This is a genomic window from Rhizobium sophorae, from assembly GCF_013087515.1.
GTDB lineage: Bacteria > Pseudomonadota > Alphaproteobacteria > Rhizobiales > Rhizobiaceae > Rhizobium > Rhizobium sophorae.
The window spans coordinates 113,304-170,678 of the sequence record NZ_JABFCN010000070.1 but is presented as its reverse complement, the minus strand read 5'-3'; the positions used below and the strand labels follow the sequence as shown (position 1 = coordinate 170,678).

At 58.9% G+C, this 57,375-nt stretch carries 54 protein-coding genes and 3 pseudogenes (2 of these 57 running past the window's edge); 34 read left to right on the top strand and 23 right to left on the bottom strand.

The window, feature by feature from the left end; translation table 11 throughout:
- The 3 genes in view from G9X64_RS34945 to G9X64_RS34935 are tightly spaced (each overlapping or abutting the next) and all read right to left on the bottom strand, a layout consistent with a single transcriptional unit that may run on beyond the window.
- Positions 1 to 521, bottom strand: the start of a protein-coding gene (locus tag G9X64_RS34945) for an acetate/propionate family kinase (RefSeq protein WP_168309417.1). The gene continues 652 nt to the left of window position 1, outside the view; only the first 521 of its 1,173 coding nucleotides appear in the window; the start codon lies at positions 519 to 521; its stop codon lies off the left edge, out of view.
- A complete protein-coding gene (locus G9X64_RS34940) occupies positions 514 to 867 on the bottom strand; it encodes a hypothetical protein (protein WP_168309416.1) in 354 nt (117 codons plus the stop codon). Before G9X64_RS34940 ends, G9X64_RS34945 begins: the two co-directional genes overlap by 8 nt.
- Positions 848 to 2,482 carry an MBL fold metallo-hydrolase gene (locus tag G9X64_RS34935; RefSeq protein ID WP_171378344.1) on the bottom strand — a complete coding sequence of 545 codons (1,635 nt, stop codon included), beginning with the start codon at positions 2,480 to 2,482 and terminating at the stop codon, positions 848 to 850. Before G9X64_RS34935 ends, G9X64_RS34940 begins: the two co-directional genes overlap by 20 nt.
- A gap of 183 nt (positions 2,483 to 2,665) precedes the next feature.
- Between G9X64_RS34935 and G9X64_RS34930 the strand changes: the two genes are divergently transcribed.
- A complete protein-coding gene (locus G9X64_RS34930; protein WP_168309415.1) occupies positions 2,666 to 3,265 on the top strand; it encodes a BON domain-containing protein in 600 nt (199 codons plus the stop codon).
- Between the two features lie 77 nt (positions 3,266 to 3,342).
- Here the strand turns inward: G9X64_RS34930 and G9X64_RS34925 are convergent, their stop codons facing one another.
- Positions 3,343 to 3,852 (bottom strand): Hsp20/alpha crystallin family protein, encoded by a 510-nt coding sequence (locus G9X64_RS34925; protein ID WP_246271165.1) that lies wholly within the window; start codon positions 3,850 to 3,852, stop codon positions 3,343 to 3,345.
- Positions 3,853 to 4,056: 204 nt separating this feature from the next.
- Between G9X64_RS34925 and G9X64_RS34920 the strand changes: the two genes are divergently transcribed.
- On the top strand, positions 4,057 to 4,500 hold the full coding sequence (locus tag G9X64_RS34920; protein ID WP_168309413.1) for a hypothetical protein: 444 nt from the start codon (positions 4,057 to 4,059) through the stop codon (positions 4,498 to 4,500).
- Here G9X64_RS34920 and G9X64_RS34915 read toward each other — a convergent pair.
- Complete coding sequence (locus G9X64_RS34915) at positions 4,463 to 5,206, bottom strand: response regulator (RefSeq protein WP_168309412.1); 744 nt, start codon at positions 5,204 to 5,206, stop codon at positions 4,463 to 4,465. The two genes, G9X64_RS34920 and G9X64_RS34915, sit on opposite strands and share 38 nt — an antisense overlap.
- Before the next feature lie 122 nt (positions 5,207 to 5,328).
- On the opposite strand from G9X64_RS34915, the gene G9X64_RS34910 reads away from it, so the two are divergent.
- On the top strand, positions 5,329 to 6,063 hold the full coding sequence (locus G9X64_RS34910; protein WP_168309411.1) for a helix-turn-helix domain-containing protein: 735 nt from the start codon (positions 5,329 to 5,331) through the stop codon (positions 6,061 to 6,063).
- Positions 6,041 to 7,234, top strand: a pseudogene (locus tag G9X64_RS34905) (PAS domain S-box protein); the annotation flags it as partial. The gene G9X64_RS34910 and the pseudogene G9X64_RS34905, both read left to right, overlap by 23 nt.
- Before the next feature lie 34 nt (positions 7,235 to 7,268).
- On the opposite strand, the gene G9X64_RS34900 reads toward G9X64_RS34905, so the two are convergent.
- The 3 genes from G9X64_RS34900 to G9X64_RS34890 all read right to left on the bottom strand — a co-directional run bounded on the left by G9X64_RS34900 (position 7,269) and on the right by G9X64_RS34890 (position 10,487).
- Complete coding sequence (locus G9X64_RS34900) at positions 7,269 to 7,916, bottom strand: BON domain-containing protein (RefSeq protein ID WP_168309410.1); 648 nt, start codon at positions 7,914 to 7,916, stop codon at positions 7,269 to 7,271.
- A gap of 123 nt (positions 7,917 to 8,039) precedes the next feature.
- Entirely contained in the window at positions 8,040 to 9,395 is a 1,356-nt protein-coding gene (locus tag G9X64_RS34895; RefSeq protein ID WP_168309409.1) for a trypsin-like peptidase domain-containing protein, read from the bottom strand.
- Between the two features lie 108 nt (positions 9,396 to 9,503).
- The gene (locus tag G9X64_RS34890; RefSeq protein ID WP_168309408.1) at positions 9,504 to 10,487 is read right to left on the bottom strand and encodes a zinc-dependent alcohol dehydrogenase family protein; all 984 of its coding nucleotides are present in this window, start codon (positions 10,485 to 10,487) and stop codon (positions 9,504 to 9,506) included.
- A gap of 164 nt (positions 10,488 to 10,651) precedes the next feature.
- Here G9X64_RS34890 and G9X64_RS34885 point away from each other — a divergent pair, with 164 nt between their 5' ends.
- Together G9X64_RS34885 and G9X64_RS34880 are read left to right on the top strand one after the other, a co-directional pair.
- The gene (locus G9X64_RS34885; protein ID WP_168309407.1) at positions 10,652 to 10,951 is read left to right on the top strand and encodes a hypothetical protein; all 300 of its coding nucleotides are present in this window, start codon (positions 10,652 to 10,654) and stop codon (positions 10,949 to 10,951) included.
- 1 nt (position 10,952) lies between these two features.
- Positions 10,953 to 11,363 (top strand): universal stress protein, encoded by a 411-nt coding sequence (locus tag G9X64_RS34880; RefSeq protein WP_168309406.1) that lies wholly within the window; start codon positions 10,953 to 10,955, stop codon positions 11,361 to 11,363.
- An 11-nt stretch (positions 11,364 to 11,374) separates the two neighbouring features.
- On the opposite strand, the gene G9X64_RS34875 is transcribed toward G9X64_RS34880, so the two are convergent.
- Both G9X64_RS34875 and G9X64_RS34870 read right to left on the bottom strand, forming a co-directional pair.
- Complete coding sequence (locus G9X64_RS34875) at positions 11,375 to 11,746, bottom strand: hypothetical protein (protein WP_168309405.1); 372 nt, start codon at positions 11,744 to 11,746, stop codon at positions 11,375 to 11,377.
- A 45-nt stretch (positions 11,747 to 11,791) separates the two neighbouring features.
- Positions 11,792 to 12,250, bottom strand: coding sequence for a pyridoxamine 5'-phosphate oxidase family protein (locus G9X64_RS34870; RefSeq protein WP_171378342.1), 459 nt, complete (start codon positions 12,248 to 12,250; stop codon positions 11,792 to 11,794).
- Positions 12,251 to 12,379: 129 nt separating this feature from the next.
- On the opposite strand from G9X64_RS34870, the gene G9X64_RS34865 reads away from it, so the two are divergent.
- Positions 12,380 to 13,201 (top strand): universal stress protein, encoded by an 822-nt coding sequence (locus G9X64_RS34865; protein ID WP_171378341.1) that lies wholly within the window; start codon positions 12,380 to 12,382, stop codon positions 13,199 to 13,201.
- On the opposite strand, the gene G9X64_RS34860 is transcribed toward G9X64_RS34865, so the two are convergent.
- Positions 13,198 to 15,060, bottom strand: a complete 1,863-nt coding sequence (locus tag G9X64_RS34860; protein ID WP_168309402.1) for a heavy metal translocating P-type ATPase — start codon at positions 15,058 to 15,060, stop codon at positions 13,198 to 13,200. The two genes, G9X64_RS34865 and G9X64_RS34860, sit on opposite strands and share 4 nt — an antisense overlap.
- 28 nt (positions 15,061 to 15,088) lie before the next feature.
- Positions 15,089 to 15,412: a TraR/DksA family transcriptional regulator gene (locus G9X64_RS34855; protein WP_168309401.1), complete on the bottom strand. Its 324-nt coding sequence runs from the start codon at positions 15,410 to 15,412 to the stop codon at positions 15,089 to 15,091.
- A gap of 238 nt (positions 15,413 to 15,650) precedes the next feature.
- Here G9X64_RS34855 and G9X64_RS34850 point away from each other — a divergent pair.
- Positions 15,651 to 18,331, top strand: a pseudogene (locus tag G9X64_RS34850) (cation-translocating P-type ATPase).
- Positions 18,332 to 18,397: 66 nt separating this feature from the next.
- Positions 18,398 to 19,231, top strand: a complete 834-nt coding sequence (locus G9X64_RS34845; protein ID WP_168309399.1) for a universal stress protein — start codon at positions 18,398 to 18,400, stop codon at positions 19,229 to 19,231.
- On the opposite strand, the gene G9X64_RS36915 is transcribed toward G9X64_RS34845, so the two are convergent.
- Positions 19,144 to 19,797, bottom strand: coding sequence for a hypothetical protein (locus G9X64_RS36915; protein ID WP_246271163.1), 654 nt, complete (start codon positions 19,795 to 19,797; stop codon positions 19,144 to 19,146). The two genes, G9X64_RS34845 and G9X64_RS36915, sit on opposite strands and share 88 nt — an antisense overlap.
- Positions 19,798 to 20,093: 296 nt before the next feature.
- On the opposite strand from G9X64_RS36915, the gene G9X64_RS34835 reads away from it, so the two are divergent.
- Entirely contained in the window at positions 20,094 to 21,470 is a 1,377-nt protein-coding gene (locus G9X64_RS34835) for a peptidoglycan L,D-endopeptidase MepK (RefSeq protein ID WP_168309398.1), read from the top strand.
- An 820-nt stretch (positions 21,471 to 22,290) separates the two neighbouring features.
- Here G9X64_RS34835 and G9X64_RS34830 read toward each other — a convergent pair.
- Together G9X64_RS34830 and G9X64_RS34825 are read right to left on the bottom strand one after the other, a co-directional pair.
- Complete coding sequence (locus tag G9X64_RS34830; RefSeq protein ID WP_168309397.1) at positions 22,291 to 22,680, bottom strand: limonene-1,2-epoxide hydrolase family protein; 390 nt, start codon at positions 22,678 to 22,680, stop codon at positions 22,291 to 22,293.
- A 20-nt stretch (positions 22,681 to 22,700) separates the two neighbouring features.
- Positions 22,701 to 23,303, bottom strand: coding sequence for an NADPH-dependent F420 reductase (locus G9X64_RS34825; protein ID WP_168309396.1), 603 nt, complete (start codon positions 23,301 to 23,303; stop codon positions 22,701 to 22,703).
- A 140-nt stretch (positions 23,304 to 23,443) separates the two neighbouring features.
- Between G9X64_RS34825 and G9X64_RS34820 the strand changes: the two genes are divergently transcribed.
- The 9 genes and pseudogenes from G9X64_RS34820 to G9X64_RS34780 all read left to right on the top strand — a co-directional run bounded on the left by G9X64_RS34820 (position 23,444) and on the right by G9X64_RS34780 (position 36,154).
- A complete protein-coding gene (locus G9X64_RS34820) occupies positions 23,444 to 24,373 on the top strand; it encodes a LysR family transcriptional regulator (protein ID WP_168309395.1) in 930 nt (309 codons plus the stop codon).
- A gap of 215 nt (positions 24,374 to 24,588) precedes the next feature.
- Positions 24,589 to 24,723 (top strand): annotated as a pseudogene (locus tag G9X64_RS34815) (alpha/beta hydrolase); the annotation flags it as partial.
- Between the two features lie 828 nt (positions 24,724 to 25,551).
- Positions 25,552 to 26,508: an NAD-dependent epimerase/dehydratase family protein gene (locus G9X64_RS34810; protein WP_168309394.1), complete on the top strand. Its 957-nt coding sequence runs from the start codon at positions 25,552 to 25,554 to the stop codon at positions 26,506 to 26,508.
- Between the two features lie 31 nt (positions 26,509 to 26,539).
- The gene (locus G9X64_RS34805) at positions 26,540 to 27,760 is read left to right on the top strand and encodes a glycosyltransferase family 2 protein (protein ID WP_168309393.1); all 1,221 of its coding nucleotides are present in this window, start codon (positions 26,540 to 26,542) and stop codon (positions 27,758 to 27,760) included.
- Complete coding sequence (locus G9X64_RS34800; RefSeq protein WP_168309392.1) at positions 27,754 to 30,756, top strand: trifunctional glycosyltransferase/class I SAM-dependent methyltransferase/polysaccharide deacetylase; 3,003 nt, start codon at positions 27,754 to 27,756, stop codon at positions 30,754 to 30,756. Before G9X64_RS34805 ends, G9X64_RS34800 begins: the two co-directional genes overlap by 7 nt.
- A 7-nt stretch (positions 30,757 to 30,763) precedes the next feature.
- Positions 30,764 to 31,840 (top strand): glycosyltransferase family 2 protein, encoded by a 1,077-nt coding sequence (locus G9X64_RS34795; RefSeq protein ID WP_168309391.1) that lies wholly within the window; start codon positions 30,764 to 30,766, stop codon positions 31,838 to 31,840.
- Complete coding sequence (locus tag G9X64_RS34790; RefSeq protein ID WP_168309390.1) at positions 31,833 to 33,587, top strand: ABC transporter ATP-binding protein; 1,755 nt, start codon at positions 31,833 to 31,835, stop codon at positions 33,585 to 33,587. The genes G9X64_RS34795 and G9X64_RS34790 overlap by 8 nt, the downstream gene beginning before the upstream one ends.
- Positions 33,584 to 34,708: a glycosyltransferase family 2 protein gene (locus tag G9X64_RS34785; protein ID WP_168309389.1), complete on the top strand. Its 1,125-nt coding sequence runs from the start codon at positions 33,584 to 33,586 to the stop codon at positions 34,706 to 34,708. The genes G9X64_RS34790 and G9X64_RS34785 overlap by 4 nt, the downstream gene beginning before the upstream one ends.
- A 1,239-nt stretch (positions 34,709 to 35,947) precedes the next feature.
- Entirely contained in the window at positions 35,948 to 36,154 is a 207-nt protein-coding gene (locus tag G9X64_RS34780) for a hypothetical protein (protein ID WP_003542083.1), read from the top strand.
- A gap of 532 nt (positions 36,155 to 36,686) precedes the next feature.
- Here the strand turns inward: G9X64_RS34780 and G9X64_RS34775 are convergent.
- The 7 genes from G9X64_RS34775 to G9X64_RS34745 all read right to left on the bottom strand — a co-directional run bounded on the left by G9X64_RS34775 (position 36,687) and on the right by G9X64_RS34745 (position 42,363).
- On the bottom strand, positions 36,687 to 36,935 hold the full coding sequence (locus G9X64_RS34775; RefSeq protein WP_168309388.1) for a hypothetical protein: 249 nt from the start codon (positions 36,933 to 36,935) through the stop codon (positions 36,687 to 36,689).
- A gap of 103 nt (positions 36,936 to 37,038) precedes the next feature.
- Entirely contained in the window at positions 37,039 to 37,746 is a 708-nt protein-coding gene (locus tag G9X64_RS34770) for a TfuA-like protein (protein WP_168309387.1), read from the bottom strand.
- Positions 37,743 to 38,936: a YcaO-like family protein gene (locus tag G9X64_RS34765; protein ID WP_168309482.1), complete on the bottom strand. Its 1,194-nt coding sequence runs from the start codon at positions 38,934 to 38,936 to the stop codon at positions 37,743 to 37,745. The genes G9X64_RS34770 and G9X64_RS34765 overlap by 4 nt, the downstream gene beginning before the upstream one ends.
- A 48-nt stretch (positions 38,937 to 38,984) precedes the next feature.
- Positions 38,985 to 39,197 (bottom strand): hypothetical protein, encoded by a 213-nt coding sequence (locus G9X64_RS34760; protein WP_168309386.1) that lies wholly within the window; start codon positions 39,195 to 39,197, stop codon positions 38,985 to 38,987.
- Between the two features lie 20 nt (positions 39,198 to 39,217).
- Positions 39,218 to 41,065: an AfsR/SARP family transcriptional regulator gene (locus G9X64_RS34755; RefSeq protein WP_168309385.1), complete on the bottom strand. Its 1,848-nt coding sequence runs from the start codon at positions 41,063 to 41,065 to the stop codon at positions 39,218 to 39,220.
- 9 nt (positions 41,066 to 41,074) lie between these two features.
- A complete protein-coding gene (locus tag G9X64_RS34750; RefSeq protein WP_168309384.1) occupies positions 41,075 to 41,500 on the bottom strand; it encodes a helix-turn-helix domain-containing protein in 426 nt (141 codons plus the stop codon).
- A gap of 170 nt (positions 41,501 to 41,670) precedes the next feature.
- Complete coding sequence (locus G9X64_RS34745; RefSeq protein ID WP_168309383.1) at positions 41,671 to 42,363, bottom strand: class I SAM-dependent methyltransferase; 693 nt, start codon at positions 42,361 to 42,363, stop codon at positions 41,671 to 41,673.
- 523 nt (positions 42,364 to 42,886) lie between these two features.
- On the opposite strand from G9X64_RS34745, the gene G9X64_RS34740 reads away from it, so the two are divergent.
- Positions 42,887 to 43,777: a DUF6030 family protein gene (locus G9X64_RS34740; RefSeq protein WP_168309382.1), complete on the top strand. Its 891-nt coding sequence runs from the start codon at positions 42,887 to 42,889 to the stop codon at positions 43,775 to 43,777.
- Positions 43,778 to 43,807: 30 nt separating this feature from the next.
- Here the strand turns inward: G9X64_RS34740 and G9X64_RS34735 are convergent, their stop codons facing one another.
- A complete protein-coding gene (locus G9X64_RS34735) occupies positions 43,808 to 44,248 on the bottom strand; it encodes a hypothetical protein (protein WP_171378340.1) in 441 nt (146 codons plus the stop codon).
- 142 nt (positions 44,249 to 44,390) lie between these two features.
- On the opposite strand from G9X64_RS34735, the gene G9X64_RS34730 reads away from it, so the two are divergent.
- The 14 genes from G9X64_RS34730 to G9X64_RS34665 all read left to right on the top strand — a co-directional run.
- Complete coding sequence (locus G9X64_RS34730; RefSeq protein ID WP_168309380.1) at positions 44,391 to 45,464, top strand: endo-1,4-beta-xylanase; 1,074 nt, start codon at positions 44,391 to 44,393, stop codon at positions 45,462 to 45,464.
- A gap of 31 nt (positions 45,465 to 45,495) precedes the next feature.
- Positions 45,496 to 46,647: a glycosyltransferase gene (locus G9X64_RS34725; protein WP_168309379.1), complete on the top strand. Its 1,152-nt coding sequence runs from the start codon at positions 45,496 to 45,498 to the stop codon at positions 46,645 to 46,647.
- Positions 46,647 to 47,153: an acyltransferase gene (locus G9X64_RS34720; RefSeq protein ID WP_168309481.1), complete on the top strand. Its 507-nt coding sequence runs from the start codon at positions 46,647 to 46,649 to the stop codon at positions 47,151 to 47,153. Before G9X64_RS34725 ends, G9X64_RS34720 begins: the two co-directional genes overlap by 1 nt.
- On the top strand, positions 47,150 to 48,052 hold the full coding sequence (gene pssM / locus G9X64_RS34715; protein WP_168309378.1) for an exopolysaccharide glucosyl ketal-pyruvate-transferase: 903 nt from the start codon (positions 47,150 to 47,152) through the stop codon (positions 48,050 to 48,052). The genes G9X64_RS34720 and pssM overlap by 4 nt, the downstream gene beginning before the upstream one ends.
- A 147-nt stretch (positions 48,053 to 48,199) precedes the next feature.
- The gene (locus G9X64_RS34710; RefSeq protein WP_168309377.1) at positions 48,200 to 49,702 is read left to right on the top strand and encodes a lipopolysaccharide biosynthesis protein; all 1,503 of its coding nucleotides are present in this window, start codon (positions 48,200 to 48,202) and stop codon (positions 49,700 to 49,702) included.
- A gap of 30 nt (positions 49,703 to 49,732) precedes the next feature.
- Positions 49,733 to 50,764 carry a polysaccharide pyruvyl transferase family protein gene (locus G9X64_RS34705; protein WP_168309376.1) on the top strand — a complete coding sequence of 344 codons (1,032 nt, stop codon included), beginning with the start codon at positions 49,733 to 49,735 and terminating at the stop codon, positions 50,762 to 50,764.
- 12 nt (positions 50,765 to 50,776) lie between these two features.
- Complete coding sequence (locus G9X64_RS34700; RefSeq protein WP_168309375.1) at positions 50,777 to 51,598, top strand: glycosyltransferase family protein; 822 nt, start codon at positions 50,777 to 50,779, stop codon at positions 51,596 to 51,598.
- Positions 51,599 to 51,681: 83 nt separating this feature from the next.
- Positions 51,682 to 52,626, top strand: coding sequence for a glycosyltransferase family 2 protein (locus tag G9X64_RS34695; protein WP_168309374.1), 945 nt, complete (start codon positions 51,682 to 51,684; stop codon positions 52,624 to 52,626).
- Between the two features lie 171 nt (positions 52,627 to 52,797).
- Positions 52,798 to 53,766: a glycosyltransferase gene (locus tag G9X64_RS34690; protein ID WP_168309373.1), complete on the top strand. Its 969-nt coding sequence runs from the start codon at positions 52,798 to 52,800 to the stop codon at positions 53,764 to 53,766.
- A 91-nt stretch (positions 53,767 to 53,857) separates the two neighbouring features.
- Positions 53,858 to 54,832 (top strand): glycosyltransferase family 2 protein, encoded by a 975-nt coding sequence (locus tag G9X64_RS34685; RefSeq protein ID WP_168309372.1) that lies wholly within the window; start codon positions 53,858 to 53,860, stop codon positions 54,830 to 54,832.
- Positions 54,829 to 55,713 carry a glycosyltransferase family 2 protein gene (locus G9X64_RS34680; protein WP_168309371.1) on the top strand — a complete coding sequence of 295 codons (885 nt, stop codon included), beginning with the start codon at positions 54,829 to 54,831 and terminating at the stop codon, positions 55,711 to 55,713. The genes G9X64_RS34685 and G9X64_RS34680 overlap by 4 nt, the downstream gene beginning before the upstream one ends.
- Entirely contained in the window at positions 55,710 to 56,693 is a 984-nt protein-coding gene (locus G9X64_RS34675) for a glycosyltransferase family 2 protein (protein WP_168309370.1), read from the top strand. Before G9X64_RS34680 ends, G9X64_RS34675 begins: the two co-directional genes overlap by 4 nt.
- A 211-nt stretch (positions 56,694 to 56,904) precedes the next feature.
- A complete protein-coding gene (locus tag G9X64_RS34670) occupies positions 56,905 to 57,363 on the top strand; it encodes a glycosyltransferase family protein (RefSeq protein WP_168309369.1) in 459 nt (152 codons plus the stop codon).
- Positions 57,360 to 57,375, top strand: partial view of a glycosyltransferase gene (locus G9X64_RS34665; protein WP_168309368.1) — the start only. The gene runs 461 nt beyond the window's last position; 16 of the gene's 477 nt are visible here — the first part of the coding sequence; it begins with the start codon at positions 57,360 to 57,362; the stop codon falls past the right edge of the window. The genes G9X64_RS34670 and G9X64_RS34665 overlap by 4 nt, the downstream gene beginning before the upstream one ends.

The following is a 57,375-nucleotide window of genomic DNA, read 5'->3' as shown; positions in this document are numbered from 1 at the left end:
AAGCCGTATCTGCGAATCCCGGCGTCATGCAGCTCTCTTGGAATGGCGAGCCGTGCGGCAAGACTGCTCTGCGACGAATGGAATGCGGTATCGAACGACGCCGTCTGCGGCATGTCCGGATATGCGCTCCGGACTGCGCGGACGATCGCAAGCGCTGGAGGGAGGTGCACCGGCGCAAGATGCGTCAGGTCTTCCATTCTGAGGACGACCTTGGGTTCCAGTAGAACGGGGCCATCGAAGACCTGTCCCCCATGGACGATGCGATGGCCGGCCACCACGGGGTCGAATCCTCTGCGGACGATGCAATCGACGACCTGCGAAACCAGCCGCGCGTCGATCGCTGGCCCGGACGGAAGATCGACAGTCTCGTCCCCGTCGGAAAATCGGAAGGTGAATCTTGACCGGTCTCCGAGCGTGGCAACACCGCCTCCCAGCCGGAGTGCCCGACCGTCCTTCAGCCTGAAAACGCCGACCTTGAGGCTGGAGGATCCGGCGTTGAAAGTGACGGCAACCCTATCCATGGCCCGGAGTCCTGGAGCGTGCCGTCCCGGCAGACTTCGCAGCCACCTTCGTTGCAGCCTGCCTGGCTGCCTCCTTGCTTGCCTCTTCGAAGAACTCGCATGCGTACTCCAAGACGGCCTTCTCGTCTTCCGACGACAGACCGAACGGCGCGCACTGCTCCTTCATGGCCCGCAGGACCTTCTTCTTCAAAGCGGCGACGGCAAAGGCATTCTTCGAAGCGAGAACCTCCCGCAGGCAGGTTATAGCGACGACCTCCAGGACGATAAGCTTGCCTTGCACCTCACCCTGGGTCGGTATCGCGAAGCGTTCTCCGCCGCGCTTGCAGTCACGATCCATGATTAACATTGCCGTTCCTCCTCCCCTCAGCCGCCGGAACATCGTCCGGGTCCAGTGCGCGTCGAAGCCTGCGCAGCACGACCGCGCGGCCCTTCTCGTCGGCGACGGATTTCAGACGATCGGACAGGTCCAGAACGAACCGCTGATAGTCGTTGTTCCAGTCAGGCCTGCCGGGCACGACCGGCTTGATACGTGCGGGCGCCCTGTCTTCGATGAGGCGTGCACCCGCCGGTGCAAGCTCGTAGGCGTCGTCCAGCGACGGGCAAACGACCTTTGCGGAAACTTGCTTCTGGAGCCGGGCGGACATCGCTTCACGAGCGTGCTCCTCTCCATGAACGAGGAATATCGCCTTCCGGATCGGTTCCCGACCGGCAACCCACGCATCGAGTTCGCTTGCATCCGCATGCCCGCTGTAGGCGTCGAGCGTGGCCATCCTGGCGCAGACGTGAATCTCCTCGCCCTGGATGCGGACGTCGGTCGCGCCCTCCTGCAGGATGCGGCCTAGCGTCCCCGCCGCCTGAAACCCGACAAACAGCACGGTGCACTCCTGCCGCCAGAGCCAGTTCTTCAGGCGGTGGCGGATCCTCCCCGCCTCGCACATTCCGCTTGCCGCGATGATGATGTGAAAGCCCCGGACGAGATCGAGCGCCTTCGACTGCTCGGCCGTCTCGGTGAAGCGGACGTTCGGCGCGTTGAGCGCGCGAAGGAACGCCTTGCCGTGACCGAGGTCGGCCGCATGCCTCTTGAAGGCCTCGGTCGCTCGCGATGCAAGCGGCGAGTCTATCATAATAGGGCACCGCGGCACCTCTCCTTCGTCCATGAGGGCGACGAGATCGGTCAGCACCTCCTGCGTCCTCTCGACGGCGAAGGAGGGAATCAGAAGAACCCCGCCGAGGCTGTTCGAACTCGCCACCACGTCGCGCAGCCGGTCCCGTCGAACTTTCAGGGCGTATTCTTCCCGTTCCCGGTCTCCATATGTGCTTTCGCAGATGAGGTAATCGACCCCGGAAGGCGCCAGAGGGAGGTTTTCGAACAGCTTGTTGCTCGCACCGACGTCGCCCGAGAACAAAATTCTTGTCGCCCCGTCGGCGCCGGGCGCCTCGACTTCGATCGATGCGGAACCCATCAGGTGTCCAGCATTCCAGTAACGGAACCTTACGCCGCCAACAGTCTCCCGCCACTCGCCATACTCGACCGCGATGAACTGCGGCAGCATGCCGCGGGCGTCGTCGGCGGTATAGATGGGCTCCACCCTCTCTCGCGCCCTTCGGCTATTCCTTCGATTGAGCTTTCGGACCTCCGACTCCTGGATGTGACCTGAATCCTGCAGCATGATCGTGCAAAGGTCGATCGTCGCCGGCGTTGCATAGATCGGTCCTCCATATCCCGCCTTCGCAAGTTTCGGAAGCAGCCCCGAGTGGTCGATGTGCGCGTGCGTGAGCAATACGGCGTCGATCCGCGATGGTACGAAGGGGAATGGCTTGTAGTTGAGCTCCTTCTCCGACTTCGAGCCTTGGAACATTCCGCAGTCGATCAGAATGCGCGTGCCACCGGTCTCTAGAAGGAAGCTCGACCCGGTGACCGACCCCGCGGCGCCGTAGAAGTGAAGGATCGGATTGGCCATGACAACTCCTATGTGTTGTCGGGCACTTTATGGCAGCTCGGACGACCGCACGTTGACGAAGGTCAAAGATATGTTCGCGGCTCGGTCGCCAAGTTCAATTGACCAAGCGCAACGTCGGAAATTTCGGATGGCGCATCATACCTCGCGAGGCCAACGGGCTTCGGAACCCAACAGGAGGTAGAAATGACGGACTTAGCAATCCAACAGGACATACTCGACGAGCTGGCGTTCGAACCCAGCATCGACGCCGCCCATATCGGCGTCTCGGTGGAAGATGGCATTGCGACCCTCTCCGGTCACGTGTTGACCTATGCCGAAAAGCTGACGGCGGAGGACGTTGCAGCGCGGGTGAAGGGCGTCCGGGCGGTGGCCGTGGACATCGAGGTGCGGTGCGTAGGTCGCAAGCAGCATGCGGACGACCAGATCGCATCGAGGGATGTAAAGGTTGAGGACGGCTGGGTGACATTGTCGGGCGAAGTGCGCTGGCAGTTCCAGAAAGCTGCCGCCGAGCATGCCGTCAGGAAGCTCGGTGGCGTCGTCGGCGTCCTCAATCTGCTCACGATACGGCCGTGCCCGACGGTTCCCGACGTCCGCCGTCGGATTGAGGAAGCGCTGAAACGGAGTGCCGAAGTCGACGCCGGCGGAATCTCGGTGAAGGTTCAGGACGACAAGGTCGTTCTCGAAGGCAGCGTGCGCGCCTGGCACGAGCGCGGCGTCGCCGAACGGACGGCCTGGTCTGTTCCAGGCGTTGCCACCGTCGAGAACCACATCCGCATCAACTGAAAAAGAGGGAGGGGTGGCCCCCTCCCTCTCTCCCCGCCCACCGCACGCCGCCCCTCGGCGTAGCGGAGGAATGACTGTCAGGCCGCCTTGACCGTGATCTTCTTGCCGTTCTGCTGCCGCTCGGGCGTCTTCGGCAGCGAGACCTTGAGAACGCCGTTAGAAAAGTTCGCCTCGATCTTCTCGCTGTCCACGCCGCGCGGCAATTCCAGGCTTCGATGGAAGGATCCGTAACGCCGTTCGGAGAGGTAATAGTCGTTTTCCTTCTCCTCCTTGGCCTCGTTCTTCTCGCCCTTGATGGTGAGAATCCCGTCGGAGAGCGTGACCTCGAGATCCTTGGCGTCCACGCCCGGAAGCTCGGCCGACAACTCGAAAGCCTTGTCGGATTCAACGAGGTCGACGGCTAGCATGCCGCGCGAGAAAGCGGCCGACATCCTGCTGAAGGCCCGGTCGAAGATCGACGGGCTTCCGAATTCGCTGAAAACCCGATCGATCTCGGACCGGAGGCTGTCGAGGGGCCACCAGCGGTCGGCGGGCGCCGCCGGCCGTGCTTCTGTCTTTAAGGAAAGTTTCGATGCAGAGTCTGCCATTGTCATTCTCCTTCTCTCAAGAATGCCGTCGTTCACAGGCGGCGACGCGCACATAGAACAGTCGATTGCATTCGCGGTCTTTGATCACCGTCAATCACCCTGCCTTTTGTCTTTCGGGTCTCCCCAGACTTAGGATTGACCTGGGACAAGGCCCCGACCGCACGAACATGCGAACATTCCTCTCGATCGAGGAGGAAAACCGCCATGACGTCGGGATATCCAGTCCACCTGCTCCGTACGGACGATGCGTTGCACGCCTACAGCCTGATCCAGGTGGCGGTTCCCTGCTTCTCTGCCGACGATTGGGCGCAAGTCGTGGCGAGCGCCGATCGGTGGACGCTCGTCTCGCTAAAGGATCCGGCAGGCTATGTGCGTGGCTTGGCCGCCTACAGGATTGGCATCCATCCGATCGCCGGGCGATTGATGGACGTTCCGATCTTCGTGACGGCGAGCGTCATCGACGACGTGACCATTGCGGAAGTCCTGTTCACCTCGTTGAGAAGGCGATCCATTGGATGCGATTTCATGCGGCTCTGGGGGCGGTTTCCAAGCGATTTCGCGGAGATGGAAAACGAGGACAGATTTTGTCGGTGGGATCATGGCCTGATGGTCAGGGCTGACCAGAAGCCGTCTCCAGCCTTGCTGTAAAGAGATATCCGACGCCGCGGACAGATTTGATCAGGCGGGGGTTGGCCGGATCCGTCTCGATCTTGCGACGGAGCCGTACAATCAACGCGTCGATCGTGCGATCGAAGCCGTCGCGGCCTCGCTTGCTCGTCAGATCCATCAGCATGTCGCGCGTAAGGACCCGGCCGGCATGAGTGGCAAACACGTGCAGCATGTCGAACTCCCCCGTCGACATCGCCACTTCGTCTCCGGCAGGGTTGGTCACCGCCCGCCGTTCCACATCGAGCTTCCACCCCTCGAAACGGAAAACGTCACCCTCAATCCTGACCGGGTCGCCTGCAGGGCTCCTGCGCCTTAGCACGGTCTTGACCCGAGCCAGCACCTCCCTCAGATGAAAAGGCTTGCCGATGTAGTCGTCCGCACCAACCTCGAGTCCGACGACGCGATCCATGACATCGTCGCGGCCGGACAGCATGATGATGGGAACGTCCGAACCTGAACGGATTTCCCTCGCGAGCTGGAGCCCGTCGCAGTCTCCCGGCAGAACGAGATCGAGCAGTACAGCATCGAATTTCGCCCCCGCCATTCTGGCGCGCATTTGCGAGCTGCCGCCCGCCACGTCGACGTCGAACCCCTCCTCGCCGAGATATTGCGCGAGCATTCTCTGGATCCGGACATCGTCGTCCACGACAAGTATACGGGTCCGCCTGACAGTTCCGCTCGTCATCCCGGCATTCTCAAGTTGTTACGGATTGTTACACGATCGCACCAATTCTTACGCTTCTCGCATCCCCGTGTCATCAGGCTTCGGTCAAATCCACGCCATGCAACGGCGAAGGGAGCCACGACATGCAAGCGGTATCGAACATCCACTCACTCGAACGGCCACGGGCACACGGAATGATCGACTTCGCGCCGCTGTTCATGCGCCAGACCGTCGAGACTGCCCAGTCGGGAACGACGATCTTCTTCGAGGGCGACGCCGCCCGCCATGTGTTTCGCATCGTCCGCGGGAACGTCCGCATATGCCGGTTCCTTCCGGATGGTCGTCGCCTCATCATCGGTTTTGTTGGTGCGGGCGACCTGGTTGGACTGTCTTTTCACAACAGATACATGTTTGCGGGCGAGGCCATCGATGACGTGGCCTTCACCCGGATGAACAAGCGCACGCTGGAAGAGGAACTGCAACTGGTTCCTGATTTCAGGCTTCAGCTTTTGTCGCAACTTCGCGACGAAATTTCCGCAGCGCAAGACCACATGCTCCTGCTTTCCCACAAGAATGCCGAGCAGCGCGTCTGCACCTTCCTGCTGCATCGGCTGGAACGGAACCAGGGGCGGGACGGCCGGACGATCAGCCTGCCGATGGTCCGCGCCGACATCGCCGACCATCTCGGCATGACGATCGAGACGGTGTCGAGGACGCTTACAAAGCTGGTCGCCAAGGGGATACTATTGCCTGCTGACAAGCATCAGTTCAAGGTGGCCAGCCGGTCGGCATTGGCCCGCGCCGCCGACGAAGACCTGGATGACGACTTGGAAGATGCAGACTCTGGAGCACGCTATGCTGGAATATGCTACCAGTGAAACCGACCTGAACCGTATCGTGCGCATGTTCGACGGCGCCAACCTGATCGTCCACGGCTTCGACGGCGTGATCCAACGCTGGACCTCGGGCTGCGAGCAGCTCTACGGATGGTCCGCCGCAGAGGCCATGGGAAAGGTGGTCCACGAACTCCTGGATACGCAACTTCCGGCCGACGTGGAGAAGCTTCGGGCTGAAGTCAGGACGAAGGGATTCTGGACGGGACAGGTGTCGCACCGACGAAAGGACGGGGTAAGGCTGGCGATCGTGACACGGTGGACCGCTCTCGATCTTGGCGATCCGGGCACGCTCATCGTTCAGTCCAACAACGACGTGACCCTCATGCAGCAGGTCGAGGACGAACTCCGGGAGCGGTAGGCACACCTCCAGTCCATTCTTGACACGGTGCCAGACGCAATGGTCGTCATTGACGACAGAGGTATCATCGCCTCGTTCAGCGCTGCGGCGGAGCAACTCTTCGGCTACTCCGCGCACGAGGCCATCGGGCAGAACGTCTCCATGCTGATGCCCTCTCCCGACCGGGAGGCGCACGACGGATACCTGGATTCATACATCCGGACCGGGCGCCGACGGATTATCGGCTACGGACGCGTGGTCGTCGGTCTCAGGAAGAACGGGACCACCTTTCCAATGGAGCTCTCGGTCGGCGAGGCGGTTGCCGGCGGCAAGCGGACCTTCACAGGCTTCGTCAGAGATCTGACGAGCCGCCACCGCATCGAGGCCGAGCTGCGGCAGTCGCAGAAGATGGAGGCGGTCGGGCAGTTGACCGGAGGGCTCGCCCACGACTTCAACAATCTGCTCGCGGTCATCAGCGGCAACCTCGAAATGTTGGAGGCCCGTCTTGCCGACGCAGGGCAGTTGTCCCTGCTGCGGGGGGCGCAGTCCGCGGCCGATGATGGCGCGAGACTGACCTCTCAGCTTCTGGCATTCGGAAGGCGGCAGGCCCTTGCGCCGCAGGAGCTGGACGTCGGCGCCCTGCTTGGAGAGTTTTCCGACCTCGTCCAGCGGACGCTCGGCGACTCCGTCGAACTGAGGACGATCATTCCTGGGCGCCGGTTGAGCGCACTGGCCGACAAGGCGCAGCTCCAGAGCGCGCTTCTCAACCTTTCGATCAACGCCAGGGATGCGATGCCTGCCGGAGGGCGTCTGACGGAGCGGCTAACGTCAAGCCGCACCCGATATTCGATCACCCGACCGTTAGCCGGTCGTCGAGAGTGCTGATCCCCGGAGCGGACCATGCAGCGCGCTCCGCCGCCTGCCGTTCCGACCAGGTCTTCACATTGCCGGAGAGGATAACTTTTCTGCCCTTGACGTCGATCCTGATTGCATCGGCCTCAAGAGCGGCGTCGCGCTGGAACGCATCCTCTATGCGCTTCTTGACGTCCACGGCCGTAACCCGGGGCTTAAGCTCCACAAGGTTGGATACTCCCACCACGCCGGCGAGATCGCGCACTGCGTCGTAGGCTGCGTTCTTTTGATATTGCCACTCGACCTCGCCCCGCAGGGTGACCCACCCCTTGAGGACCCGCACCTGCACCGAATCCTTTGGCACGGAAACGTTCCAGTCGAGCATTTTGACAGCTCGCCGGGCGATGTCGTCGTCGTCTGTTTCCTTCGGCCCAAAAATCCGGACCTCGATATCAGCAGCTATTCCGCGTACGCCCTTGACGCGACTAACCACCCGCTCTGCGGCTTTTTTCTCCGCGTAGGTGCGCACGTGACCAGTCAGTGTGACGATCCCGCTATCGACCGCGACGCCGATATCAGCCGCGTCGATGCTGGGCTCGAATTCCATTTCGTCGAGAATGTTCTGTCTGAGTTGAATGTCGTTCATGACAACCTCCTTCAGGTTTGCGACATACCGATGGTGCCAGCGCCGCAGATTTCGTCGTTGATCTTCATCAAGCACGAGAGCGACCTTGGGATTTCAGCGGACAGAACACCGTCCGCGAACTCGCTACTGGGTCTGCACGTCGGCGGCCACGAAGAGGCGGTGGCCGTTCCTTATTACGGTGACGAGCGCGCGGGCATGCTCCTTCACGAGTATCGCGAGCAGTTGGCCGACGTCCGTTACCGGCTGCTGGTCGAGAGCGACGATAACGTCGTCCGGCTGCAGGCCGGCCTGTGCCGCGACAGAACCCTCGGCGACGACGACGACGCGCGCGCCGAGACCGTCGGGGGAGTTCGCCATCTCGACGTCGGCGAGAGGGCCGCGGGCGAAATGGATGGGACGGGGAGCAGCCGGTTCGGCGACCGGTGCGTCGGACACCACCGGAAACGCCTCTATCCTTTGGCTGGCGCGATCGATTTGGAAGGACGGCCTGGACTGCAACGGTAGCGATCCCACAATCCTGCGTACGTCGGACGCGCCGCGCACCGTCCTTCCCTCGACCATTCGGACGACGTCGCCCGGCTGAATTCCTGCATTCGCCGCCGGCGAACCGGGCCGAACTTCGCTGACGAGCGCCCCCGGCCCTTCATCGACGCCGAACGCCTTTGCGAGACCGGGCGTCAGGTCCTGAGTGAAAATTCCGACTTCGCCGCGCACCAGCTTGCCGGTCAGGATGAGCTGCCGCATCACGATGCCGACAGTCTCGGCGGGAACCGCAAAACCAATGCCGATGCTTCCTCCGGCGGGGCCGATGATCGCGCTGTTGATCCCGACGACGACGCCGTCCTCGCTTACAAGCGCGCCGCCCGAGTTGCCGGGATTGGTCGACGCGTCCGTCTGAATGAATCCTTCGTACCCCTCCGATCCCACGGCGCGGCGCCCAAGCGCGCTGACGATGCCCATCGTCGCGGTCTGGCCCAGGCCGAAGGGATTCCCGATCGCCACGACGACGTCGCCGACATGAAGCGAGGACGCGCTTCCAAAATCGGCTTGAACAAGATGATCGGGTGGAATTTGAACGACGGCGACATCCGTCTCAGGATCGGCGCCGACAAGTTTCGCTTTGAAGCGTCGGCCGTCGGAGAGCGCCACCTCGATTTTTGAGGCGCTTGCTATGACATGCTGGTTGGTGACGATGTAGCCGTGGACCTCGTCGATGATGACACCCGAGCCGGCCGATTGGAAGCCGTGCTCTGCCGGCGCGGCGTCGTCAGGTAGTCCGAAGAATTTTCTGTAGAAGGGATCAGCGAGCGTCGCATCCGCGTCGTCGAGTTCCCTGCCCTGCACCGAGATGCTGACGACGCTCGGCACGACACGCTGGAGCATCGGCGCGAGCGACAGGCTGTCTGCAACGGCTGGAGCCGACAACAGGCTCTCACCTGCGATGAAGAGCGCCCCCAGGGCTAGCAACGAACGCGACATCTCTGATCTCCTCGCGAAAGCGCCGCCGGTTGTCGGCGGACGTCTTGACGAAGAAGCTTCCGTGTAGCGCAAGCAATGCGCATTGATCCTCGTCAAGGGGAACCTAGGCTACGGAACGACCACGGCGGCTCCAGTGACGCGGCCTGCGCGCAGATCGTCGAGAGCCTCGTTCGCATGCTCGAGAGCGTAGACGCTGGTGACGCATCTGACCCCTGCCGCCTTCGCGATCGAGAAGAATTCCGCCCCGTCGCTCCGCGTCAGGTTCGCCACCGAGACGACCCTCCGCTCGCCCCAGAGCAGACGGTAGGGCATGCTTGGGATGTCGGACATGTGGATGCCGCCGCAGACCACCGTTCCGCCCTTCCGCACCACGTCGAGCGCCATCGGCACGAGCTCGCCGGCCGGCGCGAAGATGATGGCGGCGTCGAGCGGCACCGGCGGCCTTTCACCAGAGAATCCGGCCCACACGGCGCCAAGATCAAGCGCGAACTTCCGTCCGGCCTCGTCACCGGGACGCACGAAGGCATAGACGCTCTGGCCTCGATGCTTGCACACCTGCACGAGGATGTGGGCGGCCGCGCCGAACCCATAGATGCCGATCGTCCTCCCCTCGCCCGCCATCTTCAGGGATCGCCACCCGATGAGGCCCGCGCAGAGAAGAGGCGCGGTCGCCACAGGGTCCGGATCGTCAGGCAGTTCGAACGCGTACCCCGCTTCGACGACCGCATGCGTCGCGAAGCCGCCGTCGATCGTGTACCCCGTGAAGCCAGGCTCGTCGCACAGATTCTCGCGGCCCTCTCGGCAATATGCGCAGTGCCCGCAGGTGTGGCCCAGCCAGGGTACCCCGACTTTTCGACCGACAAGGCGACGAGGAACGCCCTCGCCCCTTGCGATCACGGTTCCCACAATCTCATGCCCTGGAACGAGAGGAAGCTTTGGCTGGGAGAGGTCCCCGTCGCAGACGTGAAGGTCCGTCCGGCAGACGCCGCAGGCCTCCACCTTGACGACGACCTGGCCGGGCGACGCTGGTGGGTCCGGCCGCTCCACGAGACGGAGCGGCCGCCCCACCTGTTCGAGTACCATCGCCCTCACGTCTGCCTCCATCGGAATGTACCACGGCCCTAGTCGTATCACCACCTTCCCACCTTGGATTGATCCCGGTCAAACATCCGGATTGATGCTCGTCAAAGACGGCACGCCCGGGGACAGATAGGCTCCTGAACACAGCGCCACGACCTCATCCAAAGGAGACGGACATGCGCGAACAAGAAAAGACCCGCAAGACAGCAACCAACGCAGCCACGACCATTCCTCCGGTCGAGCGAACGTCCGCAGACCTCGTTCTCGGACGTCGGGACGAGGATCGCTGGGAGGTGACGGCCGCGACGCCGCGAGGCCAGGCATGGGCGAGAGACCATTTCTGCTGCGCGCTCCGGCAATCCTTCACTGACACCATGTGTCTCGACATCATGAGCGCCGATCGACTTCTCAAGGAAGCGCATGACGATGGACTGACGACCGAGTTCGTTGGCCTGTCTGGAAAGGACATATACTGACATGTTCGCCACAGTCGTCTGCGCCATCGGCCGGGGATCCCGGCAACGCATGCTCCAGCTCGTCGAAACGGCCCGCGCGCAGCTCGCCCCCAACGGAAGCCTCCACCTCGTTCACGCGGTGGAGGGCCTACCCTCGTCCGCCTCGCCGGATGATTGGGCGATCGAGGTGATGGCCGCCGGCGAGACCAGACTTTCGGAAGCCCTTCGGTCGACCGACACTCCGGCTTCTATACACGTCCGGGCGGGCAACCCGTCGCAGGTCATCGTCGCCGTCGCAAAGGAGATCGCCGCCGATCTCGTCGTGATCGCCTCTCACCGGGACGACGTGCTCGACCGCGTCTTCGGCTCGGTCGTGGACCACGTCGTGCAGCGCGCACCATGCTCAGTGCTCGTCTTGCGAACGACCCGGTGACGCCGCGCGCTTCACACGACCGTCTTCGCTTCAGCCGCGCTGACCTGACCGGCGGCTACGTCGCGACACAGTTCTGCCGCGTGCGACAACAGTCGTGAACCGGTCTCGCAAAGCCGCGACACCTCCTTAGGATATTCCTCTAGCTCGGTCTCGACGAAGTCCGAAAGAACTTCGACCGCATCGCCGTGGTCGATGCTGCAGCCAAGTCGAGTCAGAAATTCAAAGCATCGAAGCCCTCGCCGGGCGGCGGACGCCGTCAAATCCGTGGTGACCGTGGCCGACGCGGCGAAGGTCTCGTCTTGAATCAAAGCCCCCGCGCGAAAGACGGGTGCGAGGTTGAAGTTGAATGTGGCGCTTGGATAAAGGCCGGCGAGATATGGCATGTGGTGCTCCGTTTGTGGGATGTGGGTTCGGCTCGAGCATCGGCGTCATTCCGTTCTGACTGCGCTCCGTCCCGACACGGCCGTGACGGCAATGCCGTAGAAGACGTGAGGAGAACCATCGAGCATTGGGAGCTCTTGGGGCTTCATGGAGCCGATCTCCCACCAGTCTGAATACTTTTGGAGAAGCGACCATGCATGGAGCCTTTCGCTTTGTCGCGTGTCGCTATCAGGAAACTCCTCGAACCTGCCTTCGACGACGACGCTCGTCCACCCGCCGGCGCTCGAACGCCGCTCGACGTGAAGGCAGACCTTGTCGTTTCCCCGCATCCAGTCGAGCTTCTTGCCGGGCATGGTGAAGCTATAGGCGACGCCGCTGGAAAAGGCGAAATAGATCGCCGCCACGTAAGGCTGCCCATCCTTGCAGCATGCTAGATGACCGAAGCGCTCGTTCTCAAGGATCCGGTAGCACTCAGCGGGGTTGATCTCTGTCAGCTTGATCGTCATGGCCGTGTCCTCCAGCTTTAGTGACGGCACGATCATAGGAGCTTCGTTGCGCCGCGGCCTTGACAAAGCGCAATGCGAACTCTCTCTGCGGCATTCATCATGACGGCAGTTTAACCTCAGGAGGCCAGCATGAAGCCGCAGTTCCATCTTCCGTTGTCGACCTATCCCGACGCGAGTTCCTTCGCCATAATCGACAATGCTATCAGCCTCGCTTTGCAGAATGACGCCCATCTCGTCGCCAGTATCCCGCAAGTCCGGATCCCCGAGGTCCATCCGCCCTTTCCCACCGTTATCGATGTCGACACATGGCAGGGACAAGCAGAGCGATATAGCCGGGACAGCGGGACTTCGCTGCGGGAACATCTCACCCACGCTGTTTCGGAGACTGGCTTCGAGGTGCGAATCCACGGATTCGAGGTCAGGGAACCGTTCGTCTATGAGCGCTTTTCCGAAATTGCCAGGTGCCACGACCTCTCCATCGTCGAGGCTTCGGAATTGTCCCGACAGCTTTCCGAGACGCTGCTGTTCGGAAGCGGCCGCCCCCTAGTGCTGTTTCCTGCGACCAGCGTCTGCTCTCGTGTGGACACGATCGCCCTTGCCTGGGATGGCAGCGCCACCGCGGCACGTGCCCTATCCTGCGCCCGCATCTTCATCGAGCGCGCGACCAAGGTGCAGGTCATCTCGATCACCGACGACAAGGAGATCGACGACGCCAACCGCGCGCTCCTGATCTCTTCTTTGAAGCACTCGGGGTTCGAAGTGCAAGACGTATCGCTTCAGGCAGGCGGAGAGACCGCGACCGCCGCCATCCAATCGGCCGCGCTGGAACGAAAGGCGGACCTATTGATCGCGGGCGGGTTTGGCCATTCGAGACTTCGTGAATTCATCCTCGGCGGAGTCACTCGGGAACTGCTGGTCAAGGCCGTGCTACCAGTGCTTCTCGCCCATTAGAGGGCGCGAAGGGCGTTGAGGATGACCGCCACGTCAATGGCCTCCTGAAGCAACGCGCCGCCGACCGGCGGAAGGTATCCCGCTCCCGCAAACCCCATTGCGATGAGCGAGAGACCTATGCCCGTATAGACGCTTTGAAGCGCGATCTTGCGGGAACGACGCGCAATGCCAATCGCCGTCGCTATCTTGGTGAGGTCGTCCCGGACGAGCACGATATCCGCAGCCTCCGCGGCCGCCGCAAGGTTCTCGACGCCGACCGCAATTCCGACGTCGGCTGCCGCCAGCGCTGGCGCGTCGTTCACGCCGTCGCCGACCATCAGCACTTTCCCGTGGACGCGCTCCTTTTCGACGACTGCGACTTTGTCTGCGGGAGCGAGCCTCGCTGCGACGTCGTCCAAGCCAAGCGAGCGAGCGATGGCTGTCGCGATAGCCAACTCGTCACCAGAAGCCAGCACTATTCGAGAGATTCCCGACGCCCTAAGCTGGGCGACGAGTTGGACAGCATCTTCGCGAAGCCGGTCTTCGAGCGTGATCGTGCCAGCCGGCGTGCCGTCAAACAGCACCTTTACACGCATTGCACTGCCTGACCCGTTCGGCCCGGCCGGCGGCGCCTCTCCGAAATACGTGTCTCCTCCGACGCCGACACGCACGCCATCGACGATCCCGGAAATTCCGGATCCCGCGGTCTCGGTAACCTCCAATGGGCGGCTCAGTACCAACCCACGTCTATGCGCCTCGTCTACTAGCGCGCGTCCGACCACGTGCCCCGACGCCTGGTCCAGCGAGGCGGCCAGCCGCAGGATCCTGTCGGGATGTCCCGGTCCCTCGATGTGCCCGACTTCCGGCTGTCCCGCAGTGAGCGTCCCCGTCTTGTCGAACACCGCCACGGTGGCCTGGGCGAGTGCCTCGAGAGGTCCGGCACCCTTCACCAGAACGCCCTCCTTGGCGGCTTTTGAAGTGCCGGCCGCAAGTGCGACGGGTACGGCCAGGATCAAGGGACAGGGCGTGGCGACGACCAGGACGGCCACGATCCGCGACATGTCTCCGGACATGAATGCCGAGCCTCCCGCGACCGCGATCGTGGCGAATAGGAGCCACACTGAGAACCGGTCGGCTAGGCGCATCAGCTTCGCCTTGGAACGTCTCGATGCTTCCACGAGCCTGACTATACCGGCATAGGTGCTGTCCTCGGCGCGGCTTAGAACGCGGATTTCAATCGCATCGCCCTCGTTCGTAGCGCCGCTCGAAATGTTGCCACCCCTGACGATGCGCACCGGGAAAGGCTCTCCGGTCAGCACCGCCTGGTCGATCGTCGCGACTTCGCCGACGAGCGCCCCGTCGGCCGGTACGACGTCGCCCTTGCGTATCAGGAGCACGTCACCGACCGCGATCTTCTCGATCGAAATTTCTTGGAAACCGGTTCCGTCAAGCCGCAGGGCCGTCCGCGGAACTTGCGCCAGCAAAGCCGACATGCCCTCGTCGGCGCGACGATGTGCGTACACCTCCAGAAACTGACCGCCGGAATACATGAGACCGACGATCGCGCCGGCAAGATATTCGCCGAACCACAAGGAGGACCCCATCGCCAGGGCCGCGATCAGGTCCAGGCCGTATTCCCCATTTCGCACCTTCTTGGCGATCTCAACGCAAAGGGCCGCGAGGATCAGACTGGTGCAGCCGATGAGGATTGACTTGAATCCAAGGCCGTTGCCCGCGAGATAGAAGGCAAATGCGATCATAAGTGCAAAAAGCGACGACAGCACCAGAAGGCCGGACCGGGATCTCCCGTCCGTCAGACGCGAGAGGCTGCCCTGAGGGTGCGTCCACCTATCAGCCCACCAAGCCGCCGCTGTAGCCACCTCTCACCCTCCCATCAATCCAGAAGCCTCAGCGGAACGATTTTGCGCAATCGATGCAGAACGGCGTATAGGGAACGGCAGTCAGCCGCTCCTTGCCGATCGGATGATGGCATTTGACGCATTTCCCGTATGTGCCGTCGTTGAGCCTTTCGATCGCCGCGTCGATGGCCGCGATCTGGTCGCGCCCCTCGGCTTGCATCTCGCGAAGAACTTCGTCGTTCTCAACCTGGGTCGCGCGTTCCTCGCTGTCCTTCTCGAGCGCGACGCAGAGATCTGCGTCGATCGCTCCGAGACGACGAACAAGGTCCTCCTTCATCGTCTGCAACACCGTCTGCACCGAGCTTTTATTCATTTTAATCGCCTTTCAATCTTGCCGGATCAATCTGGGTCCACACGCGACGCCGTCGGAACACCGATCCAAACGCACCGCCTTCGAAACGCTGTGGCCGCATATGCCGCGGCCCACAAATCGTCTGCAGCATATCTCAGTCCGATCGAAACTCCTTGATCCCGGTCAATGCCCCGTGCGCGGGTGCACATAGGCTGTCTCGTGAGCTTTCAATGAAATCGTTGCGACAAGACCGGAGCCCATGATGAATCTCACGGCGCAGACACCCGCCTCCAAAACGCCCAAGGCGAGCGGACTGACGAGCGTCGAGGCCGAGCAACGCCTTGCCAAGCTCGGGCCAAACACGCTGCCCGAGCCTGAGCCCCCATCGCCGCTGAAGGTCTTCCTCGTTCAATTTCGCAACCCGATCATCTACATTCTTTTGCTGGCGTCGGCGCTCTCGTTTGCGACCGGCAGGATCGAAGACGCCCTGTTCATTCTCGTCGTGCTTCTGATCAATGCCTGCATAGGCACGTATCAGGAGTATTCTGCGGATCGAGCGGCCGCCGCCCTTCGTAAGCTCGAGCAGCCGTCGGCGAGGGTCATCCGGGACGGCGCGGCTTGCAAGATCGAGGCCAAGCGGCTGGTGGTGGGCGATCTCGTTCTTCTGGAATCCGGCGACAGGGTCCCTGCCGATCTGATGCTTGTCGATGCGAGCGACCTTCGGTGCGACGAGTCGCTTCTGACCGGCGAGTCGATGCCAGTCCCCAAAGGGCGGGCGGTCGAAGGCTCGTCGGATGAAAACCGCAATTCCCTGCTGTTGCTCGCAGGTTCCCTGGTGACGCGCGGGCGAGCTAAAGGCATTGTGACCGCTACAGGCCCCGCGACGATGCTTGGCAGCATCGCCGTCGAGTTGGGAAGAGCCAGCTCGTCGCAGCCCCCGCTCGTCGCCCGTCTAGCGAAGTTCACGAACGCGCTCGCGGTTTTCGTAGGGTTGGCAGCATTGGTGCTGGTGCTAGCAGGCTTCATGCGGGGCCTCCCTTTGCACGATCTTGTCATGATGTCCGTAGGTCTGGCAGTGAGCGCTGTTCCGGAAGGGCTTCCGATCGCCATCTCCGTCGCGCTTGCCGTCAGCATGCGGCGGATGGCCGCCCGCAACGTCATCGTCCGAAGCATGCCGGCCGTGGAGGCCCTGGGTTCGACCACGATCATCGCCACGGACAAGACGGGGACCTTGACGAGCAACGTACAGACGGTGACCGAATTCGCCTGCCGGACGGAACGGACATCGCCTTTGACGCCCATGCCGATCTCGACAAGTGCGAGATCAGGGCGAGCGGCCTGGACAGCGACCTTGTCCGCGAGAGAGCGCGCAGGCTGCTACGCGCTGCACTGCTCGCAAATGAAGGAACCCTGGCTCGCCATGACGATCTCTGGGTCGCCGCCGGAGACACGGTCGACGTGGCGCTTCTTGCAGCTGGGCGAAAGGCGGGGCTGGCACAGGGAGAGCTGAACGACCGATACCCGCTGGCGGCAAGGATCGCCTACGAGCCCGAGCACAAATACGCTGCATCATTCCACCACGGCAGCGATCGGATCCATGTCTTCGTCAAGGGGGCGTCGGAGGTGCTTATAGAAATGTCTGATCGCATGGACTCCGCAGGAAACGTAGTCGAAATCGACCGTGCGTCGCTTTTGGCGCAGAAGGAAGAAATGGCCACTCGAGGCCTCAGGGTGCTCGCGTTCGCCGAAGGGGAAATCGGCGCGTCCCTCGCCGGAAGTTTCGGACACGGTCACCTTGTCGATCTCGTGTTCTTGGGGCTGGCAGGACTGCAGGATCCGGTTCGACCTGAAGTACCGAAGGCTATGAAAGACTGCCGCGCGGCCGGCGTGGAGGTCGTAATGGTAACCGGGGACGACCCGCGGACCGCTGCCGCGATTGCCAGAGATGCCGGCCTGAACTTTCACGCCAGCCAGGTGGTTTCGGGCCACGATATCGATGAAGCTGCACGAGCGGGCGACCAACGGCTGGACGAGATTACGAGAGGAGCCCGCATCTATGCCCGCGTGCAGCCGGCGCAGAAATCGTCGATCGTCGGATCCCTAATCCGCAACGGCCACATTGTCGCCGTCACCGGAGACGGTGTGAACGACGGTCCGGCTTTGAAGAAGGCGCATGTCGGCGTTGCAATGGGGCTCAGGGGAACAGAGGTGGCGAAGGAAAGCGCCGATCTCGTCGTCACGGACGACAACTTTGCATCCATCGTCACGGGGATCGCCGAAGGCAGGGCGGCCTATCGCAACATCCGCAAGGTGGTGCTGATGACGGTCGCAACGGGCGCCGCCGAAGTCCTGCTCTTCATGCTCGCGCTGCCATTCGGCCTCCCCATGCCACTCCTCCCTGTTCAGCTCTTATGGCTCAATCTCGTGACAAACGGCATCCAGGACGTTGCCCTTGCCGGCGGAAGGCCGGAAGGAGACGAGTTGGCGGGGCCGCCGCGTTCTCCGCTCGAGCCCATCCTCGACCGGACGATGATCCGGCGCGTCGTCCAATCGACGATCGTGATCGGCGGAGCAGCGTTCCTCGCCTTCCAATGGATGATTGCGCATGGATATGGCGCTCCCGAAGCCCGTAACATAACCCTTCTCATCTTCGTGCTGTTCGAGAACGTCCAGACGCTGGCATGCTCCTCCGAAAGACGATCGATATTCTCCATCGATATCCTTCGGAACCGCTTCCTGCTCCTCAGCGTGCTCGCGGCACAGACGATCCACATCTCGGCGATGTACGTGCCATGGCTTAGCAGAACTCTTGGCCTTTCGCCGATCACGCCTCTTGAATGGGGTCTCAGCATGCTGATGGCGAGCTCCCTCGTTCTCGTGACCGAGGTCGACAAGTTCTTCTCCCGGAGACGCCGCGATCGTTCATCCCGCGTTGCTTGACGAAGATCAAAGACGTCAGCGCAAGTGCCGTTATTCTTTCGATATTCAACAAGAGAGGTGACCGAAATGTCCATTCGCACGGTATTGAGTATCCTGACTTCCAAATATTTCGACGAAGACCTGAAGGCCGCCGTTGAGTTTTGCGGAGCCTCCGGAGCGCATCTCACCGCGGTCGTGATCTGCATGGGCGCGTCGCCAACGACGGGAGGATACAACTCCCTGTCGACCGTCTGGCTCGACGAACGCCAGCGCGAAATCGAGGAACTCGTCAAGAAAGCCGAAGAGATCAAGGAAAACTTGTCGCGCACCGGTCTGTCCTACGACGTGCAGGACGTCTATACGGAATTCGCGTTTGCCCGGGAGGACATTGCAGAACGGGCGCTCTATGCCGACGTCGTACTCGTCGGCCGCCAAGCCTGCAAGGACGAGGAACTCCAGAAACGGGTCATGGATGGCGCTCTATTCCAGACGCCGACGCCGGTCATCATCAACCGCGGACGGCGGCCGCTCTCTTCCACTTCCAAATCGATCGTACTGGCGTGGGATTCGAGCGACGAGGCATCGCGTGCCGCAAGGCAGGCCCTAGATCTGTTGAAGATGGCTGACTGCGTCTACGTGACGATGGTCGATCCAGTCTCGCGAGAGCGGGTGAATGGAGAAGAACCAGGCGCCGACATCGCGAGCTTCCTCTCCCGTCACGGTGTCAAGGTTCAGGTGGATCGTGTGGCCAGCGGCGGAAACAGGGCTGACGAGATCTTGAGGCAGCATGCGACGGATGTGAATGCCGACTTGATCGTCATGGGCGCATACAATCACCCTCGCTGGCAGCAGACGCTCTTCGGAGGCGTGACGCGCAACATGATCGAGCAAAGCAGCATGCCAATATTCATGGCGCATTGACGGGGGAGGACAACGGCCGCGCTCCATGCGCGGCCGTGCCGGAGTGGCGGCATGTCGCTTTCGGACACCATGGGTACTGACCATCTAAATCTCACCAGCCACGTCGCTGGTCTCCACAAGATGGTCAATGTGGTGTGGAAAGGGGCGCTCGCTCGTCTGCGAAGGGTCACGTCGTCGTCAGACAGCGGACCGGGCTGTGCGAACAGCTCTTCCAGGGTTTTCTTCACAGGCTCGAAGGTCACCAGGAATCTGCCGTCAGCATCGAGGACTCTCTGGGTGCCCCGTGCCTTTGCTGCATCCAAGACCTCACGGATGCGGGCCTCGGCGTCTTGTCTCTGCCAGTAGGAACTTTGCGGGGCTTCGAATACGGCTTGCACGAGGAACGGATCGTTCATCTCTTGCGGGATGCAGGGCTGATCGGCGAGTCCAAGCTGTCGCACGGTTGCGTTCACTTCGACGCCGAGAACGCACACCAAATTCTCGTCGAAGCTGCAAAGACACTTACGAGTCGGGAAGCCCGTGTTGAACTTGGCATTACCGAAACAGTCATGAATGGGCTTCTCCAACGAGGGCTCCTCGCCCGTAGAGCCGAGAGCCGACACCCGCATCTATCAACTGGCAAGGTCACTAGTCAATCTGGCTATTAGCGGGGTTCTTCTGGCAAGATCTATTTGGAGAACCCAAGCAGTCGCCGAACCAAAGAACCAGCAGCAATTCTACTACGGCGGCAATGCCACCTCGATGACGGGCACCGAGCTTACTCATCCCCTCGTTAGGAATTTATTGACCATAAGCTGGCTTTATTGAGCGTGATGGATGCGGAGTCTCCCGCCCGTCGTCGAGTGTTTGGTGTAGGACGGGTTTGTTGGTGTTGAAGTATCCAGTGCAAGAATTGTCGGGCGCAGCCTTGGGCGGCATTGCTACGCTCCTGTCGCGCGCAAAACGCTTCGGAGCGAAGACTATTCTGCCGGCTCTGTTTGCGCTTCCGGCACTTGTCGGCTCCGCATCATTTGCCTCTGCGGAAGATCGTGCCCTGAAGCTGTTCTTTACCCATACGGGCGAGAGGGCCACGATTACCTACAAGCGGGATGGAAAGTTCGATTCAAGGGGCCTTGCCCAGATCAACCGGTTTCTGCGCGACTGGCGAAGGAACGAGCCGACCCGAATGGATCCCCGGCTGCTCGACCTGGTCTGGGAAGTATACAAGCGCAGCGGCGGCAAGGATTACATCCACGTCGTCTCCGCCTATCGCTCCCCGGCCACCAACAACATGCTCCGCAACCGCTCGCGCAGCACGGGCGTCGCCAAGAAGAGCCAGCACATGCTGGGCAAGGCGATGGACTTCTACGTTCCCGGCGTGAAGCTTTCGACGCTGCGCGCCGTTGCGATGCAGATGCAGGTCGGCGGCGTCGGATATTATCCGACCTCGGGATCGCCCTTCGTGCATCTCGACGTCGGCAACGTCAGGGCCTGGCCCCGCATGTCCCGGCAGGAACTCGCCCGAATATTCCCGAATGGGCAGACGATACATCTTCCGGCCGACGGCCGGCCCCTGCCTGGATATAATCAGGCGGTTGCGAACCACAGGAAACGCGTCAGCACCACCTCGATCCAGATCGCCAGCACAGCTGGAGAAGACGAAGACGCAGGACCCTCGACCACGTCGCGCAGCGACACCACGGAGAGCAAGCTCGTAACGGCACTTCTGCCAACGCCGAAAAGCCGCGCATTGAACGCGCTCGCGTTGCAAACCGGCGCGGTCGAGCAGGATAAAAAACCATCCGCTCCGGATCTGTCCTCTCTCTCGATTCCGATACCGGCGATGCGCCCGCCCGCCCTCGAGCACGAGGCGGACGAGGACGACAAGCTGGAGACTGCGTCGATCGGCCCGATTGCCGCACTTCCGGAGAGACAGACGTCGGCCTTGCCGGCCCACGCTCGCTTCCATCCCCTCGTTGCTGCACAGGAGACCTCCAGGCGGGGTGCCGATATGATCGCCTCCCTGCCCATGACCGCTTCCTGGGAAGAGCCGATTTTCCTTGGATCGACTTCCGACGCGGCGCTAATGACATGGGCGCTGCATTCTCCCGGCGAAGCAATTGGATTGAGCGCGCCTCGCGTCTCCCCCCGCACGGTTCATCGCGAGGTCAATGTCGCAACGTCAGGTGAGGATGTCGCCCCGGTCGCCGCCAGAGGTCCGTTCGATGCCAGCCGGTTTGCGGTGCGGCCGAAGGGCTGACCTCGATCATCGAGGCTTGATGCGACGGCAATCGCGGCCGAGATCCACAGCGATCTTCCTCACGAGCCTTCGCCCGTTCGAGTACACCGTCAACCCCTTCAGGTTTGAGCTTCTTTCCTGGATGAAAAGCCATTCGGATGACGCACGAATATTCGTTTTCGGAAATTATTTCCAGCTCGAGGAATCGCAATCGTGCCTGGGGCTCATGTTTCAGAGAAAATCCGATGCCTCCATATTCCTGCGGGAAGCGACCTATCCGCCGGCCAACCAGCATTTGGATCAACTGCCATTTTTCCCATCTCATCTTGCGATATCGTCAAGCTTCACTGTGATTACGACAAGGAGAAATGCCTCACGAGCAGCAGGGGTGTGTTCCGTTCATCACAGACTGGAACCATCTGACAGCCGAATTTTTGACGACCCTGCTTGGTGACATTCTGGAAAAGAGAACCGTCGACCTACGGGGCGACGGTCTCCTCGATTTCCTGGTACCGCCACACGCCAGACAATCCGAACGTACTGCAAGTTCTCAGCCGAACGCCGGCCCAACGTCTTCCGCTTCTCCATGAGATTGAGCGGACAGACGCCGGGAACGACGTTGAACCTGGTGTTCAAGTATGGATTTGCGGCATACCCCATCATGTCGATGACCTGGTTCTGATCGCGCATGATCTGGAAGCAGACGATGAACGCCTTCCACTTCCCGTCCTCATTCCGACGTCACCGAACTCGACATCGCCCCGCGGCTGAACTTGATCGTCAGGGCGTGTCCGCCGCGCCGCTGCGAAACGCCTTCGTTGGTATCAGCTCCCGCCCTTCCTCAGCCTTTGATCGCCGCAAGCTGCCGGTCGAAATCGCCGGGGTCGAAATAGTCGCGCCATATGGTGATCATCCCGTTTTCGATGGTGATGGTTCCCATGACCGGCAGGGTGATCTTGCCGCCGCCCTCGTGGGTGAAGACATCGATACGCTCATTGAGGACGACATTGCCCGATGCGGCTATGTTCGTCACCTTCCAATCGACGGTGAAGGTGCTGCCTATGCCGAAGTCCTTGTGAAACTTCCGCACGTTCTCCCGCCCGATGATGTTCGGGAAAGGGACGTTGTCGTAGAGGACGTTGGCCGACAGCATCGCCAAGGCCTCATCAATGCGGTTGGCCGTCCAGTGGTCGAAGAATGCGACGGCCAGATCGACAGGGTTCGTGGACATGATGGTCTCTCCAATGCGGCTCACGCAAACTTTACAAGGTTGAGGGCCGGCAGCGGGCCGCCCGGGAACTGGGTGAGCTTGCCGCCGACGGCAACTGGCCCAAGGTCGATGCCGGCAAAGCCGAGCCTCTCTATCAGCGCGCCGACCTCGGCTTTCGCCGCGGCGTCATCGCCGGAATAGAAGAGAACGCGCTGGCCGCCTTCGGCACGCGGATCGCGGGAAACGAGATCCGCCAGCAGATGGTTGAACGCCTTGACGACGCGGGCGCCGGGCACGAGATCGGCGACGATTTCTGTCGAGAGGCGGCCGTGCAATTCCGCAGGCTTGAAGAGCGGCGCCTCGATCGGGTTATTGGCGTCGATGACGATCCGGCCGTTCCAGTTGGGTAGCCCTGCAAGCGCTCTCGGGAGTTTCGACCAGTTGACCGCGACGAAGACAATATCCTGCGAAGCCGCCCGCTCGCGTGTGCCCGCCGATACGGAGGGGCCGATGGCCGCGACCGTCTCCGCGAGGCTCTCCGGGCCGCGGCTGTTCGACAGGACGACCGAGATGTCGTGACGGGCGAGTGCGGTGGCGATTGCGCGGCCGATATTGCCTGCGCCGATGATGCCGAAAGTGGTCATGTCATGTCTCCATAATGTATTCAGGGTCAGGCAGTCTGGCCGCTATTCGATGTTCGACGAGGTGAAGATGGCCTATTTATTCCCTCATGATTAGCGGGTATTTCTGCGAGTGAGTTTCAAGCATTTGTTGAAAGAGACCTATGGAGAGCCTCGCCAATCTTGAATCCTTCGTCCGCAGCGCCGAGCTCAGAAGCTTTTCCGCAGCCGCCCGCCGCCTCGGCCTCACTCCGGCTGGGGTCAGCCGCAACGTCGCTGCCCTGGAAGCCAATCTGAAGCTGCGCCTGTTTCATCGCAGCACCCGGAAACTGACGCTGACGGAGGCTGGAGAGCGTTTCCTGATTTCGATCCGCGATCACCTGGAACAGCTCCAGATGGCCATTGCAGATGCCTCCACCGAGCAGGCGAAGCCGGCCGGCATATTGAAGATCAGCATGGGGCCGACCTTCGGCATCGGTTATATTCTGCCGCTGCTGCCGGAATTCATGAAGGCGTATCCGCTGATCCGGCCCGAATGGATGTTCGAGAACAGGCAGGTCGACCTGATCGCGGAAGGTTACGACGCTGCCATCGGCGGCGGCTTCGAACTTGCCCAAGGCATTGTGTCCCGCCCACTCGCGCCGGCGCATCTTATCGCGGTGGCCTCGCCCGACTATATGCGAAACCAGGTGCCTCCCACGGACCCCTCCAGCCTGGCCGCACTCGACGGCATCGTCATGAGATCGCTGCGCACCGGGCGGATCACGGAGCGACAGATGCGCAATGCCGCCGGAGAGCTGCAGACGGTTTCACTGAAGGAGACAATCATCCTGAACGATCCGGCCGCCATGCGGGCATCGGCTCTGCTCGGCCTCGGGGTGACATTGATCGCCAAGCCGGACGCCCTGCCCGATATCGAGAGCGGCAGGCTCGTTCGGCTCCTGCCTTCCTGGTGGGTCGATGCGGGCCCGATCTCGATCTATTATGCAAGCAGGAACCTGCTGCCCTCCAAGACGCGGGTGTTCATAGATTTCGTCGTCGAGCACTTCGAAAGGGAAGGGTATCCGAAACGGTTTGCCGGCAGCCTGGGTTGAGAAGATTGGGAACGGATCCCCCTGCCCGGCAATTGTCGCGCTTTATTCTCTGGCACTCTGAATGGGTCAGATCTCACCTTGTCCACGCAGTGCGCTCGCAGCGACCGTTAGTGCGCGAGCAGTTGCTCATAGGTGCTTCGCAAACGGTCAAAGCGATCATTTTCCGGCAGAAGACGCCGCCCCTGAGGGTCCGGTCGGGTCGTTGGCGAGGGTCCGCCTATCTTCGCGACCTGCCGGATGCCGAACTGCATCTTCTCGATAGCGGCCATTTCGCGCTGGAAGACAAGCTGGACGTGATGGCGCCGCTCATTCACGACTCTCTTGACCGAAAACTCGCTAAGAGGAACTGAGTTCGAAGCCGCGCAGCTTCTCTGGGCTGCGCAGCACGGCTGCCAAGAGAGCGCTGCACCGGTTGGCCGTGTCAGGTTTATCCAGATTTGAGTTCGCTCCAGCGGTGCACGCGCATCGGTCCGAAAACCGGAATCTCTTCTCGGAAAAAATGAGGTAGATCCAATGTGTTAAAGCGTTGCCGAGGCGCTTGAAAAGGCGCGCGGGCGCCATAGTTTGGATTTTCGAACGACGACGACGCTGGGAGAATTCAGACCAAAGTCTGATCCACCCCCGGACTTCGTGCCCATACTAAACTTTCGATCGCTGTAATAACAATAATATATTCTCAAGTAACGAGGCGAGATGATGTGAGAAACGAGGCCAGCTTCATTGGATCGCATTTATGTGACGACTTTTACTTAGATAGTGATACCCGGAAACTGGTTGTTGTTGACAATCTTCGCACCGGACCTTTCAAAAATATAGCGCACATCAAGGACCCCCATTTCCACAGGCAACCTCAGCTGATCCGGACCTCGTTGGAGAGGTTCTCGATACCCATGCCGATTCCTTCGATCGAACCCGCAGATTGTCGCGGCCGTGGGAACGGATAGTCGAGTTCGGGCGGGTCGTGATGATCGTGCGACGACCATCTGCGGCATCCGCTCCGGCGCAACTGCTCGTATCGAGCGCCGCATCGGCAGCACCACGCGTCGCCTTAAAGTAGGTAGATTTAACGATTAACATTAATACGCGAGTATTTCTTAGAATTTTTCTAAGTAATTGTCATGCATTACAGGCGATGCTAATAAACAAGTACCTTATCTCAAGTCACGAGGCGCAAAGCAATGAAAAGCGTATTGATTTCTGGCGGGGCTGGCTTCATCGGATCCCACTTGTGTGATCGACTTTTGCTTAGGACGGACATTCAGAAGCTGGTCGTTGTCGACAACCTCTGGACCGGGCTTTTCGAAAATATCGCGCACATCAGGGACCCCCGTTTCCACTTCGTGAAATCCGACGTTGAGACGCTGCAGACCTCGGATAAATTCGACGAAATCTATCACCTTGCATCCCCCGCATCGCCGCCGTGGTACATGAAGGAGCCGAAGAGGACGATCTCCGCCAATCTTCTCGGGGCGTTCCGGTTGCTCGACTTGCTGAAGAAGGGCGGACGTTTCGGTTTCACCTCTTCTTCCGAAGTCTATGGCGATCCCCTGGTGTCGCCGCAGCCGGAATCCTACAAAGGCCAGGTCGACTGTACCGGACCGCGCTCGTCCTACGACGAGAGCAAAAGGTGCACGGAGTCGCTGCTGTTCGAGATGCAGCGTACCCAAGGGCTCGACGTCAAGATCGTTCGCCCCTTCAACATCTATGGTCCCCGGACACGCTCCGACGATGGGCGCGCGGTCTCCAACTTCATCACCCAGGCGCTTTCGGGTCGCCCGATTACCGTGTTCGGCGACGGCCTTCAGTCACGCAGCTGGGGCTATGTCGATGACATTGTCGATGGTTTCGCGCGATATTTCTGGATGAATGAAACCGACTACAAGGGGCCTCTGAACGTCGGCAATGATCGCGAGATTTCGGTTCTCGAGGTTGCGCAATATGTCTCCAGACTCGTTGGCGGCGTGCCGATCGTCTTCGAGCCGTCACCGCCGCAGGACCCCACGAACAGACGGCCGGACTTGACCAACGCGTACTATGTCATGCCCGAGTGGTCGTGCAAAATCTCCTACGAACAGGGCGTGGCGATGACGCTCGATTGGTTCAGGGACCAAATGAAGGCGCACGCGGCAGAATAAACCATGATGACTTTCGAGGCTCGCGTCCTGGATGCAGGTGGCGTATGTTCACGGTGCGATTGAGAGAGTGATGATGCGAGAACCAATTCCGTCCGATCTGAAGGATATAAGTTTTCCCATACCGATTCACTATCTCGAGCTTGCCACCTCTCACCTGGATGCCGTTTCGCCCCCGGTCTCCGATGGGCTCGTGGTCTTTCTGTCGGATGGTCTTCCCGTCGGACAAGCTTATATCGAAAGGCCCGAGTCGGCGGCGGCGCTCGCCGAGCGTGTCGTGCGACCAGAAACTCTCGAGCATGCGCGTCAGGTCGCGCAAACCCCTGTGCGCAACCGCGACGTCAGCATTCTAATTTGCACAAAGGACCGGCCGGAGGAACTACGCCGCTGCCTGGCCTCGATCCCCAAACAGTCGCTCAGCCCCGTCGAGATCATCGTGGTGGATAATGCCTCTGCAGGCGAAGCAACGCGTCGCGTGGTAGAGGAATCGGGCGCAACCTATGTCCGTGAAGATCGGGTCGGGCTGGATTATGCGCGCAATGCGGCGGTTCGTGCGGCGAGAACCGAATTCGTCGCCTTTACCGACGATGACGTCGTCCTCCACGAGCGATGGCTGGAGAACCTGATGAAGGGCTTCGATCTGCCGGAGATCGCCTGCGTAACCGGATTGGTCCTTCCCGGAGAACTCGCAACGCCTGCACAGTTTATCTTCGAAAAGCACTGGAGTTTTGGCCGGGGCTATCTGCGGCAGGATTTCAATCAGGACTTCTATCGCAGGGATACACGTTACGGCGCTCCGGTCTGGACGATAGGAGCCGGCGCAAGTCAGGCCATCCGCCGCAAAGTCTTCGACGAGATCGGCCTGTTCGATGTCCGCCTGGACATGGGCGCTGCCGGATGCTCAGGAGATTCCGAATACTGGAACCGGCTCCTCCATCACGGCCATGTCTGCCGCTACGAGCCGACGGCGGTAGCCTGGCACTTTCATCGAAAGGATATGAAGGGGCTCGCCAAACAGATCTACCAGTATATGAGTGGCCATGTCGCAGCCCTGCTGGTCCAGTATCAGAACACGGGAAACAACGCCAATCTGCGGCGCATCCTGCTCTCGTTTCCGAAATATTACGCCGGAAGGGTCCGAAGACGGCTTCGCAAAGGCACGACGTCGCACGACGTCTTCCTGAAGCAGGAGATGCTCGGAAGCGTAAACGGCGCTCTCTATGTTCTGCGGCGATGGAAGAGGCCCGCATGGTGATCGCCGCGACGCCTGACATTTCATTCCTCATCCCCGCCTATAATGCAGCCGATACGCTTGCCGAATGTCTTGCCAGCCTGCAGCAGCAGACGCGCTCGAACTGGCAGGCCGTCGTCGTCGATGACGGTTCGACCGACCGCACCTGGGAGGTTCTCGAGAGCATCGCAAAACCGGACAACCGTATTCTCCTCGCCCGTCAACCGAATGCGGGTGCGGCCGCGGCGCGAAACCACGCCGCACGCCTCGCGGTCGCTCCCCTGCTCTGCATGCTGGATGCCGACGACTGGCTGGATCCGACCTTCATCGAAAGCATGCTGCCGGTGGCGGAGGATTCATCTCCACCGGTTCTCGCTTTTTGCGCTTACCGCCGGGTGGCCCCGGACGGGCGCATGATGCCGATGGAACAGCCGCCCATCCTGACGGGCCATGCCGCCAAGCGCGAATTCTCCTCTTTTTGTGCGCTCGCCATCCACACGGTTGTCTTTCCCAAAAGCCTTTTCGAGCACCTAGGCGGCATGGATGAGACCTTGCAGACTGGCGAAGAATGGGACCTTTGGCTGCGCATGGCCTTCGCAGGCGCCGAATTTCGCCGCGTCGACAAATGCCTCGCCTTCTATCGCATGAAAGCGGGCTCGCTATCCGGCGATCCGTTCAAACTGGTGCGTGACGCCGTAGCCGTCACCACGAAGGCCGAAGCTCTGCGCGGGCAGCATGGTCTATCGGCCGAAGGATCGCAGACCGGCTGGATGACGCCCGGCCTCAGCCAGTTGCGCATGCTCTCCTGGGCCATTTCGGCTAGGCTCAGTCCGACGACTGACGTCGCAGCCCTTGCAGCGCTTGTGCCAGAAATACCGGATGCGGCGGGCAATGAGAGCTTTCTTGTCGACGTGATCATGCACGGCTTGCGGACTGGACTATTGACCGACCGGCCTGGCGATCTCATTGATGCCCTCGACAAATGGCAACCGGCTTTTCTTTCGCTCATCCGCCTGATTGAGCAGCATTCCTTCCCCGGCACCGGGCGCAAGATCATCGAGATCGCCTGTTGGCAGCTATCCGCCGCCAACCCTTTGCGATCCTTCACGCTCGGCAATATTCAGGTGGTCAGCGTCGAGCTCGGCGCACTTTTCAGGATTTCCAAAGCGGAGCAAGCCGACACGCTGATCATGCACGCCTTTTCCGACGGACAACATGTCGGCACCTTTGTCGGGCCAATCTGGGGCGATCTTTCGATCCGGGCGCAGATCAGGCTGATCATGCATGAGATGCAGGCAGAAGAACATCTGCAGATGCCGCCCACCCTCGTCTATATCAGTTCGTGGACAAAGGAGGCGTTGCGCGGCTACAGAGCCTTCGGCGGACTGATCATCAAAAGCGGTCGGCGGCGAGGGCGTCTCGAAAGGCTTTTGGTGCGCGTCGGACGCAGTGCCCTCCTTGCCACAGCGCCCAACGACAAACAGGACAATGACGCCCGGCTTTCCGAAATCCTGCGGGATTTCGAACATCGATTGGCACCGCGGTTTCGAAACTCGCCCAAGCCACGGTCGCAGAAAGGAAAACAGACTGCTCCCACTCAGTCGGAAGAGGAATACTGGGAGCATATGTTCGAACGCCCGGATCCGTGGAATTACATCTCGGCCTACGAGCAAGTCAAATATGCGCAGACGTTGAGCCTGATCCCGGAAGGGATCGAAAGGGCCCTCGAACTCGCCTGCGCCGAAGGAATCTTTACCGAGAAGCTGGCGCCAAAGGTCGGTCGGCTGACAGCCACCGATATTTCCCAGCGAGCGATCGACAGGGCGATCAAGCGGTGCCGCGACCATGGCAACGTCGAGCTTCGCGTTCTCGATTTCGTCAAAAGCGATGTTCCGCCCGAGCAGGATCTCGTTATCTGTTCCGAAGTCCTCTACTATATGAAGGATGAGGAGATGCTTGCGGCCGTCTGCCGGAAGATGGCCGCAGCCGTGAAGCCGGACGGCTACCTGATCACTGCCCACGCGCATATCCGCCAGGACGAACCCAGCCGAACCGGTTTCGATTGGGGCCATCCTTTCGGTGTCGAGACGATCAAACAGGTTTTTGCCGCACAGGCCGGCCTCGCCCTGGAAGAGACGATCGACACCGAGCTTTACGCCATCCACCGATTCAGGAAAGGTGTCGTGGCCGATCCCGCCCTGCGGATCGAAGCGCATGGAGCCCCATTGGATACGGATGTGGCAAAGCACGTCATCTGCGGACCGGTGGGCATCGGGCGCGAGGCGGCATGGCAGACGGAGGTGACCACCTCGGTTCCCATTCTGATGTATCACAGGATCGCAGAGGACGGCCCCGCCGCACTCCGGCGCTTCCGCACGCCGCCGGAGATTTTCCGCAAGCAGATGCAGTTCCTGAGGCGACAGGGCTATTACAGCGTGACTGCGCAGAACCTGGCAAATCTTCTGCGCAGCGGCAAGCCGATCCAGGGCCGGCCCGTGATGCTGAGTTTCGACGACGCATATCTGGATTTCCAGACGAACGCCTACCCGATCCTTGCCGAGAATGATTTCAGCGCCGACGTGTTCGTGGTGACCGATAAAGTCGGCGGTCGGTCAGATTGGGATTCCGCCCATGGAGAGCCTGCACCGCTGATGTCCTGGTCGCATATTCAAGAATTGCACCAAAAGGGCATCAGCTTCGGCTCTCACCTCGCATCCCACACGCCCGCCAGCGCGATGGACAACGAAGCCCTGCTGGCCGAAGCCATGTTATCGCGCGACGCGCTGCAGAGCCGGCTGGGCGCCCCGGTGGAATCGATCGCACTTCCTTATGGCGGGACAGACTTCAGGGTCCCGGGCATTCTGGCGCTTGCCGGCTATAGCGTCGGCTTCACGACACGCCCGGCGAAGGCTACCTTCTCCGATAATTTCTTCGCTCTGCCGCGCTTCGAGGTGCGCGGGGATCGCCCGCTTGAAGCCTTCCCTGAACTCATCGGCCTGCCGGGAGTCTTTATCGGATGACAAAGCCATGACTGCCGCAGCATCCCCCTTGGTTACCATCGTCATACCGGCTTACAATGCCGAGAGGACGCTTGTCGAAACATTGCGAAGCGTCTCTGCCCAGTCCTACGACAAGCTCGAAATCCTGGTGGTCGACGACGGATCGCGAGACGGCACCTTCGATCTTGCAAGCGACTATAGCCTGGCCGATCCTCGTGTCCGTGTTCTCCGTCAGGACAATGGCGGGGTTGCGCGGGCGCGCAACCACGGCGTCAGGAAGGCGCGCGGCCTCTATATAGCCCCTGTCGATGCCGATGATGTGTGGCATCCGAGCAAGATCGAACTCCAGCTCGAGGCGGTGCTGAAATTTCCCGATGGAAACGGGGTTGCCTATAATTGGTATGCGGCGATCGACGAAAACGGCATCATTTTCGGCCATTCGCGCCCGGTCCTGCATCAAGGAAACATCTTCGAACCGCTATTGCGGGAAAACTTCATCGGCAATGGCAGCACGCCCTTAATGCCGCGGGCGGAGATTCTTCGCTGCGGCGGCTATGACGCCGGGCTGCGCGACAACGGCGCCGAGGGGTGTGAGGATCTGAAACTGTATCTGGCGCTCGCCGAAACGCTGCCCTTCGCGCTGGTACCCGATTTTCTGACCGGCTATCGTTTCACCAGGGGAAACATGTCCAGCAATGCCTATCGGATGCTGAAGTCCCACGCCCTGGTGATGGCGCCGATCATCGCCCGCTATCCACATCTTGAGCGTGACATCCGGACGGCTGAATTCAACACCGCCTCCTGGTATTTCAAAAAGGCGTTTCTCGACGACGATTATGCGCAGCTCAAAAAGCTGGCGCCGATGATGGTGAGCAAATACCCCTCACGACTGATCGTCCACGGCCTGCAGCAGGGATGGCGGCAGGCAAAGCGCCACGGCATAAGGATGGCGAGGCGCGCCCTGGGCAAGCCTCCGGCCCGGCCTAAAATCCGCTTCGCCGCGGCCATCCCGCAAGCCGGAACAGCTTTCCGCGATCGTTTCGCCGGCCTGCCGGCCAGCGAGGCGCCCAGCCCCATCGCTGCGCGGGTGGCCGACAATGAATAGGTTTCGAAAACGCGCATCCGCCAAGCCGACCACCGCCTACAACCTGATCGTAGCGGCTCGGTTCCGCGAGCTTCGGCAACTCGTGCCGGCGCTGCGGCTGAAGATGACGGTGATGATCATCCTCGGAATTCTCACCGGCCTTTCGGAAATGATCGGGATAACCCTTCTGGTCAGCCTGGTCTTTCTTCTCGGGCAGCAAGGCCCGGTTACCGGCTCCGCCATTGCATGGCTTCCAGCCTTTTTCGGCAACATCGACTTTAGTCTTTCGAAGACGATCCTGGTCGGCATTCTCATCGGCTCCATCCTCCTGCGGATTTTTCTGGGATGCGTCAACTCGCTCATTGCGAGCGCGATCAACCATCGAATTAGCGACAGGATGCGGGAGCGTCTCTACGCCAAGGTTTTGGCCATTCCGTTTCAGCGATTTCAGGACTATGAGCGTAGCGACCTGATCAACGTCATCGCCACCGAATCCTACGCAGTGTCCTCGGCGCATGCCAGCCTGGTGCGGTTGGGGGTCAATTTCGGCACGATCGTGATCTTTGGCATCGGCATGGTGGTGATGGCCTGGCCGATCGCCTTGCTCGGGCTCGCCTTCGGCTTCATTCATAATTTCGCATTGGGTTTCTTTGCCGGCGCCTACCGGCGTCTGGGCGCCTCTGCGGTGGCTGCGGTGGAAGCGTTGACGCAGTTGAGCTGGACAACGTTGCAGACTGCGAAGGCCGTCAAAAGCTTCGGCCTGGAGAAACGCCATCAGCAACTCTTCGAGGCGCTTTCCAGAGAAGTAGGCCAGACCTGGCGCCGATCGGACTGGATGGGGGCGACGACCTCGCTTGTGAGCGAGATACTGACCTTCGGGGTCATCCTGACGATCATTCTGTCCTCGGAATTCCTGCCGGTCGATTTCAAGGCTGCGCTCTCGGCCACAATCCTTCTTTACAGGCTTCAGCCGCATATCAAGGGATTTGATTCCCAGATTCTCAGCCTATACGAGATGGAAGCGTCCCTGCAAAAGGTCCTGGGGCTGCTTTCAGAGAAGGATGACATCAAGCAGACCTCGCCAGGGGAGAAGGTAAGCCGCCTGGCGGAGGCGATTGTCTTCCGCGATGTCTCCTTTACCTATGAGCACACGAACACGCCGGCCGTTCATCGCCTCAGCTTCTCGATCCGGGCCGGCGAGACGACGGCTCTGACGGGGCCGAGCGGCTCCGGCAAGACGACAATTCTCAACATGATTCTCGATCTCAACCGGCCGACACAAGGCATGATCACGGTCGACGGCAGGGACCTGGCAACCATCGACCACTCCAGCTGGCTACAACTGCTCTCGGTGTCGGGCCAGGATGTCGAACTAATGGAAGGCACCGTCTTCGACAACATCCGGTTCCGTCGCGATATCTCGGAGGAGGATATCCGCTGGGCCGCCGATGTGGCCTGCGCCACAGAATTCATCGAAAATCTGCCGGATGGCTTCGATGAATGGCTGGGCGACGAGGCGATCCGGCTGTCGGGCGGACAAAGGCAACGCATAGGCTTGGCGCGCGCGCTCGCGGGCCGGCCTCAAATCCTGATTCTGGACGAAGCCACGAGCGCGCTCGATGAAAGTACCGAGATGCAGGTGTTTTCGGCGATGAAAGAAGATCCTGGCAGAACGCTGATCGTCGTTAGCCATCGGCCCGCTGTGGCCAGGCTGATGAAGAACCGGATCGATCTCAACCCACCCACCCCCACATCCAAGCTCGGGTGACGGCGATGGAGATGCCAACCACATCCTGCATTCAAGTGGCCGTCATTATCCCTGCTTATAACGCCAGCCCCTACCTTGCCCAGACGCTCCAGTCCGTCAGCGACCAGACCCACAAGGCGCTGGAGATCGTCATCATCGACGACGGTTCGACGGACGACACCGCCTCGATCTGTCGTCGCTTCGCCGCGGACGATCCAAGGATCCGGATTCTGTCGACCGAAAACCGTGGCGTCGCTGCGGCCCGCAATACCGGAATCGAAGCATCAAAATCCGACTATATCGCCTTCCTCGATGCGGACGACATATGGCATCCGACCTATGTCGAAAGAATGCTTGCGGCGCTCCATCCCCTGCCGGAGGCCTGGGGCGCAGTCTATGCCCTTCACCGCTTAATCGATACCGAAGGATATTGCACGAGATCCGGTTCGTCGCTGAACGCCCGTGACAGCATTCTCAACCGTCATCTCGTATTCCGTTTTGTCGGCAATGGCAGCGGCTTCATGGTTCGCCGCGCGGTTATCGACAAGATCGGCGGCTACGATCCAAGCTATGCCAGCAAGGGGATTGGAGGATGCGAGGATTTCGATTTCGAACTCCGTACCGCTGAACATTTCAAGATCGAGACGGTGCCGTTGGGTCTGGTGGGCTATCGCACTCATTCCGCAGCCATGTCTTCAGACAGGTCGCGGATGGCGCGATCACTTCTAGCCGTGACCGAGCAATGTATCGCTCGCAATCCCCAGCTTCCGGCCTTGGTCGTCAGTTACGCCCGCACGTCGGCGCATCTTTATGCATTTTCAAAATTTGCTGCTTTGAAAGATTGGCGCAGCGCTGCGACCTCGCTCAAACACATTTATCGTCATAGCCCAATGCTCGCCTCCGGCACCCTCGCCAAATTGATCCTCTCAAAAGCCAAGAGAGCCACGCGCAAGGCGTTATCGAAAGTCTGGCCGGCTAGGGAACAAAAGCAAAAGAATCTCAGAAAATTCGAAGAGATAGACCCGCTTGTCCCCTTAGTGGGCGGTTGGTCACGCTTCAGGACCAAGGCATTGTTCAGGCGCTTGTCGGAGATCGATCGGTCCGGCGAATGCTCTTCGGCGACCTCGTCGCAGGAGGCTTGATGCCTGCGGGCCGTACGTCCGTTGGTGGCGCCGGCGCTGCCCGGCCGCTGAAACAGCTAAAGATTTAACAAACCATCACTTCAATCGGCGTAGCGACTACATCGTTACTTGCATTACAAATTTTGATATTTAAGCAGAATAGTAGTTAGCAAAAAAGCGAACAAGTTATGAGAAAAGCAATCGCCCCAATAATGATCCGTGACAATACATAGTTTTACTGCAATCATATCTGCGTACGTGCAAGCATTCCTACCGGAGGACCCGTCACCCACCCCGGCGGGTCCTCGACTTTGCTTTTTGGCAAGTTGCCACAAATGCGACAGCCTTTGTCGCTGCATCGGCATCAATAGATTTCATTTCCGATGGCGATGTTATGCTGTCGAGATCGGTGTGATCAGAAAATCCCCATCATCGGCAAGTCAAGATCAAAGTTCGAATTCTCTTTTGCCAATACTTCTACCGACCCTTCAACTCATCCCGGATGATGCTTTCGGATCCGCAACGAAATTGCGGGGACAGAAAATTCACGGTCAAGTCGAGATGATTATCTGACAAAACTCCACAAGTATTACCTCCAGAACAAAGAAGAACACATCCCATGATTAGTAACATGTAAAAATCTAACCGTCTTACAATTTATTTTTAAATACAACCATTGTTTGAAATTCATAATTTTACCTTTTGATAATTTTTACTTGCCACACTCAATTGTCGGTCTTGACCTATTATGCATAAATTTTCAAAAGCATCGGCATTACCTTCCACGCAAGAACTGAAGATCTACCAAAAGCTACTTCCCGCACGAGGTCATCAACGACCCCGGCACCTGCCTGCATCATTGGTGATGATTGTCACAACCGATGGCCTAACAATCCTGGAGTGGTCGCGCGGCGAAAAGTTGCAGATGCAATTCAACGCTGCTGGGTGAAACCGTAATATATTGATAAATATAGTCATTCCTTAACTCCCTGCGACCTTGTCCTCGCCAAGCGAAATACCGAGGCAAACTCGCGGCGCCAGACATGCCTGTCCTCTTTGACGAGCCTCCCGATACGAGACAACCGATATGCTTGGGCGAAGTTGGTCAGTCCTGATTCAACACGCCGGAGGCCTCGTGACATGGCTGACCTGTGTCGAAATGGTCGCACCTCGACAGTGAATTAACCCTTCATAAAGCATTTGCTTGCTCAACTTATAATTTGTGTCATGGTCACTGTAAGTAGTGAGGGAGCCGACCTGATGAGTGATATAGCATCGCAGATTCCGGAATTTGGTTACGATGAGCGCGTGATGATCTGCCGGAAGCAGATCGAGAAGGCGGTTTATCAGTTCATTGCAAATACAAAGGTCGAGGGATGCGATCCAGCGGAAGTCGCAATGGCAATCGCCGACATTGCCGACGACTACATTCTGCTGCTGGCCCAGAAGCGTAACCTGACCCATTAAGATGAAGGGTCGGCCGCCAATCGGCTGGTCGTGCGGAAGACATTGAGTCGAATCACGCCGCCTCCCTGCCCGGAGGCAACGTCAACGGGATCGTTTACCACTCGCTTCGAAGCCGTCCATGGGATGGAATGCCGTATAGCTCCAGAAAAACTTCAACCACCCAGCCAGGCAGGCAGCGAGCCGGGCTTCGCTAAAGCGCGTCGCAACCTTTTCTTTCAGAGTCGCCCCTGGCGCCTTGGGTCCTTGTTTTTACGGATGTCGCAAAACCGCTGCATACTTTTACGAGACATGCTTTAGCCTACAAGTTGACGCCAGCCCGAGAGTGAAACGCCGAAGCATCGGTACACACACCGGGCTTCCGTTTCAGCCCTTTATCTTCCGACGCTTGAAACAAACGCCCCGGTTCGATTGGCGACTGCTCGGTTGCGCACAAGCACATGCAATAACCCCGAAAATCGAAATTGATTTTCGGGGTTATGCGCGAGTTTGAAACGCTGGAGTGTTTCCGGCGCGTGCGATCGGACGCGCCCTACTAATGACTTCTCACACTCACTTGCGGCACCGGAGAACTCAATTCGCCCAGTTCCCTGGTCAAACCCTCCCCCACTTCCTGCTTCACGGCCTCGAGCGCAAGGTCGAGACAATTCGTCGCGAACTGCAGTTTGACATCCTGAGCGACCTGTCGCGCATAGGCGATCATCCGCGCCAACGCGACGAGCTCTTCCAGACCGTCTTCCGCCCCTTGGTCTGCTTTTATCTTGACAATTGATGTCACGCCCATGCCCCATTTCTGCAATGAATTGAAGGAATGATACGCGTGTGGAGGTGATCCAGCCCGTGAAAAAAGCGTGACACAACCCTCGGTGACAATTGCCGGCTTCGATTCACAATTCAGAGCGCGTCCGGAACGGGGTGTCGTGCAATTTCCAGGGTAGATCGGCATTCGAGCGAATGTCGCGGACTTCCTGCACGGCTTTCAATAATTCCAAGGCATCGATGCGTTTTTGATCGACGGCATTCGACAGAAGTGCCGCCAGTAGGTCCGCACGATCCGGCTCGGCCAGCCCTGCACATTGCTCGACCACCGCCCGCCACGTTCGTTTCTTAAAGAATATCGCGCCCGCGGCATCTTCGAGCTGTTGGCGCAACCGACTTTCCAGCAGTCCGCGATCCTCCATCGCATCGAGCGTAGCGCTGACATTGACGAGCGGTACCGTCAGCGGCTTGCTACCCAGCGCGCTCGGTGCGTGCGTGAGCGCGACGGCGGCATCGTCGACCAGCCGGCCGGCGCGATAATCTTCGAAAATGCGGCCGATCCCGATCATGCCGAACGGATGGCATTCGGCAGCGCGCAACGCGCCCATGCTTGCCGCCCCGAAAACCGCGACACCCAACGACAGAGCATGGAGAATTTCCTTGTGCCAGACCGGTGCGGCATATTCGAAGCCGCCGTCGATCAGGCCGACGACATTGGCGCCCTGTTCCACCGCAGCCTGGACATCGCCCTGCGTGGCAGGCGGCAGGACGCATATTTCCTTGCCGGCAAGCGACGCTGCATCGGGAAGGCTGGGGCCGGCGAAAATGATCTTCAAAATCCTATCGCCCTGGCAAGCGCCCTCGTTCCAAGCCGCCGGGCGCGCTCCCCCTCCGGATTTTCGAGCTCGGGAATGACAACCTTGACGACGCTGAAGGGAAGGGTGTCGTCGCTGAGGCGCACGGCGATCACCGAGGCGATCCGCCTGTTTCTGAGCCGGTCGAGCACGTCCTGCAGCAAGTGCGCCAGATCCTGTTGCCGATGTAATGCCGCCCTGCCGCTGCCGATCGCTGCAGCGGGCGGTGCGGCAACCGCATCGAAAGCCTGCCGCATCAGCGGCGGCAGGCATCGTGAGAAAGTTGAGGGCGAAATATCGTCCCTGGCTCCGCTGATATAGGTCAGCCGGGATTGCACGGCTTCCGTCACCGCCCGAATGGCCGCACGCACGGGAGACGAATGAGCGCCGGTGCCGCCCGTTACGTCTACTAGGCGAATGTCCCTGTCCCCGTGAAAAGCCCGACGGCCCGCAATGAGATCCTCAGGGCCTAGCATGGCGGTGAAACAGGGAATCCCGATGTCGCTGGTGATATCGAAGAGTTTGAGCGCCAATCCCGATGTTTCGATCTTGTCGATCAGCCCGTCGAGGGCGCCGTCCCTGAAGCCGCGGGGGTCGACGCAGCCGGCATAACGATCCGCGTCTCGGCCCACCTGCCACAGCACATGGGCATCACGCTCGATACGCTCCAGGACGCCGTGAAATATCGCCTCCTCGACATTGTTTCCCGATGCCAGACCGTCGGAAGACATCCAGTATCGCGCGTCCCGCGTGCGGTCGAGCACCACGGCTTCAAAGGGGATATAAACCTCGTCGCCGGTGAGGATATTAACGCCGGCAACCCATTCCGTCTCCTCGTCCGGTCCGAGATCGGGTCTATGGAGAGCGGTCAGGCAGTCCAGCGTGTCGGTCTTGTGCCCCATCGCCTGCAGACGCAAAGAGGTGGCGTGAACGAGATCGACGGAGGGTTCGCCGGCAACCGCCCGTTCGAGGGCTTCCATGACTGTGGATACTTTGGCATCGAGATCGGTCAGACCCTTTCCCTGGGCAATCACGATCGAGCGGGAATTCGGGGCGTATGCGCACCAGACGGGGATTCCGATATCGTCCAGCCCGGTATGTCGCGCAACCCTGGTAATGCCGAACCCGGCCAAAAGAGGTTCGACGCGGGAAAGGGTTTCCCGCGGCGATATGATTCTGTCGGAATATATGTTTGAAGACCGATGCGTCAGAAAGCCGACTCAGCCGTCGAAGTGACCGGAAAGGGCAACCTGTGCCGAGGAAACCGCGACGGCGAAATCGACCTCCTTCACCAACGTGCCGCCGGCTTTGCGCAGGTCGTTCGCGGTCGCCAAGTCCCCCGTCGGATTGAGAGGCTTGACCGTGCCGGCATTGAGATCGGCAAGCCAGAGACCTGCTTCGCCGGGTATTCCTATAATGACTGTCCTTGCCATGTAATGCCCCTCAGCTGTTGTTAAAAACCAGCCCTCAACAGGCCCTCTCGATAAAGCTCTTTTTGCCACTGTTCCTTGATGGGAACAATGGCGAGCCACTTTTCGACGTCGAACACCGGGTTGATGCTTTCGGCACGCTGCCGATGGAATAGCGCCCGTTTTCGATCGCCGATCATTGCGCAACTGGCCGCGGCGAGGCGGTGAGCCGGCGCTTTGTCTTTCATCGCCTCAACATAGGCGATGGCCTCCTCGTACTGTTCCAGGAAGAAGCTTGCTCCCGCAGCGCACCACAGATAGGCGTCAGGCGCGATCGGATTGAGGGAAATCGCTCTTTTGATCTTGGCGAGCGCGTCGCCAGGGCGGGATGCATGCACGAGCGTGTCGGCATGGCTGTAGATGACATCGGCAAAATGCGGGCTGAGTTGTTCCGCCAGATCAAGTGCGGCGACACTGGCATCGACATCGCCGAGATAGAGTTTGGTGACGCCAAGCTCGCGGTGGCCCGCCGCCGATGCCGGATCCCGCTCGATGGCCCGAAGCGCGTTCTGCTCCGCCAGCTGCAGCAGCTCATTGTTTCCCTGCGCCCTCACGAGCCACTCGCTGGTGAAGGTCCTCGCCAGCCCGGTAAATGACGGAGAGAAATCCGCCTTATGCGACAGCGACTGCTTGAAGGCTTTTCGTGCCCGACGGATATGCGGCAATGTCAACTTGCTCATCAGGCTCGAGCCGACCAGATAGGCGTGATAGGCCTGAGGATTGGCTTCGAAGCGTAAGCGCTCTTCCTCATTTTCAGCCAGCTCGCGGGCCACCGACATGGTCAACTGCTGCGCGATCAGCCGTCTCTGACGCGGCAATATATCGGGCGTCATCACAAAGCGATTGGCCCAGATGATCTCGTCCGTGGGAAAATAAACCAGCTGAGCGAATAACCCCTCTTCGGAAAGCCGTGTATCCAGAAGATAGGCGATCGAGTGACGGGCGACCACGGCAGCCTTCTCGGAGTCGCGGCGGATCTGACCGGCCGTATGGGGTGCTACGATGGAAATGTTTCTGAGCGCGCAGAGTTCGATCGTGACGTCTTCGATCAGGGCGCTGGCAAGCGCAAGCCCGGCATCGGCATGTTTCGACGTCGGGGGAAGCAGCACCAGCCGAGGTAGGATCAACGACGCCGGCGACACGCGTTCGATGTCGGCAGTTGCCTCACCACCGGCCTCGGGACGGTTCACCTGCACCCTGGCATGGCCGTCGCCGTTCGGCAATCTCTCGCTGAGGGTCGAACCGCCGGATAGCCGGTGCAGCAAGGCTCTAACCTGCTCGTCATTCGGATCCCGTTCGAGGATCTGCAGGGCGGCGCCGGAAATGGAGCGCGCAGCGCCGGGCTTTTGCGCATCCGGCAATGCATCCAGCAATGCCTGCCGCAATTGCAGCGCCTGAGCGTCCCGTTGCGCCCTGATCCAGGCGTCTATCAGCTTTGTCGCTGGTTTGATATTTCCGATGAACCCCCGCTGGGTCAGTTCGGCTATCGCGTTCAGCCGCTCCAGCGGCGAACCGCCGGCGTGAAAAATATCCAGATCGCTGGAAACTGCCTGCCTGTTGAGACGAACCGTGGTGGCGGTGAAATCGAAGGGCATTTCGGCGCGTCCGCCGTCTGTCTCGCGGATGCGGGAAAGCAGTTTGCGCAGATTGAGCCGCGCCAACTCGGGTTCGACGTCATTCCATAGAAACTGAGCCAATTCATAACGGCTGAGTTCATGGCTCGCACCGGCATAGAGATGGGCCATCATCAACAGGCCCTTGATCGGATAGCGAACCGGGTCGCCATTCGTCTCGATCAACCGCAGATCGCCGAATGTCTGCAGATGAAGCACGATACGTCCTCAGCTGTTCACAATCGAATCTTGCAACTCACTGTCACTGTCAGGCAATCCCGCGACTGCCAGGCTTTTGGCCAACGCCACCAGCTTTTGCCTAATATTCGGGTCCTCGATGGCGATGAATGCCTTGTTGAGCGCCAGCCCCTCCTTCGAGGACAAAAAGCTGTTCAATTCATTCGTCGCGGTATCGATCGGCCCGGAGCCGCCGTTCTCGAAGAAAAAGCCGACGGGCACGCGAAGAATCTCGGATATGCGCTGAAGACGACTGGCGCCTATTCTATTCGTTCCTTTTTCGTATTTTTGGATCTGCTGGAAGGTAATGCCCAGAAGTTCGGCCAAGCCGTTCTGGGTCATCCCGAGCGTTTTTCGCCGAACTCTCACACGGTTGCCAACATAGACGTCAATCGAATTCGGCGATTTAGCCTTCATGTGAATAAGTCTCCCGCTTTAGCAGCACGCCCGGCTGTATAATGGAGAGTTTAAGCAAGAATGCAACTAAAAGTAAATATTTCGCAAGGATTTTTTTCAGCAGCGCACAGAGCAAAAAACAACCTGTGGATTATCGCAGCGGCGCCGTTTGGCGCGGGTGGACCCACACTCTATTGCGCACTTCGCAGCGGACGAATGCTATCCCAAATCGTTGCCGCTCCGACACTCTCTCTGAGAGGTTTTTGCGCAACGGCGATCATCGACTTGGCAAAAACGGGAATCCTTCCGACATACTCAAAACGAACATTGTCGAAGCCGGCATCCAGCAGCAGCGTGCTCAGCGTGTTTTTCGACCAGAACTTGATATGCCCATGCTCCTTCAACGGCATGAAATGGTCGTCCATTTTCCCCATCGCCGCCAGGGCAAGGTTCTTCAGATAACCGTGATAGGGTGTCGACATGACGGCGATGCCGCCCGGCTTGACGAGATCGTACATCGTCGAGGTGAAAGCCTTCGGATCGTAGACATGTTCGACGACCTCCAGGCTGATGACGGCATTGAAGGTGCCATACTCCCTGGAAAGGTCGTCATAGGCCGAGCCGACATTCAACGGTAGTTCTGGATAATTGACATTGGCCTTGGCGATGCCATTACTGGAAGGATCGACGCCGACGACATAATATCCCCTTCCTGCAAGGGCCGCTGCCGCCCCGCCTGTACCGCATCCCAAATCAAAGACGTCGTTCTCGAGAGAACCGTCGAAATGGCTCTCCAGCACGTCGAGCACCGCGGGCAAGATATAGGCGTGCGCAGTTGTCGGTTTGGCGTGAACATAGGTGGTTGCGTCTAGCTCGACGGACATTTCCTTCCCCCCTCGGCGAGTGGGCGGCAACCCTATCGAAGAATACGTCGAAAATTTGATAAACCCGCCAGAGTACAAGGAAAAGGAAAATATAATCTATGGTTTTCTAATAAAAAATTAAACTTATACGTGAAAATGAACATGAATTAAGTATATATAAAATATAATTCGAAATTATGTCTAATAACTACTGAAGACATACTATAGAAGCGATTGCCATCCCAGTTACAACTAAAACAAGACCTAGAGATGAGAAGGAAGCGAATGTAAAAATGGTCGATTCATAGGCCAATCGCGAGTTCATCGCTGTTTGCCACTGCGACTGTCCGTAGTTACATTAGAGATTTCCGATTGAAATGGCGTTACGGCGCCTCCGCCGAAATCTGTAGCACCATTTCCCGATGACGAGGCATGAAGGTGCCCAATTGCCGACAAGAAGCCAAAGATATTTAACGGATAAATGTATACTGCTGGATTTAGACAGCCCGATCGAAACCCTTCTCACGCGCCGGAGAAGACAAGCTTGCCCGATAATTCGTCGTCCGCATATGCGAAACAGCCGGTGGGGAAACCGCGGGTTCCCGTGGTCTTCTGGTTGCTGCTGACGATTTCCCTCTCGCTGATCATGGGAACGGTGCTGCTTTCCAACAACATGAAACACTTAAAGACGGTCAGCCATTATTTTGGCTTCGATCTCCTTCCCCAGGAGGTCAGACCGCCTCCCCCCAAGGCCCTTCCCCGCCCGACACCACCGGCCACCTTCACGCTTCCATTCCATATCATCGAACCGCCGCTTGTACAGACCGCGTCGACTTTCCTGCGAACATGGCGGATATCCGGCGCCGCAATGTGTGCGGCGCTGCGCAATGCCGGCATCGAAACCAGCGATTGGGCGGCAGCGAGTTTCAACGCCGATACATTTGAATGCTTTTTCGAGCAGAGCGGCAAGCGGGAGAAGGATCAGCTCCCGAACTCCATCTTCGTCATCGTTCGCGGCGACGCCGCCGGCACGATCAACAATATGCGCGTGAAAATCATCAATCCCGAGACCGATAAAAATGGCCAGCTCGATCCCGGCATTCTGCGAATTTTCGAAATCATGCTGCGGCAACCGCAATGGCTCGATTTTCATGAGACCCTCAACGCGATCAAGAATCTGAAGGACATCAAGGAAGACGGCTTCGGAGCCAGTATCGGCTTCACCCGCGAGGTACTCAATCCCGGGAATTACAACTTCACGCTCTCCCTGGATGCGACTTCAGGACCTCAGAAAAGAACCAGAGATTATTTTTCCGGCAGAAGATGGCTGCCGTTGCCGGACCCCGCAGTCGAGATCGACAGCGCGCAACCGGAATCAGTCTCCAAGCCGCCCCATATCGAAGCGCCGGCTGAAAGTCAGGAACATCGGCATTAGGTCTTAGGCTTCATGCCACGCACGGACTGATCACGCCATGTGACTTGCATCGTCGTGATGTCTGGCCAGGATCTGGTAGAACTCTTTCAAACTGTCCGCATTCGGCCGTTCGATACTGTCGCCACCCGCCAGACGCCAGACACGTTCGACATTGAGGTCCTGAGTGACTTGCGCAAGGTCTTCGTTCAGCGAGCGAATGACGATCTCCGATCGGCGCAACCGCCACGACATTCTGACGAGCGCTGCGAACGGGAGGAAAATGATGCCGATAATGCCGAGAACAAGGACTGCGAACTGCCAGTCATTGAGAAGAGACAGACCGTTTCGAACGGTCGCCATAAAAAAAGCGGCATTTTGAAATGCCATATGAAAATAGCTTATCAGATAGCTGGACCAATCTTCCATCACGAGCGCCCTCCCCGAGCGGTTTATATCTTGGGATATGCTGAAAAGTCTAGCAGACACTAACAATATCCCCTGCGGGGAAAGTATATTTTGAGGTTGCATTACTCTACTGAATTGAACGTGAATCCCGTGATGGATCGGTGCCGACGAGCCCGCCCCCTTTTAAATTCCACCGCGGACATGAAAAAAGCCAACAGTGAGAGATAGAATGAAGAGAAGACGTTTCCTCGCCTCGGTTCCACTCGCTTTGTTGTATGTCCGCACGGGCCAGGCCCTTGCACAGGCGCCTCCGGCCAAAGGGCTGCGCGCCCTTGCCGACAGCAAGGCGTTCCGATTCGGATCGGCAATCGACCTGCAGAACATCAACGATCCAATCGCTTCCGAGATCTACATCGACAACGTCAATTCGATAACGCCGCGAAACGAGCTGAAGTGGAATGCGACGGAAAAGCGACCGGGCGTTTTCAGCTTCGGCAGCGCCGACCGGATGGTTGCATTTGCGCGAAAAAACAACATGAGGGTTTATGGCCATACGCTGATCTGGTATCGCGTCCCGGAGTGGGTGTCAGATATCAGCGACGCGAAGGCCATTCAGGCGACGATGAACCGTCATATAAAACAGGTTGTCACTCGCTATAAGAACTCGATCGACGCTTGGGATGTGGTGAACGAGCCGTTGGAATATGATGCGCCGGATCTGCGGGATTGTGTTTTCCGCCGCCTTCTTGGCGACGATTATATCCGTATGAGTTTCGACATGGCACATCAGGCCAATCCCGGTGCGACGCTGGTGCTCAACGAAACGCATCTGGAGAAAAAATCCGACGTGTTCGAACAGAAGCGCGCGCGCATCCTGAAAATCGTCGAGCATCTCGTCGCCAAAAAAACGCCGATCAATGCGCTGGGGCTGCAGGCGCATTTCCGCCCCGGCCTCGACCGGATCGATCCGGAAGGAATGGGGCGCTTCTGCGCGGCGCTGAAGGACATGGGTGTCGGCGTTTTCATTACCGAACTGGATGCGTCCTGCCACTTCCTGAACCGCGACAAAGCCTTCACGCCGGCATCCTACGCCGATATTTTCAGTGACGTGATCACTGTCGCGGCCGAACATGGCGACTTGAAAGGCGTGACAGTATGGGGCATGTCGGAAAAATACGGCGCGCCCGATGAGAAAGCGACCGATCCCGCTGCGGCTTGCACGAAGCGCGTTAATCTCTACGACGACAATAATGCGCCAAGAAGTGCAGTTGATGGGATCCGGCGGGCAATAGAGGCGATGTGATGCACAAGACAACGGAGACGCGAACAGATTCATGAAAAAAGCCGTTATTTATGTGGAAAAATTTTTGCCTGCCAGCCAGGCATTTGTTCTCAACCAGGCGGTAGCGTTTCGTTCTTTCGAAGCTGAAATTCTTGCCGGCTCGCGAATTTCTTCGGCCCATACAAAAAAATCCACTGTTCCGGTTCATGACATCCGTCGGTCGCCTGTTGCACGGGCCGGTGAACTGCTGCTGAAAATCCCGCAAATCGGCCTTCCCTTCCTCTTTCCCGCGATCGGCAAAGCCGATCTCATTCACGCCCATTTTGGCAAGAACGGGTATGTCATCGGCCCCTTGGCACGCGCCGCCGGCAAACCGCTCGTCACGACGTTCCACGGCTTCGACGCCACCTATGGCGGCGATCCCAAAAAGCCGGGCGGCTTCAATCAGGTGCGATTCTTCGCCAAAGGCCGGAGCGAGATGGCCGGCTGGAACAGCTGGAATATCGCCGTTTCCGATTTCATCCGTGACCGGCTGCTGGCGCTCGGCTTTCGCGCCGACCGGGTCTTTCGCCATCATATCGGCATCGATCTCGATCTCTTCAAAATGGAACCCCGTCCCCGAAAAAAAGGATTGGTGGTTTCAATTGCCCGCTTCGTCGACTACAAGGGCCATCGTTTCATGATCGATGCGCTAGCGCGCGTGGCGGCTGCCGGCACTCCGGTCGAATTCGTCATGGTCGGCCAGGGTCCCTTGAAGGAGGAAATCGAAGCACTGGCACGTCGTTCCTTGCCAAGCGTTACGATCCATGAAAATCTGTCGCAGACGGAGATAAGGGATCTGCTCGCCAGTGCTGAGCTTTATCTCCACGGAAGCGTGACCCTCGATAATGGTCATGCCGAAGCTTTCGGCCTCGCCAATCTCGAGGCGGAAGCCGTCGGAACTCCGGTTGTCGCATTTCGCTCGGGAGGCGTGGGCGAAGCGATCGAAGAGGGGAAAACTGGTTATCTCGTGGAGGAGCGGGATGTCGCGGGAATGGCGGAGGCGGTCGGAAGGCTGCTCAACGACCAGGCCCTGTGGACAGCCTTTAGCGCGCGGGCACCGCTTCTGGTGGCCGAGCGTTTCGACTTACGTCGCCAAACGGGGATGCTCGAGGACTATTACAGTTCCGTGCTAGACGAATTTTCCAGCCGGGGTCGGACTTGATGGTGCAGACAGGAAAAAAGCCGAAGTGGGGACTGAACGTATTTCGGCCGCTTCGGAACGGATTTGTGAGGGCCAAATGGCTCTACTATACGAAGTTCTGGGGAATGGACATCGATCCGACGGCGAGCTTTTCCTTGAGCGTGCGTTTCGACAAGACCAACCCGAAGGGATTGCATATTGGCGCGGAAACTTACGTCGCCTTTGAGGCTGCGATTCTGACCCACGACCTCACACGCGGGCTCTATCTTCACACAAGGATCGGCAAACGCTGTTTCATCGGCGCCCGCAGCATCATTTTGCCCGGCGTCGAAATCGGTGACGAATGCGTCATCGGCTCGGGTTCGGTGGTGACCAAGAGCGTGCCGCCACGCTCGCTCGTGGCGGGCAATCCGGCAAAGATAATCCGCAGCGACATCAAGATCATTTCGCGTTACGGACGCATGGCCCGCGAAGACGAAACGGTCTCGCAGATCGTGACGCACTTGCCGACTGGAGAAGCACGATGAAGATGTTTGCCTACCGGGGGAAACACGAGAATTTTGGCGACGAACTGAATCATTGGCTTTGGGAGCGTCTGCTGCCCGGCTTCTTCGACGACGACGAAAGCCAGCTCTTTCTCGGCATCGGCTCGATTCTCTACGACAATTTCGACCCGAACATGCAGAAGATCGTCTTCGGTTCGGGTTATGGCGGCTACACCAACCCGCCGAAAGTCGACGGCAACTGGACCTTCTATTTCGTGCGCGGAAAGAAGACCGCCGAGGTGCTCGGCATCGATCCGAGCTACGCCATCGGCGATTCGGGCATCCTCACGCGCAGTTGCTGGGATGCAAAAAGCATCGAGAAGCGTTATCCCGTCTCCTTCATGCCGCACTATGAAAGCGCCATGTACGGCAGCTGGGATAAAGTCTGCGATCTCGCCGGCATTCACTATATCGATCCCCGCTGGTCGGTGGAAAAGGTTCTGACCGAAATCAGCGCGTCGCATAAGGTCGTCTCCGAGGCGATGCATGGCTGCATTATATCAGATGCGCTGCGCGTTCCCTGGCGGGCGATCCGGCCGATCGCGCCGGGCAATCGGGCTAAGTGGTATGATTGGGCGAGTGCGCTCGATCTGGAGATCGATTTCGATCCGATCGGCCCGTCCAACCTCGTTGAAGCAGGCGCGTCGCTGGTGCGAAAAAACACCTACCTGTTGAAGAACATAACGTTCCGTCACCGCCGCATCCGGCAACTGACCGGCAACTATGTCTTCGGCTCGACCATCAAGACGCTGCAGCGGGTGGCTGAAAAGCCGGGACAGCTCAGCACCGACGAGGCTATCGTAAGAGCGCACGAGAAAATGCTGGTCGAGCTGAGCCGGCTGAAGCAAGATTTTTCCACGAAAACGGCAGGCGCCCTTTAATGTCGCAGACCCCGTGACGAGGCAACAAGGCATGATGCTTTCCAACTCCATCGACACCCTTTGCTCCTGCCAGAGGGAGAAGCATTCGGGATGGGCGCGCAACCCGCTTGGATGGTCGATGTCGTCGACCTCAGGAGCCGTTCGCCCATGAGCAGTGTTACAGATCGACTGATTCAGGGCAGCATATGGCTGAGTCTGTCCCGAGCCATCGTCAACGGGCTTTCAGCACTCAGCACCTTTGTGCTCGCCTGGTATCTCGTGCCGGCTGATTTTGGTCTCGTCGCCATTGCAACGACGATCCAGATCATCTTGAGTTCGGTGACCGAACTCTCGCTCAATCAGGCACTTATTCGCCACGAGTCGCCCAGCGAAACTCACTTCAGCGCGGTCTGGACCTTGAACGTGACGAGAAGCGCGATATTGGCACTGTTGTTTGCCGCCGCGTCCTATCCGATCGCCGAATTCTATAACGAGCCTCGGCTGACGAGCGTCATGCTTGCCTTGAGTTTCAGCCTGCTCTTGAGCGGTCTGGCCAATCCGCGACGTGTCATGCTCCAGCGCGATCTGATCTTCTGGCAGGAGTTCGTACTCAACGTCTCGCAAAAGCTAGTCGGCTTCGTGGTGACGGTGGCAATTGCCGCGATCTACCAGAGCTATTGGGCTCTCGTTATAGGCACCCTCGCCTATCAAGTGACCAATATCATCGTTTCCTACACCGTTCTGCCGTTCTGGCCGCGAATAACCTTCCGGCATGCACGTGAACTGTTTTCCTTCTCGCTCTGGCTAACGGCAGGGCAGATTGTCAACACGCTGAACTGGCGGATCGAATATCTGCTGATCGGCAAGATGCTGGGCGCCACGCAGCTTGGCCATTATACTGTCGGCAACACCCTTTCGACGCTGCCGACGCGCGAGGCCACAGCGCCGTTGAACCAGACGATTTATCCGGGCTTTTCCAAAGTCCGCAACGACCCGGTCCGGCTGATCGCGGCCTATCAGCGCGCACAGGCGCTCCTGGCGGCGGTGGCGCTTCCGGCGGGAATCGGCATGGCTGTTGTGGCTGATCCGATGATGCGGCTTGCCTTGGGAGAGAAGTGGGTTCCTGCGATCTTCATCGTGCAGGCGCTCGCATCGGTCTTTGCCCTGCAGACGCTGGGTTCGCTTGTCCAGCCGCTGGGTATGGCAAAGGGTCATACCAAGATGCTGTTTATCCGCGACTCGCAGATGCTGGTGGTTCGCGTTCCCATCATCATCGCTGGTCTCATGATGGCCGGGCTTCCGGGCGTCGTTTATGCACGTGTGTTGACGGGCCTGATTTCCACCGTGGTCAACATGCTTCTCGTCAAGCGCTTGATCAACCTGCCATTCTTCCAGCAGCTCGCGGCCAACTTCCGCGCGCTTGCCAGCGTCGCCTTGATGGCCGCCGGCGTCTGGGGATTGTCGAATATTCTCAGCATGCCCACCGACAAGCTGCACTTAGCACTTCATCTCGCCGTTCTGGTTATCACCGGCGGCATCATCTATGTCGGATCGAGCTTTGTTCTTTGGCTTGCGATGAAGAAGCCGGACGGCCCGGAAACCGAAGTTCACCGCATTATTGTCAAGTTCCTGTCAAAAGCAAAACGTATTGCCGTACCCAAGTCGGCCTGAAGCTAAACGAACATCAACAAGAGAGGCAGAATGACCAGCCAATCCAGATCGGAGCTGATCGCAAAACTTAATGGCATGATCCATGATTGCCTGAAGGACTATGTCTCGCGCGACGAACCGCTTGCGATTCTCGACTTTCCCGACATCCGCAATTGCGGCGACTCGGCAATTTGGTTGGGGGAGATGGCTTATCTCAAGGATCGCTTCGGCAAGCGCCCGGACTATGTTTCCAGGCTGTACGACTTCTCCGCCGACGAACTGAACCGGCGGGTACCGACCGGCCCGATCTTCATTCACGGCGGCGGCAATTTCGGCGATATCTGGGTTGCCCACCAGGATTTCCGTGAAGCCATCATGGAGCGTTTCCCGGATCGGCAGATCATCCAGTTCCCGCAGTCGATCCACTACAGTTCGCCTGAGCGCATCGAGCAATCCAAACGGGCAATCGGGCGCCACAAGAATTTCGTGCTGCTCGTGCGCGATGAAGAATCGAAGGAGTTTTCCGAGAAGCACTTCGACTGCACCGTACGACTATGCCCCGATATGGCTTTTGCCATCGGCCCGCTTCCGGAAAGGGCGACACAGATTCCCGTCCTCGCCATGTTGCGCGAGGACGCGGAACGGGTTGGCGGCACCGATCGCAAGATTCCTTCCGATATTCCTGTGGAAGACTGGATTACCGAGTCGAAACGGAAGGTGGATATCGCCAAGAAGTTGGGGGTAGCTTCGGCTTATCTCGCGTTGAAGCCGAGCGAAGTTGCCTTGCGCAGGCTGGACGCTGCGGCACACAACCGCTTCGAGCGCGGCATCAGCCAGATTTCGCGTGCCCGCGCAATCGTGACCGATCGCCTACACGTCCATATCTGCTCGCTGCTGCTCGGCCGCCCGCATGCCGTACTGGACAACAGCTATGGAAAGATCCGCCGCTTCATGAATGCATTCTCCGGCGGAACCGACCTTTCATATAAAGCAACCTCGCTCGAGGACGGAATCGAGTGGGCGCGTGGTCAGGCGGCCAAGGGGCGTGTCGATCAAAAAGAAGCTGTGAGCTTGCGGGCTTAAGGGGGTCCTTCGATGCCACTTGTCACCTTCATTATCCCGGTCCGACATCAGGACAATGCCCGCGACTGGAACAGGCTGAAGGCAAATCTGACCCAGACCGTGGCCTCTATTTCCAACCAGACCAATGGGGACTGGCGCGGAATCATCGTCGCAAACGAAGGGGCCGACCTGCCCGACTTGCCGGAGAAATTCTCCGCCGTGCGTGTCACCTTTCCGCCCAACGACCTGCATGAGCTCGGGAAGGGCAGCAAGGAAGACTTCCTTGATGCCTTCCGGGCAGACAAAGGCCGTCGCGTTCTGAGTGGCATGCTGAACGCCACCGACAGTCGCTTCTTCATGATTGTCGATGACGACGATTTCGTCAGTTCGCGAATCGTTCAACACGTGTCCGAAAATCGGGACGCCAACGGATGGACGATCGACCATGGTTATATCTGGGACGATGGCGGCAACTTCCTGTTTGGCCACGACGACTTCAGCCATCTCTGCGGCACCTCATTGATCATTCGTGCCGATCTCTACGAACTGCCGCAACGCTTTGAGGATGCTTCGCTCGACTGGATCAAGTCGATGCTGGGCAGCCATGTCCGCATAGCGGATATTCTTGCGCAACGGGGAGCGCCGCTCACGAAGCTTCCCTTTCGCGGGGCGGTCTATCGGGTCGCCCACGGGGGATCGCATAGTCAGGCACCGAGCCTGCTGCGACAGTATTTCCTGAACCGCGGCGTACTCACCAAACCGCGGCGGTGGTTGCGCAATCTTCGTAAGCTGAGGATGGTCGGCGAGGGTCACAGGCGCGAGTTTTTCGGTAAGACGCGGTCGAACCCCGCGTAAGCGCCGATCCCATTCGAACATCGCACAGGCAGTCAAAATATGAAGCGTTTCTCTTTCGACTTCACCAAGAGGGTTGATAACTGATGTCGGATCTATTGGTCAGCGTGCTCTTTTCATCCTACAATGGCGCCAGCCGCCGGCTGCGCCATACTTTAGATTCCTTGGTGCGCCAGGAGCTTCCCCATGATCGGTGGGAACTGATAGCCGTCGACAACAATAGCAATGACGGCACGTTTGATCTTTTGGAAACCTATAGCGACAAGCTTCCCATCACCATCCTGCAACAGCGCAAGCCGGGAAAGTCCGGCGCGCTGAATATGGCCTTGGATCGGGTGAAGGGGGATCTCGTCGTCTTTACGGACGACGATGTTCGTGCCGAACCGAACTGGCTGAAAGCGATCGTCGACTGCGCCGGAACCCATCCGAGTTATGGCGTCTTCGGCGGCAGAATCGTCCCTGAATGGGAGAAAGAACCAAAAGACAGGTTTATCGAATGGATTCCGATGGGATCCACCTTTGCGATAGTCGATGACACCCAAAGCGGACCGTGCGACCCGACGAAAGTCTGGGGCCCGAATACGATCGTCCGGCGAGAGCTGCTCGGAACAAGCGTGCGCTACCGCGAAGATATCGGTCCTCTTCCCGGAAAGATTTTTGCCATGGGTGAAGATGCGGAAATCATCATTCGCCTGGCGGCCAATGGCGCCAAGTCCTATCGATGCGCCGAGGCCGTGGTCCATCATTGGATTCCGGCATCGAGCGTGACGGAGGATTGGGTGCAGAAAAGAGGCGAGCGGCTTGGCTACGGCATGCCGGCGCTCTTTCCCGACGAGGTGCCTGGGGGGGTGAGGTTAAGCGGAGTTCCGCTTCCGACCTGGATCGAGAGCGCACAATGGGCCTTCCGGGCAGCAATGCTTTATCTCCTGCCGCGATCGAAGAAACGTTTCTGGGCGATCTGGAAATATTATTACATGCGTGGCTATCGCGCCGGAATTCGCCGATACGTTTCTCAGACGATGACGCAGTAATCGATTGCATAGGAGGCAGTAATTTGAAACTCTCGGTACTCATCAAAAATTTATGGCAGTATTTGCGCCCACGCATCGACAGCGTTCTATCGCAGGTCCAAGACATCGGTAAAGGCGTGACCCAAACTGCACAGGGAAGCGACCCGGCCGAAATGAGGTCCGGAGCATCACATGAGCAAAGTCAAGGTTACAATACTGTTCTCAACTTATAACGGCGAGAAGACTCTGCCAACGATGCTTGACGCACTGTGCGCTTCAACCCTACCGAAGGAAGAATGGAAAATCGTTGCGGTCGACAACAACAGCAGCGACGACACTGCAGCAGTCTTGAATTCCTATAAGGAGCGGCTTCCGCTGGAAGTTTATTTTGAGCCAAAACAAGGTAAGCAGTACGCATTGACTTTGGGCTTCCGCCATCTGGAGGGCGAACTCGTCATTTTAACCGATGACGACGTCATTCCCGCGCCGGATTGGATCGAGCAGTTTCTCACCTTGGCAGATGAGCAGCCACAGTTTGCCATATTCGGCGGCTTAATCACGCCCGAATGGGAGGAAAGGCCTGCACCGTGGTTAGTCAAGCATGGGCATCTGGGGATTCTTTATGCGCTAAATGGCGGTCTACCCGAGGGGCCGATTTCAGCGGCATTGATATCGGGGCCGAATTCGGCCTTCCGTCGTTCCATTTTAGGATCCAGCTATATCGTTCACGACGGCCTCGGCCCCGATGCCAGTGTCGCTCAGTTCCCCATGGGTGAGGACACTGCTTTCGCTCTCAGGTTGGAGAAGAATGGAGCCAAGGCTTTTCACTCGCGGCATCCCGGGGTTCGGCACATTGTCAGGAAGGGCTACGTGAACGAAGGCTGGGTTTTGCGGCGCGGCGAGCGTTATGGCATGGGCTTGGTTATCGTTCGGCCGGACCTCTTCGACAGAAAAACGAAAATTGGCGGTCTGCCCATCGCTAGCGCCTTGAGATGGCTTCTGATGGTGCCAGCCAGCGTCGTCGTCAAGAGATTTCCGCCAAGCGGCGTTCGCTTCAAATTGCTCTGGGCGCAGTCGGTGAGACAGGGGATCCTGCGCCAATTTCTCAAGCAGCGATCTACCATGAATAAAACGATCTACTCTCAGGTCGGTGCCAAATGACAAAAGTACTAAACCGCGGCATCGACAGGAAGTGCTCCAGCTGCGGAGGCAGCGGGCAGGATTTTCGCACGTCAGGAGGCGAGTGGGTTTGATGACGGATCCGAGAATTAGTGTCATCTTTTCGTCCTTCAACGGCGCCAGCAGACGGCTTCAACAGATGATGGATTCGATGTTGGGGCAAAACCTTCCAGTCGAACAATGGGAACTGATTGCCGTCAACAACAACAGTAAAGACGGAACACGGGAGCTTCTCGATCAATATGCAAAAAAGCTTCCAATTGTTGTTGTTAATCATACCCGCCCAGGCAAATCAGGAGCTATGAACGCAGCTCTTGCGATAGCTCGAGGAGCGCTGATCGTTTTTACGGACGACGACGTCGAGGCAGATGCGCACTGGTTGAGTTCGATCGCTGCATGCGCGGAGGCGAACCCGGATTTCGGCGTTATCGGCGGCCGAATTCTTCCAAATTGGGAGCATTATCCCCATGGGGATCCGCTGTTGGACTGGATTCCCATGGGATCAACCTTCGCCATATCCGACCAGGAATCCAGTGGCCCATGCGACCCGACAAAAATTTGGGGTCCGAACACGACCGTGCGTCGCGAATTGCTTGGCAGCAATGTTCGATTCCGCGAAGATATCGGGCCGCTTCCAGGAGGTCTTTTCGCGATGGGAGAGGATACGGAAATTGTCAGCCGCCTATCCCGAAGCGGCGTGAAAACCTATCGGTGCGCCGAGGCCATTGTTCATCATTGGATTCCAGCCTCTAGCGTCACAGAGGCTTGGGTACAGAAGCGTGGAGAACGTCTTGGCTATGGAATGCCAGCGCTCTTCGCCGAGGACATTCCAAGAGGTATAAGGATGGGGGGAATCCCCTTAAGAACCTGGATCGAGAGCGCCAACTGGGCGGTTCGGGCAGCCCTCCTTTATCCGTTGCCGCGATCAAAGAAGCGATTCTGGGCTATCTGGAAGTACTATTACATGCGTGGCTACCGCGCCGGACTTCGCCGATACGCACCGGCAGTAAATCATTCTGGTCGACTAGCGCAGGAGGTCGTGCATTGAAATTATCGGTGCTTATCAACAATTTCAATTACGGCCAGTATTTGCGCCCATGCATCGACAGTGTTCTGTCCCAGGTCTATCCGGACTTCGAGGTGATCGTGGTCGACGATGGCTCCACCGATGATTCCCAAGAGATTCTTGCTTCCTATGGCGAGCGGATCCTGACCGTATTGAAGGAAAATGGCGGCCAGGCATCGAGCTTCAATGCCGGTTTTGCGGCCGCAGGCGGCGATATCCTTTTTCTCCTCGATGCCGATGATGCGTTTCTGCCCGGCAAACTCGCGCGCATCGCCGAGATCTACGATCGCAACGAGATCGACTGGTGCTTCGACCGCGTGACGACCAATGAAGACGACCAGCCTCCCGCGGAGCTGCAGGTGACGCTGTTCGACAAGCGGGATACGCTCCGCAAAGGCGGCTTTCCCTCGCTTCCGGTGCCGACCTCCGGCTTGAGCTTCCGCCGCGAGCTGCTGTCCCAGATCCTGCCAATGTCTGTCGCGAAAGACGTCGTCCTCAGCGACAATTACATCAAGTTTGCAGCCGCCTATCTGGGTCGCGGCGCCATCGTCGAAACACCGCTGACCTTTCAACGCATTCATGCCTCGAACCGCTACACGGGCACAAGCAGGGCAAAAACACTGCGCCCGCGGATCATGATCGCGACAGGATTGGAACTGGCACGTCGCTATGATGGGCTGCATGCGCTCGGCAAGAGCCTTGTAGCCGGTGGCATTGCCGAAACGACATCGCTCCTGAAGCTGAGGAGCGAAGCTCGCAATACTGTAGCCGGCGGCCCGTTCGGCGATGCCGCCGCGACCGAAGTTGCCTTGATGGCGGCGCGCAAGCGTTTAGGAAATATGCTGCGGAGAGGACAGTCATGAATCAGCAAGAAACTTTTCCGCATTCATCCGCCGGCGCCGATCAGGCAGCTGCTTCGCCGTTGAACATTGCCGTCGGTGTGCTGACTTATCGGCGTCTGGACGGGATCGCCAAGCTGCTTGACGTCATGACCCGCCAGATCCGGCATCCGGACCGTCCCTATCATCTCACCATGGTGATCGTGGACAATGATGCGGCTGGCAGCGCAAAGGCCACGGTGGAGGGCTTTGGCCAGACAGGCGCCTACGACCTGATCTACGTCATCGAACAAAACCAGGGCATACCCTTTGCACGCAATCGTGCACTGGATTCGGCACCTCCAGGCACTGACCTCTTCTGCTTTCTCGACGATGACGAATGGCCGGTCGACGGCTGGCTGGATGCGATGCTGGAGACCCGGGAGAAAAACCGTGCCGATTGCGTCTACGGTCCCGTCCAACCGGTCTATCCGGAAAACCCACCGGAATATTTCATCAAGGCAAGAGTGTTCGAGCGTAAGAAGAACACCGACGGTCAACGTATTTCCTATGCAGCCTCGAACAACGTCATGTTCGACTATCCCCTGATCCGCTCCTGGAACCTGCGTTTTGAAGAGAAGATGCGATTCACCGGGGGCACGGACTACCTCTTCTTCAACCAGGCCATCCGCCGTGGTATGCAGGTTTTCTGGGCTGACAAGGCACTCGTCTACGATATCGTGCCTGCGAACCGGATGACCTGGAAATGGGTGTTGCAAAGACAATACCGGCTCGGCAATACCTTCGCAGTCAGCGAGGTCCTGCACGGCAACCTGAAGCGCCGGATCTACCGAGCGGCCTATGGCGCCACGAGAGTCATGCTTGGGCTGGTCATGCTGCCGGCGATCCTGATTTCGCCCTATTGGGGCATGCGTGCCCTCACCCATGTTCTGCGCGGCGCGGGCATGGTTAACGGGATTCTCGGACATGCATACCAGGAGTACAAACCCAATGCCGCTCACTGATATCATTTGCGCGGGCGCGCTCGGATGAGATTTGGCCGTTATTCTGTTTCAGACGAAAACATCATGCGTAATTGCCGGTTTATAAACTTCACGGCTTCAACCAACCGGGCGAAAAATGCTACACTTCCGCTGAACTATCGTGACACAACCGCTGCGCGAACAAATCGGTTTTTCGCTCTTATCGTCGGTCAAATATAGGAGATGCCTGTCTATGACTGAGAAGAAATTGAAGGTTCTCGCAGCCTCGTCAGGAGGCGGCCATTGGGAGCAGCTGATGGCTATGCGCAGCGCGTTCGAAGGCTGCGATATCGTCTTTGCAACGACCATCCCGGGCCTGCTTGCCAAATACGACATTCGTGACGGTCTGGTGCTTCCCGATTGCAGTCGCGACTCGATTACCATGTCGATCCGGTGCTTTTTCACCGCCTTCTCCATCGTCATCAAGCACAGGCCCGACGTCATCATCTCGACCGGTGCCGCACCCGGGCTTTTTTGCCTAGTGGCCGGCAAATTGACGGGCAAGCGGACGATCTGGATCGATAGCGTCGCCAATGTCGAGAAGCTGTCTCTATCGGGTAAACTGGCCGGGCATATTGCGACACTCTGGCTGACGCAATGGCAACATCTGTCGAGGCCGGATGGCCCCCATTACGCAGGAGCTGTCCTTTGATCCTTGTCACCG

Coding starts and splice junctions, on each gene's coding strand:
- G9X64_RS34695 (WP_168309374.1), top strand. CDS start 51,682: ATGTCGGATCTATTGGTCAGCGTGCTCTTTTCATCCTACAATGGCGCC.
- G9X64_RS34900 (WP_168309410.1), bottom strand. CDS start 7,916: ATGAACGACATTCAACTCAGACAGAACATTCTCGACGAAATGGAATTC.
- G9X64_RS34895 (WP_168309409.1), bottom strand. CDS start 9,395: ATGTCGCGTTCGTTGCTAGCCCTGGGGGCGCTCTTCATCGCAGGTGAG.
- G9X64_RS34750 (WP_168309384.1), bottom strand. CDS start 41,500: ATGAAGGCTAAATCGCCGAATTCGATTGACGTCTATGTTGGCAACCGT.
- G9X64_RS34710 (WP_168309377.1), top strand. CDS start 48,200: ATGAGCAGTGTTACAGATCGACTGATTCAGGGCAGCATATGGCTGAGT.
- G9X64_RS34790 (WP_168309390.1), top strand. CDS start 31,833: ATGAATAGGTTTCGAAAACGCGCATCCGCCAAGCCGACCACCGCCTAC.
- G9X64_RS34825 (WP_168309396.1), bottom strand. CDS start 23,303: ATGACCACTTTCGGCATCATCGGCGCAGGCAATATCGGCCGCGCAATC.
- G9X64_RS34940 (WP_168309416.1), bottom strand. CDS start 867: ATGTTAATCATGGATCGTGACTGCAAGCGCGGCGGAGAACGCTTCGCG.
- G9X64_RS34775 (WP_168309388.1), bottom strand. CDS start 36,935: ATGGGCGTGACATCAATTGTCAAGATAAAAGCAGACCAAGGGGCGGAA.
- G9X64_RS34920 (WP_168309413.1), top strand. CDS start 4,057: ATGACGTCGGGATATCCAGTCCACCTGCTCCGTACGGACGATGCGTTG.
- pssM (WP_168309378.1), top strand. CDS start 47,150: ATGAAGATGTTTGCCTACCGGGGGAAACACGAGAATTTTGGCGACGAA.
- G9X64_RS34795 (WP_168309391.1), top strand. CDS start 30,764: ATGACTGCCGCAGCATCCCCCTTGGTTACCATCGTCATACCGGCTTAC.
- G9X64_RS34745 (WP_168309383.1), bottom strand. CDS start 42,363: ATGTCCGTCGAGCTAGACGCAACCACCTATGTTCACGCCAAACCGACA.
- G9X64_RS34865 (WP_171378341.1), top strand. CDS start 12,380: ATGAAGCCGCAGTTCCATCTTCCGTTGTCGACCTATCCCGACGCGAGT.
- G9X64_RS34880 (WP_168309406.1), top strand. CDS start 10,953: ATGTTCGCCACAGTCGTCTGCGCCATCGGCCGGGGATCCCGGCAACGC.
- G9X64_RS34870 (WP_171378342.1), bottom strand. CDS start 12,250: ATGACGATCAAGCTGACAGAGATCAACCCCGCTGAGTGCTACCGGATC.
- G9X64_RS34875 (WP_168309405.1), bottom strand. CDS start 11,746: ATGCCATATCTCGCCGGCCTTTATCCAAGCGCCACATTCAACTTCAAC.
- G9X64_RS34830 (WP_168309397.1), bottom strand. CDS start 22,680: ATGTCCACGAACCCTGTCGATCTGGCCGTCGCATTCTTCGACCACTGG.
- G9X64_RS34730 (WP_168309380.1), top strand. CDS start 44,391: ATGAAGAGAAGACGTTTCCTCGCCTCGGTTCCACTCGCTTTGTTGTAT.
- G9X64_RS34910 (WP_168309411.1), top strand. CDS start 5,329: ATGCAAGCGGTATCGAACATCCACTCACTCGAACGGCCACGGGCACAC.
- G9X64_RS34925 (WP_246271165.1), bottom strand. CDS start 3,852: ATGGCAGACTCTGCATCGAAACTTTCCTTAAAGACAGAAGCACGGCCG.
- G9X64_RS34805 (WP_168309393.1), top strand. CDS start 26,540: ATGCAGGTGGCGTATGTTCACGGTGCGATTGAGAGAGTGATGATGCGA.
- G9X64_RS34930 (WP_168309415.1), top strand. CDS start 2,666: ATGACGGACTTAGCAATCCAACAGGACATACTCGACGAGCTGGCGTTC.
- G9X64_RS34780 (WP_003542083.1), top strand. CDS start 35,948: ATGAGTGATATAGCATCGCAGATTCCGGAATTTGGTTACGATGAGCGC.
- G9X64_RS34685 (WP_168309372.1), top strand. CDS start 53,858: ATGACGGATCCGAGAATTAGTGTCATCTTTTCGTCCTTCAACGGCGCC.
- G9X64_RS34820 (WP_168309395.1), top strand. CDS start 23,444: ATGGAGAGCCTCGCCAATCTTGAATCCTTCGTCCGCAGCGCCGAGCTC.
- G9X64_RS34845 (WP_168309399.1), top strand. CDS start 18,398: ATGTCCATTCGCACGGTATTGAGTATCCTGACTTCCAAATATTTCGAC.
- G9X64_RS34700 (WP_168309375.1), top strand. CDS start 50,777: ATGCCACTTGTCACCTTCATTATCCCGGTCCGACATCAGGACAATGCC.
- G9X64_RS34705 (WP_168309376.1), top strand. CDS start 49,733: ATGACCAGCCAATCCAGATCGGAGCTGATCGCAAAACTTAATGGCATG.
- G9X64_RS34935 (WP_171378344.1), bottom strand. CDS start 2,482: ATGGCCAATCCGATCCTTCACTTCTACGGCGCCGCGGGGTCGGTCACC.
- G9X64_RS34690 (WP_168309373.1), top strand. CDS start 52,798: ATGAGCAAAGTCAAGGTTACAATACTGTTCTCAACTTATAACGGCGAG.
- G9X64_RS34810 (WP_168309394.1), top strand. CDS start 25,552: ATGAAAAGCGTATTGATTTCTGGCGGGGCTGGCTTCATCGGATCCCAC.
- G9X64_RS34725 (WP_168309379.1), top strand. CDS start 45,496: ATGAAAAAAGCCGTTATTTATGTGGAAAAATTTTTGCCTGCCAGCCAG.
- G9X64_RS34675 (WP_168309370.1), top strand. CDS start 55,710: ATGAATCAGCAAGAAACTTTTCCGCATTCATCCGCCGGCGCCGATCAG.
- G9X64_RS34915 (WP_168309412.1), bottom strand. CDS start 5,206: ATGACGAGCGGAACTGTCAGGCGGACCCGTATACTTGTCGTGGACGAC.
- G9X64_RS34800 (WP_168309392.1), top strand. CDS start 27,754: ATGGTGATCGCCGCGACGCCTGACATTTCATTCCTCATCCCCGCCTAT.
- G9X64_RS34670 (WP_168309369.1), top strand. CDS start 56,905: ATGACTGAGAAGAAATTGAAGGTTCTCGCAGCCTCGTCAGGAGGCGGC.
- G9X64_RS34885 (WP_168309407.1), top strand. CDS start 10,652: ATGCGCGAACAAGAAAAGACCCGCAAGACAGCAACCAACGCAGCCACG.
- G9X64_RS34760 (WP_168309386.1), bottom strand. CDS start 39,197: ATGGCAAGGACAGTCATTATAGGAATACCCGGCGAAGCAGGTCTCTGG.
- G9X64_RS34720 (WP_168309481.1), top strand. CDS start 46,647: ATGGTGCAGACAGGAAAAAAGCCGAAGTGGGGACTGAACGTATTTCGG.
- G9X64_RS34855 (WP_168309401.1), bottom strand. CDS start 15,412: ATGAATAAAAGCTCGGTGCAGACGGTGTTGCAGACGATGAAGGAGGAC.